General features: G+C 65.0%; 59 protein-coding genes and 1 tRNA gene (1 of these 60 running past the window's edge). 8 read left to right on the forward strand and 52 right to left on the reverse strand.

The genetic code is table 11. The features are described from left to right. Positions 1–196: 196 nt before the first annotated feature. The 7 genes from EJI00_RS19575 to EJI00_RS19605 all read right to left on the reverse strand — a co-directional run bounded on the left by EJI00_RS19575 (position 197) and on the right by EJI00_RS19605 (position 6276). Complete coding sequence (locus EJI00_RS19575) at positions 197–1468, reverse strand: three-Cys-motif partner protein TcmP (RefSeq protein WP_126749155.1); 1272 nt, start codon at positions 1466–1468, stop codon at positions 197–199. A gap of 8 nt (positions 1469–1476) precedes the next feature. Then, positions 1477–2223, reverse strand: a complete 747-nt coding sequence (locus tag EJI00_RS19580; RefSeq protein ID WP_126749156.1) for a DUF5131 family protein — start codon at positions 2221–2223, stop codon at positions 1477–1479. 39 nt (positions 2224–2262) lie between these two features. Next, the gene (locus tag EJI00_RS19585) at positions 2263–2748 is read right to left on the reverse strand and encodes a LexA family protein (RefSeq protein WP_185868170.1); all 486 of its coding nucleotides are present in this window, start codon (positions 2746–2748) and stop codon (positions 2263–2265) included. Between the two features lie 369 nt (positions 2749–3117). Then, positions 3118–4194 carry a macro domain-containing protein gene (locus EJI00_RS19590; protein WP_126749158.1) on the reverse strand — a complete coding sequence of 359 codons (1077 nt, stop codon included), beginning with the start codon at positions 4192–4194 and terminating at the stop codon, positions 3118–3120. A gap of 14 nt (positions 4195–4208) precedes the next feature. Further along, on the reverse strand, positions 4209–4847 hold the full coding sequence (locus EJI00_RS19595; protein ID WP_126749159.1) for a DUF4433 domain-containing protein: 639 nt from the start codon (positions 4845–4847) through the stop codon (positions 4209–4211). 2 nt (positions 4848–4849) lie between these two features. Further along, positions 4850–5125: a hypothetical protein gene (locus EJI00_RS19600; RefSeq protein ID WP_126749160.1), complete on the reverse strand. Its 276-nt coding sequence runs from the start codon at positions 5123–5125 to the stop codon at positions 4850–4852. Then, a complete protein-coding gene (locus EJI00_RS19605) occupies positions 5122–6276 on the reverse strand; it encodes a site-specific integrase (RefSeq protein WP_126749161.1) in 1155 nt (384 codons plus the stop codon). Before EJI00_RS19605 ends, EJI00_RS19600 begins: the two co-directional genes overlap by 4 nt. Before the next feature lie 479 nt (positions 6277–6755). Here EJI00_RS19605 and EJI00_RS19610 point away from each other — a divergent pair, with 479 nt between their 5' ends. Further along, positions 6756–8456: a sensor histidine kinase gene (locus tag EJI00_RS19610; protein ID WP_126749162.1), complete on the forward strand. Its 1701-nt coding sequence runs from the start codon at positions 6756–6758 to the stop codon at positions 8454–8456. 22 nt (positions 8457–8478) lie between these two features. Continuing rightward, the gene (locus tag EJI00_RS19615; RefSeq protein ID WP_126749163.1) at positions 8479–9171 is read left to right on the forward strand and encodes a response regulator; all 693 of its coding nucleotides are present in this window, start codon (positions 8479–8481) and stop codon (positions 9169–9171) included. Positions 9172–9186: 15 nt separating this feature from the next. On the opposite strand, the gene EJI00_RS19620 is transcribed toward EJI00_RS19615, so the two are convergent. From EJI00_RS19620 to EJI00_RS19690, 16 genes are all read right to left on the reverse strand, one after another. Further along, positions 9187–10095 (reverse strand): type II secretion system F family protein, encoded by a 909-nt coding sequence (locus EJI00_RS19620; RefSeq protein WP_126749164.1) that lies wholly within the window; start codon positions 10093–10095, stop codon positions 9187–9189. 12 nt (positions 10096–10107) lie between these two features. Further along, positions 10108–11100, reverse strand: a complete 993-nt coding sequence (locus EJI00_RS19625) for a type II secretion system F family protein (protein WP_126749165.1) — start codon at positions 11098–11100, stop codon at positions 10108–10110. Positions 11101–11110: 10 nt separating this feature from the next. Beyond that, a complete protein-coding gene (locus tag EJI00_RS19630; protein ID WP_126749166.1) occupies positions 11111–12484 on the reverse strand; it encodes a CpaF family protein in 1374 nt (457 codons plus the stop codon). Positions 12485–12537: 53 nt separating this feature from the next. Further along, entirely contained in the window at positions 12538–13689 is a 1152-nt protein-coding gene (locus tag EJI00_RS19635; RefSeq protein WP_126749167.1) for a CpaE family protein, read from the reverse strand. Positions 13690–13708: 19 nt separating this feature from the next. Then, positions 13709–14137 carry a TadE/TadG family type IV pilus assembly protein gene (locus EJI00_RS19640; RefSeq protein WP_126749168.1) on the reverse strand — a complete coding sequence of 143 codons (429 nt, stop codon included), beginning with the start codon at positions 14135–14137 and terminating at the stop codon, positions 13709–13711. Further along, positions 14134–14595: a TadE/TadG family type IV pilus assembly protein gene (locus tag EJI00_RS19645; protein ID WP_126749169.1), complete on the reverse strand. Its 462-nt coding sequence runs from the start codon at positions 14593–14595 to the stop codon at positions 14134–14136. Before EJI00_RS19645 ends, EJI00_RS19640 begins: the two co-directional genes overlap by 4 nt. A gap of 4 nt (positions 14596–14599) precedes the next feature. Further along, positions 14600–15823 (reverse strand): Tad domain-containing protein, encoded by a 1224-nt coding sequence (locus EJI00_RS19650; RefSeq protein ID WP_126749170.1) that lies wholly within the window; start codon positions 15821–15823, stop codon positions 14600–14602. 46 nt (positions 15824–15869) lie between these two features. Further along, positions 15870–16046, reverse strand: a complete 177-nt coding sequence (locus EJI00_RS19655) for a Flp family type IVb pilin (RefSeq protein WP_126749171.1) — start codon at positions 16044–16046, stop codon at positions 15870–15872. A gap of 78 nt (positions 16047–16124) precedes the next feature. Beyond that, positions 16125–16304 carry a Flp family type IVb pilin gene (locus EJI00_RS19660; protein ID WP_126749172.1) on the reverse strand — a complete coding sequence of 60 codons (180 nt, stop codon included), beginning with the start codon at positions 16302–16304 and terminating at the stop codon, positions 16125–16127. An 85-nt stretch (positions 16305–16389) separates the two neighbouring features. Continuing rightward, on the reverse strand, positions 16390–16599 hold the full coding sequence (locus EJI00_RS19665; protein ID WP_126749173.1) for a Flp family type IVb pilin: 210 nt from the start codon (positions 16597–16599) through the stop codon (positions 16390–16392). A 128-nt stretch (positions 16600–16727) separates the two neighbouring features. Further along, entirely contained in the window at positions 16728–17009 is a 282-nt protein-coding gene (locus EJI00_RS19670; protein WP_126749174.1) for a hypothetical protein, read from the reverse strand. A gap of 19 nt (positions 17010–17028) precedes the next feature. After that, complete coding sequence (locus EJI00_RS19675; protein WP_126749175.1) at positions 17029–18531, reverse strand: type II and III secretion system protein family protein; 1503 nt, start codon at positions 18529–18531, stop codon at positions 17029–17031. Between the two features lie 24 nt (positions 18532–18555). Then, positions 18556–19398: a Flp pilus assembly protein CpaB gene (cpaB, locus tag EJI00_RS19680; RefSeq protein WP_126749176.1), complete on the reverse strand. Its 843-nt coding sequence runs from the start codon at positions 19396–19398 to the stop codon at positions 18556–18558. A 41-nt stretch (positions 19399–19439) separates the two neighbouring features. After that, a complete protein-coding gene (locus EJI00_RS19685; protein WP_126749177.1) occupies positions 19440–20024 on the reverse strand; it encodes a prepilin peptidase in 585 nt (194 codons plus the stop codon). Positions 20025–20061: 37 nt separating this feature from the next. Continuing rightward, the gene (locus EJI00_RS25120; RefSeq protein ID WP_185868171.1) at positions 20062–20208 is read right to left on the reverse strand and encodes a hypothetical protein; all 147 of its coding nucleotides are present in this window, start codon (positions 20206–20208) and stop codon (positions 20062–20064) included. Between the two features lie 267 nt (positions 20209–20475). After that, the gene (locus EJI00_RS19690; protein ID WP_126749178.1) at positions 20476–21186 is read right to left on the reverse strand and encodes an SDR family NAD(P)-dependent oxidoreductase; all 711 of its coding nucleotides are present in this window, start codon (positions 21184–21186) and stop codon (positions 20476–20478) included. A 138-nt stretch (positions 21187–21324) separates the two neighbouring features. Here EJI00_RS19690 and EJI00_RS19695 point away from each other — a divergent pair. Both EJI00_RS19695 and EJI00_RS19700 read left to right on the forward strand, forming a co-directional pair. After that, positions 21325–21400 (forward strand) — tRNA-Lys (locus EJI00_RS19695). A gap of 306 nt (positions 21401–21706) precedes the next feature. Beyond that, positions 21707–21988: a hypothetical protein gene (locus EJI00_RS19700; protein ID WP_185868172.1), complete on the forward strand. Its 282-nt coding sequence runs from the start codon at positions 21707–21709 to the stop codon at positions 21986–21988. A gap of 23 nt (positions 21989–22011) precedes the next feature. On the opposite strand, the gene EJI00_RS19705 is transcribed toward EJI00_RS19700, so the two are convergent. Beyond that, positions 22012–23256, reverse strand: coding sequence for a glycerophosphodiester phosphodiesterase (locus EJI00_RS19705; protein ID WP_260590788.1), 1245 nt, complete (start codon positions 23254–23256; stop codon positions 22012–22014). A 187-nt stretch (positions 23257–23443) separates the two neighbouring features. Between EJI00_RS19705 and EJI00_RS19710 the strand changes: the two genes are divergently transcribed. Beyond that, complete coding sequence (locus EJI00_RS19710) at positions 23444–24853, forward strand: GAD-like domain-containing protein (protein ID WP_126749179.1); 1410 nt, start codon at positions 23444–23446, stop codon at positions 24851–24853. Positions 24854–24883: 30 nt separating this feature from the next. Here the strand turns inward: EJI00_RS19710 and EJI00_RS19715 are convergent, their stop codons facing one another. Further along, positions 24884–25324 (reverse strand): hypothetical protein, encoded by a 441-nt coding sequence (locus EJI00_RS19715; RefSeq protein WP_260590789.1) that lies wholly within the window; start codon positions 25322–25324, stop codon positions 24884–24886. On the opposite strand from EJI00_RS19715, the gene EJI00_RS25275 reads away from it, so the two are divergent. Together EJI00_RS25275 and EJI00_RS19725 are read left to right on the forward strand one after the other, a co-directional pair. After that, complete coding sequence (locus EJI00_RS25275) at positions 25309–25686, forward strand: hypothetical protein (protein WP_126749180.1); 378 nt, start codon at positions 25309–25311, stop codon at positions 25684–25686. The genes EJI00_RS19715 and EJI00_RS25275 overlap by 16 nt on opposite strands. A 112-nt stretch (positions 25687–25798) precedes the next feature. Beyond that, positions 25799–26188 carry a hypothetical protein gene (locus tag EJI00_RS19725; protein WP_126749181.1) on the forward strand — a complete coding sequence of 130 codons (390 nt, stop codon included), beginning with the start codon at positions 25799–25801 and terminating at the stop codon, positions 26186–26188. A gap of 8 nt (positions 26189–26196) precedes the next feature. On the opposite strand, the gene EJI00_RS19730 is transcribed toward EJI00_RS19725, so the two are convergent. The 22 genes from EJI00_RS19730 to EJI00_RS19835 are packed head-to-tail and all read right to left on the reverse strand — an operon-like array spanning position 26197 to position 50758. After that, positions 26197–26655 carry an acyl-CoA thioesterase gene (locus EJI00_RS19730; RefSeq protein WP_126749182.1) on the reverse strand — a complete coding sequence of 153 codons (459 nt, stop codon included), beginning with the start codon at positions 26653–26655 and terminating at the stop codon, positions 26197–26199. Continuing rightward, positions 26655–27182 (reverse strand): MarR family winged helix-turn-helix transcriptional regulator, encoded by a 528-nt coding sequence (locus EJI00_RS19735; protein WP_126749183.1) that lies wholly within the window; start codon positions 27180–27182, stop codon positions 26655–26657. The genes EJI00_RS19730 and EJI00_RS19735 overlap by 1 nt, the downstream gene beginning before the upstream one ends. Then, positions 27182–27958, reverse strand: coding sequence for an SDR family NAD(P)-dependent oxidoreductase (locus EJI00_RS19740; protein WP_126749184.1), 777 nt, complete (start codon positions 27956–27958; stop codon positions 27182–27184). Before EJI00_RS19740 ends, EJI00_RS19735 begins: the two co-directional genes overlap by 1 nt. A 41-nt stretch (positions 27959–27999) precedes the next feature. Continuing rightward, positions 28000–29598, reverse strand: coding sequence for an ATP-dependent acyl-CoA ligase (locus EJI00_RS19745; protein WP_126749185.1), 1599 nt, complete (start codon positions 29596–29598; stop codon positions 28000–28002). Next, positions 29588–30319, reverse strand: a complete 732-nt coding sequence (locus EJI00_RS19750; RefSeq protein WP_126749186.1) for an ABC transporter ATP-binding protein — start codon at positions 30317–30319, stop codon at positions 29588–29590. The genes EJI00_RS19745 and EJI00_RS19750 overlap by 11 nt, the downstream gene beginning before the upstream one ends. Beyond that, the gene (locus EJI00_RS19755) at positions 30316–32103 is read right to left on the reverse strand and encodes an ABC transporter permease subunit (RefSeq protein WP_126749256.1); all 1788 of its coding nucleotides are present in this window, start codon (positions 32101–32103) and stop codon (positions 30316–30318) included. The genes EJI00_RS19750 and EJI00_RS19755 overlap by 4 nt, the downstream gene beginning before the upstream one ends. Beyond that, on the reverse strand, positions 32103–33158 hold the full coding sequence (locus EJI00_RS19760; RefSeq protein ID WP_126749187.1) for a branched-chain amino acid ABC transporter permease: 1056 nt from the start codon (positions 33156–33158) through the stop codon (positions 32103–32105). The genes EJI00_RS19755 and EJI00_RS19760 overlap by 1 nt, the downstream gene beginning before the upstream one ends. A 37-nt stretch (positions 33159–33195) precedes the next feature. Further along, positions 33196–34359, reverse strand: a complete 1164-nt coding sequence (locus EJI00_RS19765; protein ID WP_126749188.1) for an ABC transporter substrate-binding protein — start codon at positions 34357–34359, stop codon at positions 33196–33198. Positions 34360–34399: 40 nt separating this feature from the next. Next, positions 34400–34867: an aromatic-ring-hydroxylating dioxygenase subunit beta gene (locus tag EJI00_RS19770; RefSeq protein ID WP_126749189.1), complete on the reverse strand. Its 468-nt coding sequence runs from the start codon at positions 34865–34867 to the stop codon at positions 34400–34402. Continuing rightward, positions 34864–36183 carry an aromatic ring-hydroxylating dioxygenase subunit alpha gene (locus EJI00_RS19775; protein ID WP_126749190.1) on the reverse strand — a complete coding sequence of 440 codons (1320 nt, stop codon included), beginning with the start codon at positions 36181–36183 and terminating at the stop codon, positions 34864–34866. The genes EJI00_RS19770 and EJI00_RS19775 overlap by 4 nt, the downstream gene beginning before the upstream one ends. A 22-nt stretch (positions 36184–36205) precedes the next feature. Next, the gene (locus EJI00_RS19780) at positions 36206–37351 is read right to left on the reverse strand and encodes an ABC transporter substrate-binding protein (protein WP_126749191.1); all 1146 of its coding nucleotides are present in this window, start codon (positions 37349–37351) and stop codon (positions 36206–36208) included. 25 nt (positions 37352–37376) lie between these two features. Continuing rightward, complete coding sequence (locus EJI00_RS19785) at positions 37377–38543, reverse strand: ABC transporter substrate-binding protein (RefSeq protein ID WP_126749192.1); 1167 nt, start codon at positions 38541–38543, stop codon at positions 37377–37379. A 50-nt stretch (positions 38544–38593) separates the two neighbouring features. After that, on the reverse strand, positions 38594–39319 hold the full coding sequence (locus tag EJI00_RS19790) for an SDR family oxidoreductase (RefSeq protein ID WP_126749193.1): 726 nt from the start codon (positions 39317–39319) through the stop codon (positions 38594–38596). Further along, positions 39316–40128, reverse strand: a complete 813-nt coding sequence (locus EJI00_RS19795) for a cyclase family protein (protein ID WP_126749194.1) — start codon at positions 40126–40128, stop codon at positions 39316–39318. Before EJI00_RS19795 ends, EJI00_RS19790 begins: the two co-directional genes overlap by 4 nt. Positions 40129–40142: 14 nt before the next feature. Beyond that, complete coding sequence (locus EJI00_RS19800) at positions 40143–41396, reverse strand: SDR family NAD(P)-dependent oxidoreductase (protein ID WP_126749195.1); 1254 nt, start codon at positions 41394–41396, stop codon at positions 40143–40145. After that, entirely contained in the window at positions 41393–42565 is a 1173-nt protein-coding gene (locus EJI00_RS19805) for a thiolase family protein (RefSeq protein ID WP_126749196.1), read from the reverse strand. Before EJI00_RS19805 ends, EJI00_RS19800 begins: the two co-directional genes overlap by 4 nt. After that, positions 42562–44199: an AMP-binding protein gene (locus EJI00_RS19810; RefSeq protein ID WP_126749197.1), complete on the reverse strand. Its 1638-nt coding sequence runs from the start codon at positions 44197–44199 to the stop codon at positions 42562–42564. Before EJI00_RS19810 ends, EJI00_RS19805 begins: the two co-directional genes overlap by 4 nt. Before the next feature lie 7 nt (positions 44200–44206). Further along, entirely contained in the window at positions 44207–44707 is a 501-nt protein-coding gene (locus tag EJI00_RS19815; RefSeq protein ID WP_126749198.1) for an aromatic-ring-hydroxylating dioxygenase subunit beta, read from the reverse strand. Continuing rightward, a complete protein-coding gene (locus tag EJI00_RS19820; RefSeq protein ID WP_126749199.1) occupies positions 44707–46020 on the reverse strand; it encodes an aromatic ring-hydroxylating dioxygenase subunit alpha in 1314 nt (437 codons plus the stop codon). The genes EJI00_RS19815 and EJI00_RS19820 overlap by 1 nt, the downstream gene beginning before the upstream one ends. Before the next feature lie 16 nt (positions 46021–46036). Beyond that, on the reverse strand, positions 46037–47029 hold the full coding sequence (locus EJI00_RS19825) for a PDR/VanB family oxidoreductase (protein ID WP_126749200.1): 993 nt from the start codon (positions 47027–47029) through the stop codon (positions 46037–46039). A gap of 20 nt (positions 47030–47049) precedes the next feature. Beyond that, entirely contained in the window at positions 47050–48558 is a 1509-nt protein-coding gene (locus EJI00_RS19830; protein WP_126749201.1) for an indolepyruvate oxidoreductase subunit beta family protein, read from the reverse strand. A 7-nt stretch (positions 48559–48565) separates the two neighbouring features. Continuing rightward, complete coding sequence (locus tag EJI00_RS19835) at positions 48566–50758, reverse strand: indolepyruvate ferredoxin oxidoreductase subunit alpha (RefSeq protein WP_126749202.1); 2193 nt, start codon at positions 50756–50758, stop codon at positions 48566–48568. Positions 50759–50917: 159 nt separating this feature from the next. Here EJI00_RS19835 and EJI00_RS19840 point away from each other — a divergent pair, with 159 nt between their 5' ends. Beyond that, on the forward strand, positions 50918–51394 hold the full coding sequence (locus tag EJI00_RS19840; protein WP_126749203.1) for a MarR family winged helix-turn-helix transcriptional regulator: 477 nt from the start codon (positions 50918–50920) through the stop codon (positions 51392–51394). Here the strand turns inward: EJI00_RS19840 and EJI00_RS19845 are convergent. The 5 genes from EJI00_RS19845 to EJI00_RS19865 all read right to left on the reverse strand — a co-directional run. Next, positions 51391–52269 (reverse strand): zinc-binding alcohol dehydrogenase family protein, encoded by an 879-nt coding sequence (locus EJI00_RS19845; protein WP_126749204.1) that lies wholly within the window; start codon positions 52267–52269, stop codon positions 51391–51393. The genes EJI00_RS19840 and EJI00_RS19845 overlap by 4 nt on opposite strands. Beyond that, positions 52266–53066, reverse strand: a complete 801-nt coding sequence (locus EJI00_RS19850) for an alpha/beta fold hydrolase (RefSeq protein ID WP_126749205.1) — start codon at positions 53064–53066, stop codon at positions 52266–52268. Before EJI00_RS19850 ends, EJI00_RS19845 begins: the two co-directional genes overlap by 4 nt. Beyond that, positions 53063–54070, reverse strand: a complete 1008-nt coding sequence (locus tag EJI00_RS19855; protein ID WP_126749206.1) for a 3-hydroxybutyryl-CoA dehydrogenase — start codon at positions 54068–54070, stop codon at positions 53063–53065. The genes EJI00_RS19850 and EJI00_RS19855 overlap by 4 nt, the downstream gene beginning before the upstream one ends. Then, a complete protein-coding gene (locus EJI00_RS19860; RefSeq protein WP_126749207.1) occupies positions 54060–55133 on the reverse strand; it encodes an NAD/NADP octopine/nopaline dehydrogenase family protein in 1074 nt (357 codons plus the stop codon). Before EJI00_RS19860 ends, EJI00_RS19855 begins: the two co-directional genes overlap by 11 nt. A 214-nt stretch (positions 55134–55347) precedes the next feature. Next, positions 55348–55703 carry the end of a DEAD/DEAH box helicase gene (locus EJI00_RS19865; RefSeq protein ID WP_185868173.1) on the reverse strand. It continues 1582 nt past the right edge of the window, so only the last 356 of its 1938 coding nucleotides appear in the window; its start codon lies off the right edge, out of view; its stop codon occupies positions 55348–55350.

Here is a 55703-nt window from a genome sequence, read left to right on the forward strand (position 1 = left end):
TGGAGTCAACAAACTGGCTGCCCGGGGAATTGCAGGCCTCATTGATGAGGCTGGTCAAGGCGGGCAAAGTCCAAAACCAGGATGCGAACGCATCCCGTCGTCGCACGCGGCCCTTGCATTTCGAGAAGGCAGAGCGCATTTGCCTGATCTAGTGATCCAGGCAATTGCGGACGATGTTCTTTCGCTATTGTCGTAGTCAGTTCAAAAGCAGCGGGCGCTGCCGGGGCGGCATGATCTGATCGGTTGCCTTGATCTGTGCGGCCGAACGACGCCTTGAACCATCGGCACTGACAACTTCGATGACTCGCTCATCAAGCAGCTTGCCGATCGACTCTCGATAGATTTGCGCTGAAGCCGGCGAACTGTTGCAGGTGGTCGCGAACAGCTCTCCGAAGCTGATGCCCGTGTCGTCGGAATAGACCCGACGAGGAATGTGTTCGTTGAGCGTAGCGATACTCGCGTGCCGAGCAACATCATCGAACTCAAATCCTAGCGCGGACTGTCCCCGGTGGGCCGCATCATGAACCGGGTCATAGCCGACCATCTGAAACATGTCGAGGCCAGCGCCGCCATAGTGGATGAAGTAGTTGTTATTCGCCCAATGGACTTCGGTCATCACGTCCCGTGCACGGTGGTGTTGCGACAGGTGAATCAACCAGTAATCGCCGTGACCACTGCGGTTGCGGATGAAGAATGGCGTGAAGTGCCGGGCACCACAGTTCTCGACGAGCTTGCGGTACAGAGTGCTCTGGATGAAGAGGCGCCAGTCGCGCTCGGATGACTTGATTTCTTCGATCGATCGGCCACCGAAGATGTCGGGGATGCCGAGCCCATCGAGCAAATCCTTCCCCCGATCGCCGTCGTTTGCGAAGTTGACAAACGAGTCAACACCGAAGGTCAGGATGACTTCAGCGCTTGGCAGCGCGTCGAAAATCTTACGCATGAGATGCGCGGGCACCTCTCTGTAGCCATATTGGTCGAGCGCGAAGATGGAGCGACCGTTCTTCGGGCTCTTCTTCTTGACAAATTCGATGATTGAGTCGGCTTGGTCTTGGAACTTGGCGTGCTGGAGGTAGATGCCATTGCCGATGCGGTCGCCATAGCCCTTCTCGCGCAGGACCTTGTCGAGGTGAAGATGGGCGTGACGGTCTGCCTCAGTGAAAAAGTAGTCGACCTGAAACTGAACCGGCTTGCGCCGGTCCTTGTTGATCAGGTATTCAGCCTCACGCGTCGCGTCCAGGAAGATGAACGGCGAACCTTTGACCAGCTCTCGCGTGTCGTTGTGGACGTACAGGCCACCGCCGGCAAATCCATCCACGAGGGTCAGCTTTAGAACCTCCTGGTTGGGTGAGCTGACCAGTGTTCTGAAGTAAGCGGCAAGGTACGCTTCAAGGATACGGTGCTTTGCGACGCTGTGCTGCTGAATGAGATCGGGGCCATCTTTCCAGTTGTACTGTTTCAGCGTCATGCGTTCCTTCAGATGTGGGCGGATAGTGCCGGCATGTCGTCCCAAGTCCTGCCTGCAAGCAAACGCCCGTTGGCCTTCTTGGACCGACGTTTGCCGTCGGCCCCCCAACCGCCCCATTGCTTGAAGAAGAATTGCACTCCCTGGTCCTCACATTGCTGACGGATATTCTCAACCCATTCCAGCTTCATTGGACGGGCCTTCGGTCCAGACTCACCGCCAACGATCACCCAATGAATGTCCGTCAGATCGAGATCGCCAACATCTTCGAGCAGCGGTTCAACCGATAGAAATCGGATACGAGCATCGACCTTGCGCAGGCCCTCGATGCGAGGGACACCGTACTTTTTGTCTTCGACGGAGACGCCCATCCAAGCGTTGGTCGGAACCTCATGACTTCGAAAGAAAGAAGCCATGCGATCAGCGCGCTTGGTCAGAACCTGGAAGGTGTGCTGCGGGCACTGCCGGATCACGTCGAATACCTGCGCGATGTAACCTTCATCCACCCCTTTGTGGAAAAGGTCCGACATCGAGTTCACAAAGTACACCGTCGGCTTCTTCCGCATAAGCGGCTCCGACAGGCGATCCGGAAGAATCGTCAGCTTGAATCCGTTCTCATAGCCGGGTGTGCCCATTGCCTTAAGGCGCTTGGCCATCGACTCCGCGTAGCAGTTCTTGCAGCCTGGCGAAATTTTCGTGCAACCCACGGTTGGATTCCAAGTTGCCTCGGTCCATTCGATTCGGCTGGATTGGGACATGAGATTCTCCTAACTCTTCAATTATTTGTGCAGGCGTCTCTAGACCGCACGAAGCAAGCGGGTCACGACGCCCCAAATGTGCAGGTCGTTCTTCTCTGCGATCTGCACGTCGGCAAAATCAGGGTTGCTCGCTTGAAGCAGCCAGCCAGTGGTTGTTCGTCTTAAGCGTTTGACAGTGAGCTCGCCATCAATTTCAGCCACAACGATGCGTCCATCCTCCGGGGTCAACCCGCAATCGATGATCAACTCATCGCCATCGGCGATGCCGGCGTCGCGCATGGACCAGCCATCGACCTTCATGACAAAAGTACTGCTGGAATCGCGTACTAGGTGCCGTCCGAGGTCCACGGCCTCTTCTTGATAGTCGTCGCCCGACGTGGGCTTGCCGGCGCGAACGCGGCGTCCGAGCACAGGCACCGCAGTGGGTGATCGGAGTGCGGCAACCGGGCGCATGCGTTCGTCTGCATTCGAGCGTTTCAGTGCGTCTAAGTATTCAGCAACAATAGGAACGTAGCTCTGTGGCACTCGAACCGTCTTGGTCGGTTCCCCATAGGCAGCCTTGCGCCCGGCACCCTGACGTGTCCCGCCATGCCGAGGCTTGGGTGATGAATCTGTTCGCATGATTTCGTGACGAAATCAAGCCTAACACGCATGTCCCCTCAAAGGAAGATGGCCGAATCCTGGTCCACCAACTATTCTGTGTGACAAGCATTCGAGTCACCGCAAATCGTGGAACTGCAGGTCGATGAGGGGCCAAAGCCCCTCATCGCGGTCATCGCCTCCCTCTGAGGCGCCGGGGGGGCATCCTTCAATGCCGAAGCACTTTTACGGCTCGGGTAGATACAGATTCATGGACGGCGCCCCACTTTTGGCGCCACATGCCAGCGACTCGCCTCAATGTAGGGCTTTATGCGGTTCCGAGAACTGTTCGGCGTCGATCCAGCCCTTGTCGCCCAACACCTTCAGCGCAATGCCGATATGCCGAGGCGTGAACTGCTTCTTACGGTTATTCCACGCATGAACTCGCTCCACCACCTCGGTCTCGCTGAGCGATGCCCCACCTTGCCTTGCGACCCAGTGCACTGTCGCCAATAGCTCCAGTCCGAAGGGTGTTTCAAACCCGTCTACCAACGCACCGACTCGATCGAATCGGTCTTTCGTAGGTTGATGGGACGCTAGAAAGTCCGTGGCCTCGCCCGCAATGCCTGGCACCAAACTGAGCGGCTTAGCGGGATCATCGCCACCATCGGCATACCCCGCCACCATGTGACCCTCAATCGCGTTGAGGACATGCCTCAGGTTTTCCGCGTAGGGGCCATACTGCGCCTGAACGTACTTCAGCCGCAGCGGCTCGCCAGCCTCCTGCATAAAGTACATCAGCTTGTGCACTTCAAGCAGCGAGATGGTCGGGTCCAACAGACCACGCACGTACCGATTCATCAGTTCGACCAGCGCGGCGCGGCCGGCGGTCATGTTCGGCACCTCACGCTTGTGATGCATCTTGTCCCCCTGCGGAGCACCCTTCGGCTCAAATATTCGAACACGCACGTCGGGCAAAGCTTGCATAGCTTGCTCAATGCGAGGCAACACGTCAGGCCACTCCAAGCCCCCAAGACCACTCCCTAGAGGAGGGATCGAAACGGAGCGAATATTGCGCCTTTGGATTTCCGAAACCAAGGCCGCCAAACCAGATTCGATGTCCTCCATACGGCTCTTGCCACGCCAGTGCCGTTTGGTGGGGAAATTGATGATGTACCGCGGGAACGTGAGCTGCTCGGTATCGAACACGAACATGCGACCGGGCTGTACTTCGCCACGCTTACATGCAGCTTCGTAGACCTTGAAGTTCTCCGGCCACGCATTCTTAAACTGCAACGCGATGCCGCGTCCCATGATGCCCACACAGTTCACCGTGTTGACAATCGCTTCAGAGTCATCCTTGAGGATGTCGCCGCTAGTCAATTCAATCATGGCGGACTCCTGATTCAGTAATACCATTCCGGCCGAATTTCGACCGGTGGGCGATGCCCTGCTACCGGCAGGGCATGCGCTACTTGTGTAAGTACAGGGTGCGTTAGCACCCCGATTCGCTCGACCAACCCCCAAGGGAACCCCTGCTCCAGCAGGAATTCGGCCTGCTTGCCTTCCTTGCATCCGCTCCAACTGCGGGCCTGCACCGCGTCCCAGTCCACCTTGGTCAGATGCGCCAAATCGGCCCAGTCGTCGAAGTATCGGGAACCGGCGTTGGCATCAGTGAAAGCCCAACGGCGGTTGTTCTGCTGAGCCCACGCCACCGTTGCATGCAGATCGGCTTCAAGGTGAACAATGGGGCCCTGCCCGTCGCGATAGGCCAGTTCTGCATTTTGCCGGTGGATTAGGAACAACATCACCGAACGCGAGCAGAAATAGAACGGCACACACTGCCCAACGAAGAGCCCGGGGTGACTCGCAAGCTGCAACTCCGTAAGCCGCCGCTGCTTGATGTTGCTCATGCCAATCACCGTGCCGGCAAGCGCATGCTGAAGGACGGTAGCGTCCGACAGCAAGCCTCCGCTCGCCACGATGGAAGGCAACCGGTCCACATGGCAGATGTGGTACAGCTTAGGACGGTCTGGGGCTGCCACGGTCACAAACTCCGCACGTTGGCGACGCCGTTCTGTTCTAGGATCGCCACAATGCCGAAGTTGAAAACGTCATCTTTGAAAACGCTGACACGGAAGACCGTCCGCTCATTCACCCGACGTTGATCGGCAACTTCTTTCACGGTCATGACATTTGCAGTTGAAGTGTGCATGGCAACATGCGCCGCATGTAAGTACAACCGAGTGTAAGGCAGTGGAAACGGCACATTCCTGAACACGTTGACTGGCGCATACAGCCTTCCCCCGGCAAGCCCCTTCATGCCAATCGCTTGGCCAAATCCTCGGCACGCGGGTGGTAATACCGCATCAACATGCGCGGATCCTTGTGGCCGGTGATTTTTGTCAGTTCGTGCAACGGGAAAACGGAAGCAAGGCGAGAGGTAGCTTCATGTCGCAAATCATGGAATCGTAGGTCGACAAGGAGCCTTTCGTCCGGACGCTTCCGCGCGTTCTTGCACTCCTTGACGTAGAGCTTTCGTGCGCGAGTTACCGCGCGCACGAAGGCCCTGGTGACAGCATCGCTGCGAATTCCGAACACTTGGGGTGTTCCGACCTCTTCGTCTGCGCCATCAGTGTTCTCGACCAAGTCAATCCCCTCGACGCCGCCATCGCCCTTATTGAGGGCATCACGGGCATCCTTCAATGCCTGAAGCACTTCCACGGCTCGGGTGGATAGAGGCACATCGCGGGCAGTACCGTTCTTCGTCGCCGGCAGATGAGCCACTCGACGTTTCAAGTCCACGTGCTCCCATCGCAGCGCGATGATCTCCCCTCGGCGCATCGCGGTCTCAACAGCCAGCCAGATGATGGACGGCAGCAATGCCGAACCGCTCGCCGATACCAGCCTATCCAGTTCGCCTTCCAGCGCGCCACGCTCCGAGCCCTCGCCATCCTCGGCAGCAACATCGTCAATCACACGCCGAGTGCGCGCGTTGTTGGGCTGCGGCTTGCGCACAAGCTCAACAGGGTTCGAGAGGCTTTCCATGCCCCACTCCTTGCGAGCAATGCTGAACACGTGCGACAAGACTGCCAGCCGCCTTAGCACGGTCGCAGGCTTGCAATCTGCTAGCCATTCGTCGCGAAGCTTCGCCACATCCGCGCTGCGGATCGTGGCCAACGACCGTTTGGCCAGGTCAGTCGCCTTGCAGATCCGAAGCACCGACTCCTCTTGCGCCGCGCCCTTCTTCGCCGGCACGATTTCGATCTCATATCGAGTCAACGCCTCATGAAGCGTCGTGGCCTCCGCTTCGCCACGACTCATCCAGACGCCGCGGGCCATCTCGGACTCGATCATGTTGGCCCAGGCCTCTGCCTCGGCCTTGGTTTCGAATGTCTTGCTCTGCGCCGGGTAGCCGCGGCGTCGAATCTGCGCTTCCCATTGGTAGGGACCGCGCTTGCGGAAGGTTGCCATCGAGCTGCTTTTCTAGCTGAGTGTGGCAGTATTGTGGCAAATATTCGATTTTTCGATTGAATTGCCTATAGATGCTCGCGATATTTTTGCATTCGCAATGCGGAGGTCGTGAGTTCGATCCTCATCCTCTCCACCACCCATACAAAAGGGACTCGGATTTCTTCCGAGTCCCTTTTTTCTTGCCTGGGATGGCGTTGATTCCGGTTTTTCGCTGCTGCCCCATTGCCCGTTTGACGTCGATCGCGGTTACACAAAGGGGGTAAAAAGTTTTCAATTGGTAACAAAATTACCAAGGAAACACCCGAAACAAAGTATTGCATTTGACTACCAAAGTAGTAAGGTGAAATCTTCACATTAAACCTTTGGTACCAAACTTGAACGGAGTGGACCCAGTACTCAATTGTCCGGGACGCCAAGGCTGGCGGCCCTCCGGACACGCCAGCGGAGCATGAGATTGCTCAACGCACTGGAACAACGCCGTGCCAGCCACCTCCTTCGACCCGGACTGCGGGACCGACTTCAACCTTACCGCCGACGCGGTCATGGTTGCAAGGATGCGGCTGGTGTTGTCGATTTCCGCCGTGCTGGCGGTCGCGGTTGACGCAGGCGAGGCACAAAGGCAAATCAGCAGCCCCATGTGGCTGGCATTCGCCAGCTACCTGCTCTACAGCGTCAGCGTCTACATCTGCACATGCACATGCACATGCACAGGCCAGCGCTATTTCCGGGGCAAGTCGATCCACTGGTTCGATGTGCTGTGGTTCACGCTGCTCATCTTCGTAACGGGCGGCCTTCCGAGCCTCTACTTTCTCTTCTACTTCTTCGTCATCCTCACGTCGTCGTTCCGCTGGGGCTATGAAGAAGGCGCCAGGGTGACGATGGCCTCGGTGGCATCGTTCGCTGCCTGCAGCCTGGCCACCGGTACCGACACCTACACGCCGCAGTTGCTCATGCGCACCACGTTCCTGCTGGCGCTTGGGCACATGATCGGCCACTGGGGCGGATCGAAGGTCGAACTGCGGCGGCGCCTCTCGCTGCTGGGCCAGGTGAGCCGGCTGTCGAACCCCCGGTTCGGCGTGAACCGCACGATTGCCAGCACCATGGAAAGAACGCTCGACTTCTTCAAGGCGAGCCACTGCATCCTGCTGATGCGGGATTCGGAAAGCGGCACCTGGGTCATGCGCGCGCTCAAGGAAGGCGATGCGGCAGACGCCGTCAGCGTCGAGACGATCAACCGCATTGCAGACTCGCCGCTCATGGCGTTGTCGGGCGAACGCATCGTGCTGAACAACCGCCGGCCCTGGCCGCTGAACTGGCTGTGGGCCGAGGGCCATGCCTGCGAGCCGCGCAACCACCGCTGGTTTGCGCTGGACGAACACGGAGCACGCCGCAGCTCAGCCGTTGCCGCAATGCTGGAGGCCCGCTCCTTCATGAGCGCGCCGCTGCCGATGCGGCTGGGCGAAGGCCGGGTCTTCGTGTCGTCGCGCGACGGGCAATTCCGCAAGTCCGATGCGCTGTTCCTGGCGCACATCATGGGACACGTCTTCCCGGTCATCGAGACCATCGAGGTGCTGGACAGGATGGCTTCGGAGGCGGCTTCCAAGGAGCGGCTGAAGCTCTCGCTGGACCTGCACGACACGGCGATCCAGCCCTACATCGGCCTCAAGCTGGGGCTGAGCGCCCTGCGCAAGAAGGCGTCCGCCGACAACCCGCTGATTGACGACCTGGAAAAGCTGGCCAGCATGGCCGAGAGCGTGGTGACCGACCTGCGGCGCTATGCCGGCGCCGTCAAGCACGGCGGCGACGCGCGCTGCGAGTTCATTCTTCCGCACCTGCACCGGCAGGCAGCGCGCATCAAGACGCTCTATGGGATCGACATTGCCATCCTGCTCGAAAGCGACGTGCACCTGGACGACCGGATGACGGCCGAGGTGCTTCAGCTGGTGCGCGAAGGGCTGAACAACATCTGCAAGCACACGCACGCACATCGCGGCTGCATCCGCATCGGCTGCACGAACGGCAAGCTGCACATCCGGATCGAAAACGAGAGCTGCGGCACGGAGTTCGCGAACTTCCGCCCCCGCTCCATCAGCGAACGCGCGGCGGCCCTGGGCGGCCGCGCGCAAGTCACCCAGGGCGCAGGCGGCGCCACGGCCGTTCTGGTCGAAATACCCATCTGATGAAGAAGGAAGAGGTGCAACCATGCAACCCACCACCACCCAGCCCATCGGCGTCATGCTGGTGGACGACCACCAGACCATGCTGTGGGGCCTGTCCAGGCTGATCGACGGCGAGCAGCCGCGCATGAAGGTGGTTGCCACGGCCAACTGCTGCGAAGACGCACTGGAGCAAACCGGTCAACTCACGCCCGACGTGATCGTGCTCGACCTGGACCTGGGTGGCCGGTCTGCGCTGGACATTCTTCCGATGCTGCTGTTGAACGAGGTGTCGCGTGCGCTCATCCTCACCGGCGAGCGCAGCCAGCAGACGCTGGACCTCGCCGTGCTGCGCGGCGCAAGGGGCGTGCTGCACAAGGACGCTTGCGCGGAGCAGGTGCTCGACGCGATCGAGCGCGTGCACAAGGGCGAGCTGTGCGTCGACCCGCAGGCCATGAGCCGTGTTTTCTCGGAACTGACCGCGCCCAAGAAGCCCGCGAAGGTCAACCCGGAAGCTGCCAAGCTGGCCAGCCTCACGCAGAAGGAGCGGCAGGTCATCCAGGCGGTCGTCCAGGGCAGCGGCGCCCCGAACAAGACGCTGGCTTCGCGGCTCTTCGTGACCGAGCACACGTTCCGCAATCACCTCACGTCGATCTACCAGAAGCTCGGCGTGGCGAACCGGCTCGAGCTGTACATCTACGCCATCAAGCACCAGCTCGACGCCGCCGCGCCCCACTGAGCGGGGCGCTGGGGCTCAGTTTCCGCCACCGAGCATCGGCCCGATGATGCGGACCATGCGGATGACCGCCGGCGTGAGGATGACCGCCGAGATGCACGGAAAGATGCACAGCACCAGCGGCAGCAGCATCTTGGTCGGAACCTTGGCCGCAAGCTCTTCCGCGCGAACCTGGCGCTTGTGGCGCAGGTCGTCCGAGAACACGCGCAGCGACTCGCCGATGCTGGTGCCGAAGCGGTCGGCCTGGGTCAGCATGGTCGCGAAGGTTCCGATTTCTTCCACGCCGGTGCGAAGCGCCAGGTTGTGCAGCGACTTCTCGCGCGTGCCGCCGGCGCGCATCTCGAGATTGGTCCAGTGCAGCTCCTGCGCCAAGGCCTCGCTCTTGACGCGGATTTCCTCGGTGACCTTGACCAGCGCGGCGTCGAGCCCCAGGCCCGCTTCGACGCACACCAGCATCAGGTCGGCGGCATCGGGAAAGTTTTCGAAGATCTCGCGCTGGCGCCCCTTGATCATCATGCGCAGCACGATGTTGGGCAGGTAGCCGCCGAGCAATGCCACGACCGCCAGCCACAGCAGGGTCGTGATTCCGTCGTCAGCGCCTGCCGCGCGCACTGCCACGAAGGCCAGGCCTGCAAAGCCCAGCGGCAGCAGCGTCTTCAGCCCGAAGTAGAAGAGGCTCGCGTCCGGGTGGCGAATGCCCGCGTTCAGGAACTTCAGCCGCAGCGGCGACGTCTCGCCGTCACCCGTGGGCGAAGACAGCTGGGCGAAGGGGCCGACGATCTTGACGGCGGTTTCGGTCCAGGCCGACTTGCCCGAAGAAGGCGCCACCGCCCTCAGGCGCTGCTCGGTGCGCGTGGGCAGCATCCAGACCGCGAATCCGCCGATGGCAAGAGACACGGTCACGAAAACGAGGATGGGAAGCAGCATGGCATTTCTCCTTCAGACACGAATCTTCACGATCTTGCGCAGGATCAGCACACCGACCACCATCAGAACCAGCATGTACTTGACGACCGTGATGCCGATCGGATCGGTCCACAGCGGCGACATGAACTCCGGATTGAAGGCGTTCAGGAGCGCCACCAGCGCAAGAGGCATGAGACCGAGGATCCAGGCCGAGAGGCGCCCTTCCGCCGACAGCACCCGCACCCGCGCCAGCAGCTTGAGGCGGTCGCGGATGAGCTTGCTCAGGTTGCCGAGCACCTCGGTCAGGTTGCCGCCGGAGTCGCGCTGGATCAGCACCGACACGACGAAGTAGCGCAGGTCGGTGAGCGGCACGCGCTCGCTCATGTTGGTAAGCGCCTGCTGCAGCGAAACGCCGAAGCCGACCTCGTCGGCCACCATGCGGAATTCGCCCGCAATGGGCTCGGACATTTCCTCGCCGATCATCTGTACGCTGCTCGCGAACGAATGGCCCGCGCGCAGTGCGCGCGTCACCAGGTCCAGCGCGTCCGGCAATTGCCGCTCGAGCTGGGCGAGGCGGCGACTGCGCCGGTGATTCAGGTAGAGCATCGGCATTGCCGCTCCAGCGACGGCCACCAGCATGTCAATCCACGCGGGCTGGTTTGCGAGCGACACCATCGCCGCGAAAACCACCATGCCGGATAGCGCACAGGCCAGCAGCACGTGGGACACCGTCCACTCCAGCCCGGCCTGGAGAATGAAGCGGTCCAGACGATGGGCCCGCGGAAGCTTCAGCAGAACGCGCTGCATCCACGGCGCATCGCTGAGCACGCGGTCCTTCACGAGCCGGGTTTGCGCAACGCGGTCGCTGGCGGCCGACAGCGCCTGCAGCCGCTTGCGGATCTTCTGCGCATCGGGGCCGCGGTATGCGCGCCAGAGCATGTAGAGGCCCTCGATCACCAGCAGCACCGTCACGAAGACCAGCACCGACAGCGTAATGAGCGTGTCGCCAACCAGGTTCTGGAACATGGGGGCCTCCTTATTCGTAATGCTTGTCGGGATCGAACATGGTGTCGGGCAGCGCCACGCCGAAGGAGTGCAGGCGCTCGACGAACTTCGGCCGCACGCCGGTGGCATGGAAGTAGCCGCGCACGCGGCCGTCGGGACCCATGCCGGTCTGGCGGAACGCGAAGATCTCCTGCATGGTGACCACCCCGCCCTCCATGCCGGTGATCTCCTGGATGCTGGTGACCTTGCGCCGGCCGTCGACCATGCGCAGCACCTGGATCACGACGGTGATCGCCGAGGCGATCTGCTGGCGCACGGAATGATGCGGAAGGTTCAGGTTGGCCATGCTGATCATGTTCTCCAGCCGCGCCAGCGCATCGCGCGGGCTGTTGGCATGGATGGTGGTCAGCGAGCCTTCGTGGCCGGTGTTCATGGCCTGCAGCATGTCGACCGCCTCTGCGCCGCGCACTTCGCCGATGACGATGCGGTCGGGCCGCATGCGCAGCGCGTTGCGCACCAGCGCACGCTGGGTAATCTCGCCCTTGCCTTCGATGTTCATGGGCCGGGTTTCCATGCGGGCGACGTGCGGCTGCTGCAACTGGAGCTCGGCCGCGTCCTCGATGGTGATGATGCGTTCGGTGGCGGGAATGAAGCCCGACAGAATGTTCAGCAGCGTCGTCTTGCCTGCGCCGGTGCCGCCGGAGATCAGCATGTTGATCTTCGAGCTGGCCAGCCCCTCGAGCATCAGCGCCATTTGCGGCGTGAGCGTCTTGAGCTCGTCCACCAGGTTTTCCATCTTCAGCGGGATCTTCGCGAAGCGGCGAATCGACATCATCGGACCATCCAGCGCCACCGGTGCCACCACCGCGTTGACGCGCGATCCGTCCGGCAGCCGGGCGTCGACCATGGGGCTGGATTCGTCGATGCGCCGCCCCACCAGCGAGACGATCTTGTCGATGATGCGCAGCAGGTGCTTCTCGTCGGTGAAGCTCACGTCCGTCAGCTCCAGCCGGCCCTTGCGCTCGACATAGATCCGGTCGTGCGAGTTGACCAGGATGTCCGATACCGTGGGGTCTGCCATCAACAGCTCGATGGGTCCGAAGCCGAGCATCTCGTGCTGGATGTCGCGTATCAGCGTGCGCCGCTCGATGTCGTTCAGCGCCTCGGGTTCTTCCTGCAGCAGCCGCGTGACCATCGTGGAGATCTCGTGGCGCAGCACCTCGGGCTTGAGGGTTTCAAGCACCGCCAGGTCGAAGCGGTCCAGCAGCTTCAGGTGCATTCGCTCCTTCAGGAGCTTGTAGGAATCCGAGGCGAAGGACGAAAGCGCTGCATCGGCCACGGGCAAAACCGTGGGGCGCGCGACCGGCTCGGCTTCGATCGCATTGAGCTGTTCTCTGAATGACATGTGGACCTGCCTTGCTGTTGGAGGAAGAAGATTCGTCGGATGCAATGCGGGCATCAGGCCCGGCGGAAGAGCCGTCCGATGAAGCCCGGCGCTTCCTTCTGGCGCGGACTGAGCGTGTGGGCGATTTCGACCAGCCGCTTGCAGAGCGCGCTGCCGCGCGACATCTCGGCCAGCGGTACGCCGCGGTTGATCGAGGCGTCCACGTCCTTGCCGCCGTCGGGCACGCTGACCAGCGTGGCCCCACCGAGCGAGCGGCGCATGTCCGACAGGCCGATCTCCGTGCCGCCGGCGCTGCGGTTGACCAGCAGCTCGACCTTGCCGGCCGGGTAGCCGAGCGACTTGAACATCTGCATGAGGCGCGTCACGTTGCGGATGTGCGGCAGGCTGGGCTGGAGCACCGGAAAGATGCGGTCCGCGCGGTCCATCACGCGAATGGCGAGCGGATCGATGCGCAAGCCAAGGTCGAACAGCACGAAGTCGTAGTGCGCCACGGCCACCTGCAGGATCGCATCGACATGCTCGGCCTTGACTTCCAGCGCGCGGGAAAGGTCGTCAGGAGCGGCAAGAATGCTGAAACCCGGCGCCACCTTCACCGCGCTCGCCGCAAGCAAGGAGGCATCGAGCCGGCCGATGTCGCGCGCCACGTCGGCCACCGTGGAGGTTGGCCGCAGGTCGCACACGTAGGAAAGTGCATCGCCGAACTGCAGGTTCAGGTCGATCAGCAGCACCGAGCGGCGCATGGAGAGCTGATGCCCGATGTTGGTGGCAAGAAAGGTGGCGCCGCTGCCGCCCTTGCACGGCATGAATGCCACCACCAGGCCCGGCTCGCGCGCCTGCGTGCCGGCCATCTTGAGCGCGATGCGCTCCACGGCCGCCTCCAGCGCCGCGGGCTCGGGCGGCGAAGGCAGCACTTCGCGCACGCCAGAACGCATGGCAAGAATCAGGAACTCCGGCGTCTGCATGGCGCACAGCAGCACCACCGCAATCGCGGGATGGCGCATGGTGAGCTGCTCCACCATCGCCAGCTCATGAGGGTCGCAGCACATGCCGTCCACCAGCAGGAGCTCGAGTGCCGATTGCTCGACCACCCATTGCATGCGGCTCTTGCCGCCTTCGAACGGCGAGACCACGTGCGAGCGGGCCTCGAGCACCTTGCGCATGTCCTGCAGATGGCCGGCATTGGGGGAGATGATGGAGATCTTCATGGCGGGTTCCGTTTCGTCTCTACGAGCAGATGGTCGGGCTGTGGGGGTCCTTGCGCATCACTTCGCGCGGCAGGAAGGTGGAAAAGCTCGGCATGGGAATCAGCGGCGCGGCCGCGCCGACGATGGGCGAGATCCATTGGTAGTTGAGCCCGGTGATGCCCACCGTGACGCCCTGGCAGGTGGCGGCCGTGCAGCTGGCCGGCGTCCAGGCCACGCTCACGGCGGTGATCTGCGGCAGCAAGGCCTGCATGCGGGCCAGCACCAGCGCCTGCTGGGCGGTGTCGTCGCACACCACCGCGTAGCGCGCGCCCGCACGCGTGGCCTCGCTGGCCATGCTCCATGTGAACAGCATGCGCGAAAAGTCCACGATGCCCAGCAGCAGCATGAGGAAGATGAGCAGGCCCAGTGCAAACTCCACGGTGGTCGCCCCGGATGTGCGGTGTCTCATGACGGCGCCCTCATGGTGGCGGTGATGTCGCTGAAGACGATGTTGCCGTTCGCGCCGGCCAACACCACGCCCATCACCGACGGAAAGAGCGAATGGAAGGTGTAGCTGCTGATGCGCACCGTCACCGTGGTGATGAGCGGGTTGGCTCCCGCCGACTGCCAGGTGCAGCAGCTGTCCGCGGGCACATTCGAAAGGCTCAGGCCGCGCGCGAGCGGCGTGCCGGTGCCGGCGGTGTTGCCGAACACCATCAGGTTGCGCGCCTCCGTGATGTGCGTACCGGGCGTCTGGACAGACAGGTAGCGAACCGCGTCGCGCGTCGACTTGACGACCAGGTTGTATTCGTACATCGCCCGGCCGAATTCCGTCGTGATGAAGGTGAGCAGCAGCAGGAGCGGCGTGATGAGCGCCAGCTCGACCAGCGCGGCGCCACGCTGCCTGTGGTTCGAGGTTCTTTTCATCGCTTCACCTCACCAGGACGGGTACCAGCGGCCCTGCCGTGCCACCGGCGAGTCCGCTCGTTGTGCACGGGCTGCCGGCCGCACCTGCGTTGCCGCGGAACTCCAGCCATGTGTCGCTCATCGGAATGGTCAGCGGCTGCAGCATCAGCATGCAGGCGTAGTCGATCACGCGCCCGCCGCCGTCGATCACCGGCACCGTGACGACGCGCCGGTCCAACCCATATTGCTTGTGCCCTCCAGTGGCGTTGCCGGACGCGGCCAGCTTCTGGAAGCTGTTGAGCGAAAGCCCCGTGAGGTCTTCGCAGTCCTTCACCTTGCCGGTGCCGACGCAAGACGCGAAAGCCGCGCGCTTGGCCAGGAAGTCGCCAAAGGCATTGGACTGCGCGGGCCAGGTGGCAGCGGTGTAGGCGTAGCCCGTGTAGTCGGGCCGCTGCACGCTCGGATTGCCGCTGTTCTTGTAGATGCCGAAGCGCTGGTTCCAGACATCGACGACCGAGGTCTGCACACCAGGCGTGCCGAGCGTGTCGCCCACCTCCGTGCCACAGTAATTGTTCAGTTCGGATTCGGTTTCAGAGGCGCTGTTGCTGCCGTCGAGGTTGGCCCAGCCGATCTCTCCGCCGGCCGATGCGTTCTGCGCCTGGATCAGCTTCACCCAGTCGCCCACGCTGAGCCCGTAGTTCGGCGCAACGCCTCCGGCTTTCGGCTTGAGTGCGACGGGGATCGGGCAGGTGGTCTGCGCACTGGCCCGTGTGGCCACCGCGCTGGCGAAGACGCTGCCCGTCGCGGGATAGGCCGCGGCATTGCCGGAGAAGGCCCCCATGGACTTCATGAGCCAGATGACGATATTGGGCTGGGTGTGTACGCACTGCGCATAGGTGGCCACCGCGGGATCGACCGTGGGTGCATAGGAGGCGTCGCGAAATGTGATATCGGCGAGGACGAGCTGCCCCTGCCCGCTCCAGGTGGCCGACTGCATGTTGACCCGGTTCGCGTTGCCGGCGGTCTGGCCCGCGCTCTGGGCCCGCGTGATCGCGGTGCCCTGCTTGTCGAGCTCGCGCGCGGCGGCCAGTGCGCAACTGTCGACGGCGGTCTGCAGCTCTGTCCGCACGACGAACAGGTGGCCGAAGTCGAGTGCAATGCCCATGAATCCGAGGAGAAACAGCAGGACCAGTGCAGTGGTGATGATCATCGCGCCGCGCTGGCGGCGGCCGGAAGTGTGGACTTGCATGATCGGCTTCCTGTGCAGTGGTAGCGGTTCGATAAAACTCTGCGCTTCAGTCGCACTCCACGCCGCCGAGGCAGGTGAAGACGCGATCGGCGAGATCGCTGAGGCTGGTGCCCGTTGCCAGTGGCTGCAGCGCGACGATCAGCAGGATCGAGATCACGGCAATGAGCAGTGCGTACTCCACCACCTGGGCACCGCTTTCATCCCAGAGGAATGACTTGAACATGATGAGTACCTCTTTTTTTTGCTGGCGATCGGACAGGGGGGTGGGAATGGACAAGCCACCCACTCCCCTTTCGGCTGCTTATGGGCAGGCCCCACCCGTAAGGCACCGGCCCACCGAAGCGATGAAGCTCGAAAAGCTTCCGCCGTCTGTGGTGAGCCCCTTCAGCGCAACGACCAAGGCAATCGAGACGACAGCGATGATCAGTGCGTACTCGATGACTTGAGCGCCGCTCTCGTCCTGCAGGAATGACTTGAACATGATGACTACCTCATTTCTGTGTTGAAAAAGCAGTGGGAGCAGCAAAAAAACGGACAACCCCTGCCCGCCTCCGCTCTCGAGCTGCTTACGGGCAGGCCCCACCCGTGAGGCACCGGCCCACGGTGGCGATGAAGGTCGAGAAACTGCCGTTGTTGGCAGTGAGCCCCTTCAGTGCAACAACCAGCGCGATCGAGACGACAGCGATGATCAGCGCGTACTCGATGACTTGGGCGCCATCGTCCTCACGCAGAAAACCGCGGGTGAATTGGCCAATGGCCTGGAAATAATTGCTCATGGATCTTTCCTTTCAGGGTTCAAATAAACGAATGGATTTCGTTAGTTCGTTAATCAGGTTGGGAAATTGAGTTGTTGCAGTTCGTGGCGCGCTCCTTTCAGAACGAGGTTGGTAAATGCAAGCCGCGGTCACTTGGTTCCGCCACCAATGGCGCCGCCGATGTTGATGACGTTCACCGCAGGCGGCGGCACCTTGTAGGACTCGTGGTACTGCTTCATCGACTCGCTCGCTGAGCGGCCGTCCATGCCGGCAATCGGATTCCCGTCCTTGCCCGCATCGGGATTGAGGGTCATCTTTTTCCTGGCGTCGCGCACCGCATCGCCAAAGCGCGCGTCGTAGTTGGGCGTGACGTGGGAGCATCCGGTGCCCAGCAGCAGCGTCAGCGCGAGAGTGGTCGACTTGATGAACATGGTGGTGCTCCTGGCTGTGTCATTGGGTATTGCCGGCCGGTGCAACCGGTGCCGGCGTGGCGCTTTCGAGACTGCCGTTCAGGTAGACCTCGGCGCGGCTCGGAACAACGTGGTTGTCGGTCGGAACGCGGGGCACCTCTGCCAGCGGCCGGACCAGGCGCGGCGTGATCACGAACATCAGCTCGGTCTGGTCGTTCTGGAACTCGGTGCTGCGGAACAGCGCGCCCATCACCGGCACTTCACCCAAGCCTGGGTAGCGCTTGATGGACTCGGTGACGTTGCTCTTGATGAGCCCCGCAATGACGAAGCTCTGTCCGTCGTTGAGCTGCACGGTGGTGTCGGCGCGGCGCACCGTCAGCGAAGGCAGCACGGCAGTCACCCCTGTCACGGTGGTAAAGGGCGAGCCAGTCTGCGAAAGGTCCGACACTTCCGAGACCATCTTGAGGTTGACGCGGCCGCCATTGAGCACCGTTGGGGTGAACTTGACCCCGATGCCGAACTCCTTTTCTTCCAGCGTGATGTTCGTTCCCCCGCCGCCGGCGGCGCTCTGCGCAACCGGAATGAAGATCTTTCCGCCCGAGAGGAAGCTCGCCTGCTGGCCGCTGATGGCCATGATGTTGGGCTCCGCCAGGATGCGCACCAGGCCGTCGTCCTTCTGGCCGTCGATGCCGATGGACGTGCGGCCGATCCTCAGCGCCTCGATCAGGCCCCCGCCCCCGCTCAGGAAGCTGGAGATCAGCGAATAGCTGTCGCGGCCGCCGCTGCCCGAGCGGCTCAGGCCGACGCGCGCGCCCAGCCGGTCCAGCAGGGTCTTGCTGATCTCCGCAATCTTGACTTCGAGCATGACCTGCTGCGGCGCCGTGACCCGCAGCAGGTTCACGACCTTCTTGCCGTCGGCGCCGTAGGCCATGGCCAGACTCATCACGTCGTCGAGCTTGAGCGCGTCGCTGATCTCGCCGGTGAGCACGATCGATTTTTCCGCACTCCGCACGCGGATGCGGTTCTCTTCGGGCATCAGCTCGGCCAGCTTCGACTGCAGTGCGCCCGGATCGATGGTGACGACGACGTCCTTGATGTAGCAGGTGCCGTCGGTGCTTTGCAGCACGACGTTCATCGAGCCGGCCTGGCGCCCGCGGAAGAAAAGATCGTTCGGGCTCAGCAGCATCACGTCGACATCGGCCACGCCGTCGCCTGCGTTCGCGGCCGTGGGTGCTGCCGCTGCGGGCTGCCCTGCCGGCGCAGCGGCGGGCGCGCGATTCGGCGGCTGGCCGCTGATCACGATGCGCGCCACGCGTGCCTTGAGCGGAATGACCACCGACTTGCCGAGCACCGCGTAGGTGGGCTGGTCGTCCGGAATGACGGCCGTGCAGCGGCGCATGGCGGGCGCGGCGGCCGGCGCGGGCGCCGAGGGTGCCGCAACAGGCGCAGGAGCCGGGGCTGCGAGCTCCGCCGCAAACCCGGGCGCCGCCAGGGTCGTGAGCGCCGCCAGCAGCCAGGCGGGGGAAGAAGAGAGATATTGCACTTGTGGTTCCTCCGGGCGGTGTGGTCAGAAGCAGGTGAGCGAACGGGCTGCGTGCTGGATCACTTCCACGCACTCGGATTGCCGCAACGCCACGGGCGCCGTACGCGGCACTCGCGCAGGGGCCGGCCGGGCTGCCACGGTGGTGGCGATCGGCAGGATTTCCTTCTCGCCGAACAACTGGCCCTTGGTGATGCCCGATGTGGCCACCGTGGTCTTGTCCATCTGGTTGCGCAGCACCAGCGAGAGGGTTCCCACGCTGCGCGCCAGGTCGAGCTTTTCGGAGTCTTCGAGAGAGAGCTCCAGCGTCACGGCGCTGACCACCTTCGGCTTGGTGTCGTCGCGGTTGGCCTCTTGCGCCACGGCCAGCACCAGCACTTTTTCAAGCACGGTCTTGCTGATCTGGCGGCCCTCTTCGCCGCGGTTCTTGTCTTGCTGCGCGTTGACCATCACGTCGACGTAGTTGCCCGGCAGCGCAAAGCCCGCCACACCGACCACGTCGTTGACCCGCACGGTCATGGCGCGCTTGCCGCTGGCAATGACCGCGGAGAGCCCGCCCTGGGTGCCGACCGGCGCGAGCTTGCCTTCGAGAATGGCCTCGCCGCGCAGCACGCCGACCTTGACCACGCGGTCCTCGAGCGACTTGGCATCCGTGAACGAACCGGGCGGCAGCGAGCCGCTCGGCCAGTCGACCAGCGACAGCATCTGGGGGTTGACCCGGCTGCCGAGTTCGATGTCGACGGCGGCCACCACCACCTTGTTGGATGCGATACCGCCCTGCCGGGAGACCCAGCCCGCTGCGTAGACCGCGGCCGCCAGGCCGGTCAGGAGGGCCAGCAGAAGCAGCCCGAGCGCCTTGATGTTTTTCATGCGAATCTCCGCCTGGATGGATGAATGAAGGAGAGGACGGGCTAGACGAAGCCCAGCTGATGCGCCAGGACCTGTGCAATCGTCCCCACGCAAATGCAGATGCCGTAGGGCAGCTTTCCGATCGATTGCCGTGCGTCGATCGCGCCGCTCGGCCGGACGCCCGCAATGCCGGAGACGACGATGCCCTGCGCCGCTCCCTTGACGTTGGCCAGCATGTGGCCCAGGCGGCGCCGGTGAATGGCCACCGCCACGGCCGCGAAGCCGCCGGCAATGCAGGTGAACAGGATGGCCTGCAGCGTTTGCTGGGGACCAAGAAAGGCGCCGACCATCGCCATCAGCTTGACGTCGCCCGCGCCCATGATCCGCAGCACATAGAACGGCAGCATGATCGCGAAGCCGGTGCCCAGCCCGCCCAGGGCGTTCATCGCGCCTGCCGTCGGCGTACGCGCCGCGAAGGTGCCGTAGATGATTGCGAACACCGCGCCGCCGAAGGTGAGCCAATTGGGAACGCGGTAGAAGCGAACGTCGCTCACCGCGGCCATCACCAGCAGAACGAAGAGCCCGCCCATGCGGAAGTCCGATGCCAGCAGCATCAACAGATCGAGGAAAGCGTCGAGTTCCGTCATGGCGTCTGTGCTCCGTATGCGCAGGGTCCGCGGCACTTCAGGCGCTGCGCCGTATCGCCAGCAGCAGGAGCAGGCACACAACCAGCACCAGCGCACCGATGAGCGCAAACTCCATGAACGACATGCCGGCGTCTTCGCGCAGCAGGTTCGTGAAGGTTCTTGGCAGCAGTTCGATCGGTTCCATGCGTGTTCTCCAGTGAGGTAGCCAACCGGCGCCGCCTTTCATCCGAACCGGGTCGAAGCGTTTTGCCGTGGAGTCACTGTAGAAATTGCGCGCTCTGCGCACATGAGCGATGCGCCCCTTCCGGAGGGAGACAATCGCCCCGCCCGCGCCCCCCGCACCCATGACAAAGCGCCTGCCTCGCTCGGCGGCTGTCTTGCGGCGGCGCAAAGCAAAACGCCCTGGCGTTGCGCCAGGGCGTTTGTTCATTTGTGGATCAGGTGCCGTGCGTCAGGTGTCGAGCGTCAGGTGCTGTCCATGCAGCGCCGCGGCGGCGGGCGATGCGAGGAAAGCGATGGTCTGCGCGGCGACCGAAGTCGACACCCATTCCGCGGGATTCGCGTCAGGCATGGCCTGGCGGTTGGCCGGCGTGTCGAGCACGCTGGGCGCAACGCTGTTGACAGCCACGCCATGCGGTGCGGCTTCGGCCGCCATGGCTTCCACCAGGCGCTGCAGCGCGCTCTTCGATGCGATGTAGGCCGCCATGGCAGGCAGGCCGCGCGCCGCCACCTTGGCGGTGACGGCAACGATGCGCCCGGCACCGCGCTCGATCATCGAAGGCAGCACCGCCTGCGTGACTGCAACGAAAGACCAGGCGTTGAGATTCATCATCCGGTCCCAGCTTGCGCGCGAAAGTGCGTGAGTCGACTCGCCCATCTCGAATCCGCCGGCAATGTGGACCAGCGCGTCGATGCGGCCGAAAGCCTTGAGTGCCTGGCCGGACAGGTCCGCCATTTCGGACGGCGACGTCACGTTTCCCGCGAGCAGCAGGTGCTGCGAATTGTCCAGGCCCGGAAACACCTCGGTCAGGCGGTCGGCGTGGTGATCGATCAACGCAAGGCGGGCGCCCTGCGCAAGAAAGTGCTGGGCCACCGCGCGGCCCAGCGCACCCGCGGCCCCGGTGATCACGACATGCGGCAGCTCGGTGATTGGATCGGTCATGGAAAATCTCCTTGGTTGAGGGCCAGGCCCGTCGATGATGGCGAATCCTACCGCCGCCCCGCACAAAATCGTTGAGGCCCGGAATTTTTACGCTATACTTGCGGTCTTGCCTAAAAACGCACAACGTTTTGAGCGCAAGGGCTCTTAGCTCAGTTGGTAGAGCAGCGGACTCTTAATCCGTAGGTCGAGTGTTCGAGTCACTCAGGGCCCACCACCAACACCAGAAGTAGCGCGGTTCCCGCGCTATTTTTTTGCCGGGACTGTTCCGCAATCGCCGACGGTCTTTCGCAAAAAAGAAAAACCTCCCGCTTCACTGCAGGGAGGTTTTTTCTTTTTGGCCTGCGTACTTGCGGCTCTGTGGAGCGGGAGTGCCAACCACCTCTCCAGTCCGCCCCCTCCGGCGCTCGCCCCTTCGCAATGGGAATGTCGGCTGCGAAAAAGTCACATTTTTTACCACCCACCCGTACACGGATGAGCCCCGCAAGGCGGATGCTGCGGACTTTTACCGGAGGCCGATGCAATGCTCAATCAAGTCATCCACAACGCGACCATCACATTGCAATTGCCGCTCGACATGAGCGCCAGTGCAGAGATCGCGGCGCTTAGATCGGCGGGAATTCCGGTGGACGAGCTGGGCAATGCGACGTCCGGCTACCTGTTCGTGCGAACCACGGGCCGCGGAGACCACCAGACCAACACCTTTCGATGGTTTGCCACCACCATCGGCCCAGCACCCGCAGTTTCGGTTTCTAGTCAGCCGATGCCGGTGGCTTCTACAGCCGCCGGCGCACCGGCTTGGTGACTGGGTGGAGACGGCGCTAGCGGTCAATCGTTGTTGCGCTCGCACTTGCGTGAGTTGACCAGGCAGCCCGCATAGTCAGGGTCGTGCTTGAGCAGGAACATCGCGCGCGCAGCCACTGCCGTGTCCGCAAAGTCGCTGAACACGCCGTCGACGCCGGCCTCGTAGAACGCGAGGTACTCGTTGACGGGGTTGCCGCCGAAGCTGCCGGTCAGCCGCTTCTGCTCGCTGCGGAAGGTGTACGGATGCACCAGCAGCCCCAACCGATGCGCATTGGCGATCACATCGGTGGGCGGCAGCAGCACGCGGTCCCGATCATCGACCACGCCGTCGCCCGTCACGTCGGCGCACGCGCCGTTCTGCACCGACTTGCAGGCGCTTGAAATCAGATACGGCTTCCAAGGGCCGATGCCGTCCGCATAGCCCCTGACCTCTTGCAGGCCGCGCGGCGTCACCAAGTCCTTGAACTGGCCGTCGCGGTTGGACACGACCCAGTCGTAAGGCTTGTCGTAAGGCTTGCTGAAGTCCAGCGAGCCGTCGGGCTTGACGTCATTCGCGTCCACCAGCTGTATCAGGCGCACGCTCGTCTTGCTGCGCAGATAGCGAAGATTGGCGGTTTCGAACGACTGGATAAAGACCGGCGCGTTGCGCTGGTTCCAGCCCGCGGCACTCAGCACGGCCAGCAGGCGGTCTTCCAACGGCAGGCCGATGGCCTGGTGGTAAGTCGGATGCTTGGTCTCCGGATAGATGCCGATGCGCCTGCCCTCTTCGCGCGACTTGCGCTTGGCCAGGTCGATCACCTCCGCCAGCGTCGGAATCTGGAACCTGCCGTTGAAGGATTGGTCGCGCTCGGGAAAAGACTGCACCGCGCGCAATTGCTTGATCTCGGCCAAGGTGAAATCGCTGGCAAAGAAGCCCTCTGTCGGAACGCCATCGAGGACGACCGTGCGCCGGCGGTTGGCGAACTGCGGCAGGTCCTTCACGTTGGTGGTGTCGATGAGGTTGGGCTCGTGACGCGCGATCAGGTGGCCGTCCTTCGTGGCGACAAGGTCGGGTTCGATGTAGTCGGCGCCCAGAGAGATGCCCAGCGCGTAGGCCTCGAGCGTGTGCTCGGGCAGGTAGCCGTTGGCGCCGCCCCGGTGCCCGATGACCAGCGGCGCGTTGTCCGCGCGCCGGCGCGCGCGTTCTTCGTGCGCGGTGGCCGGAGTGGCGGCCACAAACAACATGCCAAGGCCAAGCATGGCTGTGCAGATCTTCTTCAGGTGGTTCAAGGCAAGTCTCCTGGTTGGTGTGCGAGCGGAACTTAGGCGCCCTGCGTGACAGGCCGGTGAATCGGCCTTGGGGGCCGCGCGGTCATCGGGTGCGGATCATGACGCGCCGGTTTTGCGTGCGCAATCCCCAGGGGAGCCGGCTCACGCAGAATCCGGGCTCATCGCATTCTTGAAAAAGCGCAAGTCCATGTTCGGTCGAATCAAGCTCCATCCATTCATCAAGGCGAACCCGCCGCATGCCGGCTGTGTGCCCGCCACGCAGGAGCTGCTGCAAAGGTACGAAGGCCGGCTGCCCGCGGCATTGCTCGAGCTCTGGCGCAAGCACGGCCTGGGGCTGTACGGACACCGGCAGATCTGCCTGATCGATCCGGATGCATGGCAAGCCACGCTCGACCGGTGGATCGTTGCCTCGCCGCAAGATACCGTTGTGCGAGTGCCGTTTGCGATCACGCCCTTCGGTACCCTGCTCTTCTACCGGAAGCTCACCGCCACGGACGAAGACGTGGCAACGCTGAACCCCGTCACGCGCAGCACCAGCATCCTCAGTTGGGACGCGGTGGATTTCTTCAACAGCGTGCTGAGCGATGCGGACTCGGTCGATGAATTCATCCATCCGGACATGCTCGAAACAGCGCAGCGCGAAGCCGGCCCGCTCGCGGCCGGCGAGGTGTACTACGTCGATCCGATGCTGCTGTCCATGCAGATGCTGAAGATCGTCAAGACGGATGCGCTGGCGCTCCACCAGAAGCTTCGCGCGGAGGTCGATCGCGAAAGCGCCCCGCCTGCATCGCCGCCCAACAGCGTTTCCGCGGCCATGCCCGCGGAATACCGCGAGACCTTCGGGAACACGGAAAGAGACAGCGACAGCCCAAGCGGCTTGTTCCTGTCGACCTACATCGACTGGCGCCGGCTGCTCGCGCTCGACGGCAATGGCGGCTACCAGCTGCTGTTCTGGGAGAACGACGAAAAGACGGGCGAGGCAGCGGGCGTGCGGCACTACAGCGGGCCGTACCAGGTGATGGAAACAGAGGGCGGCGACCGCCTGGTGCAGCTCGACGTGGAGCTGAACGAAGATTCGCTCGGCAGCGATGCCAACGACGAGCGCTTGTACGTCATGCGAAGCGGCGGCGAATCGTGGCTGCTGCAGGAGGGCTCCATCGAAGACATCGCAACGTCCATCGGCGCCGATGGAACGATGGGCCGGTCTGAACACTACTTTCGGCCCGTGCGGTTGAGCGGCCCCTTTCCTGCCGACGAGCCCGACGGAACTACCGCCCCGCCCTTCGAAGACCTGCCAGCCGCGCTGCAAGCCCTCGTTCACCGCGAACCGCTGCGGGCCACGATCATCGAGGTCAGTGCAGAAAGCGATCCCGAAGAATCGACCGTGATGGTCAGGGTGAACCTGGGAAGCAACCATGGCCTGCGGATGAACATGCCGCTCATGTCGCCCAAGGGCAGCCCGCGCGAGCTTTACGGCTGGGTGTGGGAGATGGACGCCGAGCGCTGCGGGGTCGGCATCGAAGTGGCGTGCGACTCGGCGGGTGCGATCGTCGATGGGCCGCAGATAGGGGACGTGCTTGTTACCCGGGCGGATTGAACGGCGCCCGCCGCTTACCGTGGCGGTCCTTCAACCCGCCATCCAACCTTCGACAAAGCGCGACAACAGCTCGCGCTTTTCGCCCACTTCCGCTATCAGGTATTGCCGGGCATGCTGCTGGGCCAGTTCGCTCGCCAGGAACCATTGCTCGCGCGTTTCGCCGCCCTGCGGCGGCGGCTTGCCCCAGATGGCGCTTTCGCCGAGAAAAGCCTCCGTGACCGGCAGGCGCCCGTCGGTTCGGCCCAGTTCCGACAGGGGGTTGGTTGAGCCGCCGAGGGTCACGCGGACGTGAACGGCATCGCCTTCCACGTGGATGGATGCACCCAGCCCGCCCGCCTGGAGCACACTCCACAGTTGTTCGGCGGAAGCGTGGCGAACCCAGCTTTCCAACGCCCGCCTCAGGCTTTCAGTGATGATTTCTTTGTCCATACGGCAATATTTCACACTTTTCCAAAGTGATTTCACCAGCATCGGCCCTGTCCCGCGCCGAAAAGGTGATTGGCATGGCATCTTGCGGGTTGCTGTCATGCATCGCAAGAAGAACAAGAACTCCGACGACAGGGGCGCATAAGGTTTCGAAGCTCAAGCTCGTTGCACCCGCCTCGGCGGGTATTTTTTTGTTCCGCCGCGCGGGCTACGCTATATTTCCTGTCATGGAAAAGGCGTCAGACTTAGGCAAACCCACTGTTCCCATCGACCTGATCGGTCCGGAACACTGGGCCCGTTCAAGCCGCCGCAGCGGCCGCACCACCAAGGTGATCTGCCTGATCGTCGGCGGCCTTGCAACCGCCGGGATCATCGCCTATGGCGTCTTCGGGGGCTTCAGCCGCTGAGCCTCCACCCGGGGTACCGCGGTTCGCTGCGCTTTCGTGCCGTAAACAGTGTTTACGGCACCATCGACAACCGGGACAATCGTTCTCGTCCCCCTGTTGTCGTTTTCAAACAGTGCCCAATCTCACCGTCGCGCGTCGCCGCAATGCTCTTGCGCTGCACCGCCGCTTTCTTGAAGGGGCCATTGCAGCCGGCCTGCCCGCCAAGGGACTGGACCAGGCCTTTGCCAGGAAGATCGAGATCTCCCCCAGCATGTGGAGCCAGATCAAGAGCTCGCGGCCCATCGGCGACAAGCTCGCGCGGCAGATCGAGCGGCACTGCGAAGTGGAAGCTGGCTGGCTCGACAAGGAAGACCGCGCCTCCGAAGCGCCCGACGCGGCCGAAGAGCGCTTCATTGCGGCCGCGCGCGAGGCCTGGCGCCAGGCCAACGCAAAGGGAAAAAAAGAGCTCAGCGGCTGGCTCAAGCAGCGCGCACGCGGGCCGAGCGAAGAGCCGCAGGCCTGAGTTTTTCTTCAGGCGGCAGCAGAAGACGGCGATGCGCGCAGGATGGCCGTGCGCAAGTCTTGCGGAATTTCCACCGCACGATGGCTCTCGAGCGAAGTCGTCACCAGCACCTGCTTCACCTGCATGCGCAGTTCGCCGCTGGCCGGCTCGAAACAACGCAGGACGAGCGACATCGAGCGTGAGCCCAGTCGTTCGACAGAAAGGCCGAGCGCGACCTGGTCGCCCATGCGGCTCACGGCGCGAAAGTCGGCTTCGAGCCGAACCGTGGGCAAGCCGATGCGCCGCTCCGAGATGAGCGCGTGGTAGTCGATGCCGAGCCCTTCGCCCACCCAGTCTTCCACCAGCCCGTTGAGCATGACGAAGTACTGCGGGTAGAACACGATGCCCGCGGGGTCGCAGTCGGAAAAGCGGACCATCCGCGTGCGGCGGAATTCGGCCCGGGGCGCTTGCGTCTGGCTTGCGGTCATCAGCCCTCCTCGCCCGAGGGCTCGCTGCGCATCACGTGCACACGCAGTTGGCCGAGCTGTGCATGCATCTGCTTCACGGTCTTCATGTCGAGGCCCGAGAACATTTCGAGAATCCATTGCTCGTGCTCCTTGGCCATGGCCTCGAAGCTGGCGCGGCCCTTGGGTGTGAGGCTCACGATCCACGAGCGTCGGTCGTCGGGGCTGTGTGCGCGCGCCACCACACCGTCGCGCTCGAGTTCGTCCGTCAGGCCGGTCACGTTGCCGCCCGTCACCATCAGATAGCGCGACAGCACGCGCATCTTCAGGCCCTCTTCGTAGCGATACAGCTGCGCCATGTAGTCGAAGCGCGCCAGCGAAATGCCGAAGCGTTCGCGCAGCCGGCGCCGAATTTCGGCCTCGATCTGCGTGGTACTTGCGAGCATGCGCAGCCACAGCTTGAGCATGGCGTGGTCTTCGCGGCCCGCGCGCGCCTCGTGGCCGAGTTCTTCGGCGTCGCTGAGCGCGGCGTGCGAGGCATCGTTGCGCATTACATGACCTCCCCGCCGGAAACCGATACCGACTGCCCGGTGACGGAGGCCGCGCCCTCGCCGCACAGCCAGCGCACTGCATCGGCCACCTCGGCGGGCTGCACGATGCGCCGCTGCGGATTGACGTTGGAAAACTCGGCCAGCGCATCGGCTTCGCTGCGGCCAGTCTTGCCGACCACGTTGGCGACGCTCGCGCGCAGGATATCGGTGTCGGTGTAGCCGGGGCATACCGCGTTCACCGTCACGCCCTTGCGGGCCACTTCGAGCGCAAGCGAGCGCGTAAGGCCGATCACGCCGTGCTTGGCCGCCGTGTAGGCGGCTACATAGGCGTAGCCCTTCTGGCCGGCGGTACTCGCAATGTTGACGATGCGGCCCCAGCCCGCCTCGAGCATGTCGGGCAGTGCCGCCTGCGCGCACAAGAAGCAGCCCGTCAGGTTGACCGACAGCATGCGCTGCCAAAGCTCGACCGAGGTCTTGAGAAAAGGAGCGCTTTCCGCGGCGCCGGCGTTGTTCACCAGGATTGCGATGGGCCCTCGCCCGGCGCGTGCCTGCGCGAAGGCCGCCTGCACCGCTCGCGCATCGGCCACGTCGGCGGCGACGACGCCGTGGCCCTGGCCCGGTAGCGAAGCGGCCACGCGCTGGAGCGAATCGATGTCGCGCCCGAGCAAGGTCAGCGTGGCGCCTTCGGCGGCGAGGGTGCGGGCGATTTCGGCTCCGATGCCGCGCGCGGCGCCAGTCACCAGGGCGTGGCGGCCGCTCAATGGATTTGCATGCATACCTGAAATGTTTAGTTCTGAACGATTCTAGCGAATGTGGCTTATCGCCTGTTCAGCGCACGGTCCCAGGTCTGCGCGCCGACCCCGCGGTCGCGCAGCTTGAACTTCTGCACCTTGCCGTTCTCGGTGCGCGGCAGGTCGGGCAGCACATCGACGTAGCGAGGCACCGCAAAGTACGGCAGGCGGCTTTCGCAGAAGCTCATCAGTTCCAGCGGATCGATGCGCTCGCCCTCGCGCGGCACCAGCGCGGCCATGACCTCGTCTTCAGCCAGTTCGGAACGCACCGGGTATACCGCGCAGGACGCAACACTGCGATGGCTCAGCAGCACCTGCTCGACTTCGAACGAAGAAATGTTTTCGCCGCGCCTGCGGATCGCATCCTTGATGCGGTCGACAAACCTGAAGGCTCCGTCGGCGTCGCGCACCACGCGGTCGCCGGTGTGAAACCAGAGATTGCGCCAGGCCTCCACCGTCTTCTCGGGCATGTTGAAGTAGCCGCTTGCGAAGGCATGGGGCTCGTCCGCGCGCAGCAGCAGCTCGCCGGCTTCTCCGGCGGGCAGCTCCGCATCGCCTTCATCGGCAACACGCGCCTGGAAGCCGGGCCGCAGCCACCCCATGACGCCGCCGCGCGGCGAATCGGGCGCGGTGGCAATGGCAAAGTTGGTCTCGGTGGAACCATAGCCCTCAAGCAGGCGCACGCCGGTGCGTTCGAAAAACGCCTTGCCGGCGGCATCGGGCACACCGGGCCCGAGGCCGATCCGCACGCGATGGTTGCGCTCGCCCTCGCCCGCGGGTTGCGCAAGCAGAATCGGCACCATGGCACCCAGCAGGTAGACCACGGTGGCGCCATTCGCATGCATCGCAGGCCAGAAGCCCGAGGCCGAGAAGCGCGTTTCAAAGACAACCTCTGAGCCCGTCAGCGCGGCTTGCGCAAAGGTGTTGAGCGCATTGATGTGAAAGAGCGGCAGCGTGGTGCACAGCACGTCGTCCGCCGCCACGCCGAGCACCTCGGCGCTGTTCACGCCCCACCAGAAATACTGCGCATGCGGGCAGACCACGCCCTTGGCCGGGCCCGTGGTGCCCGAGGTATACAGAATGGCGAGCGGGTCGCCGGGCTGCACGTCGGCCGGCGCAGCGGGCGGGCTGCCGGAGGGATACGCCAGCACGCGCACGCTGGCCGGTGCGAGCCACGCGGCGGGTTCGCCGCCGGCCGCCTCGCCGACGATCCAGATTTCCTTGAGCTTCGTTCGCCCGAGGTCCGCGGCCTGCAGGCGGCTCAGAAAACCGGCTTCGATGACCAGCAGCTTCGCTTCGCTGTGTGAAAGGAAGTACTCGATCTGCGGCCCCATGGAGGCGGTGTTGATCGGCACCGTCGAAGCGCCGATCCAACCGGCACCTAGAAAGTTTTCCAGAAACTCGATGCGGTTGCCGCACATCACGGCCACGCGGTCTCCGCGCTCGATGCCCGCTTGCGCGAGTGCCCCCGCGCGAGCGCCTGCTGCTTCTGCCGCATCGGCGTGCGACCAGCGAGAGCCCGCGATGCGCAGCAACGGGCGCGTGCCGAACATTGCCGCCTGCCGCTGCAGCATGGCCGGCAGCGTTCGCTGTGCCGGGGGCACTGCGCGCGGTTCACTCGTCATCGTGCGTGCCTCCGCCAAGATAGGTGGCCTGCACACGCGGGTCGCTCGCCAGCTCGGCCGAAGCGCCCGACAGTGCGATCTCGCCGGTTTCCAGCACGTAGCCCTGGTCCGAGGTTTCAAGCGCCGCGCGCGCGTTCTGCTCCACCAGCAGGATCGACACGCCGTCTTCGCGCAGCTTGCGCACGATGGTCAGAATGTCCCGCACGATGAGTGGCGCAAGGCCGAGGCTAGGCTCGTCGAGCATCAACAGGCGCGGCGCCGACATGAGTGCCCGCCCCACCGCCAGCATCTGCCGCTCGCCGCCCGAGAGCGTGTCGGCGCGCTGCGCGCGGCGCTCCGCGAGCCGCGGAAAGCGGTCGTACACCGATTGCAGCCGCTTCTTCATCGCATCGCCTCGCAGCCGCTTGGCATAGGCGCCGAGCTGCAGGTTGTCGAGCACGGTGAGCTCGCCGAACAATTCGCGCTTCTCGGGCACGAGGCACAGGCCGCGCTCCACGCGCGCCTCCACATCGAGCCCTTGCAGGTCTTCGCCTTCGAAGCGCAGCGTGCCCTTGCAAGGCAGCAGGCCCATGGCCGCGGCCAGCAGCGTGGTCTTGCCCGCACCGTTCGGGCCGATCACCGAGATGATCTGCCCGGGCTGCAGGTCGAGCGAAACGCCGCGCACCGCCTCCACCTGCCCGTAAGACACATGCAGATCGCCAATCTCCAGCATCGCGGTCATACCACGCTCCCCAGGTAAGCCGCCTGCACACGCTCGTCGGCGCGCACCGCGGATGGCACGCCCTCCACGAGCTTGGAGCCGAAGTTCATCACCACCAGCCGGTCCACCAGTTTCATCACGAAGTCCATGTCGTGTTCGACGATCAGGATGGTCACGCCCTCCTCGCGCAGCTTGCGCAGCAGGTCGCCAAGCGCCATCTTTTCCTTGCGGCGCAGGCCCGCCGCGGGCTCGTCGAGCACCAGCAGCACCGGGTCTGCAGCCAGGGCGCGCGCAATTTCGAGAATGCGCTGCGTGCCCAGCGGCAGGCTGCCCGCGAGCTCGTGCGCGCGGTCACCCAGGCCGATGCGGTCGAGCTGGCGCTGCGCCTCCTGCAGGATCTGTTTTTCCTCGGTGCGGTCCAGCCGCAGGCCGGCCTTCAAGACGCCCGATCGCGTGCGCGAATGCGCGCCCAGCGCCACGTTGTCGAGCAGGCTCATGTGCGGCCGCAGCTTCACGTGCTGGAAGGTGCGCGCCAACCCGAGCCGAGCCACCTGGCGCTGCGGCATGCCGGCGATGTCGTGCTCCAGAAAGCGCACCTGGCCCGCGCTCATCGGCAGCGTGCAGGTCAGCAGGTTGAACATCGTCGACTTGCCCGCGCCGTTGGGGCCGATCAGGCCGACGATCTCGCCCGCATTCACCTCGAAGCTCACATCGTTCACCGCCACCAGCCCGCCGAAGCGCTTGACCGCGCCCTTCACCGACAGCACCTGCGTGCCACGCGCGGGCAGTTGCCGATGCGACAGCGGTTCAACCGCGGGTGCTTCATAGCGCGATGAATCCTGCGTGACGGCCCGGCGACGCGTCCAGCGGCGCAGCAGGCCCATGAGACCGCCTCGCGCAAAGTGCAGCAACAGAATGAACAGCGTCGCGAACGCCACCGCCTCCAGCTGCCCGGCACGCTGCGTGAGCATGGGCAGCACGTCTTGCAGGCCGTTCTTGAGCACCAGCACCAGGGCCGCGCCCACCAGCGCACCCGCCAGTTGCCCGAGCCCGCCGGCCACTGCCATCAGCAGGTACTCGATGCTGGCCCGCACGTCGAACGGCGATGGGCTCACGAAGCGGTTCATGTGCGCGTAGAGCCAACCCGCCAGGCCCGCAAAGAGCGCGGCCGTGACGAAGAGCGTGAGCCGCACACGGTAAGCATCCGCACCCACACTGGCCAGCAGCGTGGCACCGCCGCGCAGCCCGCGAATCGCGCGGCCTGGGCGCGACTGCAGCAGGTTGTGGCTGAACAGGCAGGCCAGCCCGACCACCACCCAGATCAGGTAGTACATCGACCGCGGATCGGCCAGCGACCAGCCCGCAAACTGCAGCGCTGGAATGTTCGACAGCCCCGTGTGGCGCCCCAGCGCATCGACGTTGCCGAAGAGCATCGCGATCGACAGGCCCCACGCAATGGTGCTCAGCGGCAGGAAGTGCCCGCCCAGCCGCAGCGTGAGCATGCCGATGGCGAGCGCCGACAAACCGGTCAGCAGCAGCGCGAACAGAAGGCCGACCCATGGCGACATGCCCTGCGTGGTCGTGAGCCACGCCGTCGCATAGGCCGCAATGCCCACGAAGGCCGCCTGGCCGAAAGAGGTTGCGCCACCCACGCCGGTGAGCAGCACCAGCCCGAGCGCCACCAGCGCGCCGATGCCGATGTCGTTGAGCAGCGAAACCGTGAAGCTGCCCGCCACCGCCGGCACCAGCGCCAGCACGACGACCACCAGGGCGATCCAGCCCATGCGTTTGCGGTTGCCGTTCATCATTGGTCCACCTCGTCTTCTTCCTCTTCGGAATGCGCCGCCATGAAGGACCGCAGCATGAGCACCGGTATGAGCAGGCTGAACACGATCACGTCCTTTAATGCCCCGCTCCAGAACGAGGCGAAGCTTTCCACCACGCCGACCGCGAGCGCACCCACGGCCGTCATCGGGTAGCTCACGAGCCCGCCGATGATCGCGGCCACGAATGCTTTCAGGCCGATGATGAAACCCGAGTCGTAGTACATGGTCGTTACCGGTGCGATCAGCACACCGATGAGACCGGCAAGCAGCGAGGCACAGCCGTAGGCCAGCAGCGCGGTGCGTACCGGCCGGATGCCGACCAGCCGCGCGCCCACCCGATTCACCGCCGTGGCGCGCAGCGCCTTGCCGGCCACCGTGCGCTCGAACACCAGGAAGAACAGCCCGCTCAGCACAATGGCCGCGCCCACCATCAGCACCACCTGGCCGCTGACGGTGAACCCGTCGCCCAGCGTGAACACCGCGCTTGTGAGCGGCGTGGTGCGCGAGCCTTCAGGGCCGAAGAACAACAGGCCCAGGCCCGAGAGCAGGAAGTGCAGCGCCAGCGAAACGATCAGCAGCACCAGCACCGAAGCGTCGGCAATCGGCTGGAACACCACCCGTGCGAGCAGCGGCGCGATGGGCACCACCAGCAACACTGCCACCGCGATATGCACCGCCACCGGCACGCCCGGCCGCGCCGCGAGCCATGCAAGAACGCAGGGAATCGCGGGCAACACGCCCCACGTCAGCACCGCCTTGGGAATGCGGGCGGCTTCACCGCGCCGCAGCAGGCTGCCGACTTCGGTTACCAACGCCAGCGCCGTGAGCACGGCAACCATGCCGATGGTCGGCGGCACGCGGCCGGTTTCGAAGGCCGCGAGCGACAGTGCGGCAAAGGCCGCGATGTCGCCGAACGGCACGAAGACCACCCGCGTGACCGAAAAGATCAACACCAGCCCGAGCCCGGCCAGCAGATAGACGGCACCGTTGGCCAAGCCGTCGGTGACAAGGATCAGCGCCACGTCCCATGTCATAGAAAGCCCCCGGGCAAAGTCTTCGTCGTCAAGTGGTTCAAGGTGCGAGCTTCCATTGGCCGTTGTCGAGCTTGACAATCACGCGGGCGCGTTCGTCCACGCCGTAGAGGCTGCCGGGCTTGAAGCTGTACACGCCGTGCGTGCCCACCACTTCCTTGGTGCTGAAGATGGCATCGCGCAGCGCCACGCGAAACTCCGCCGTGCCCGGCTCGGCCTTCTTCATGGCGCGCGAGGCGGCGTCTGCAAACACCAGCCAGCCGTCGAAGGAATAGGCCGAGAAGGCATCGCTGGTCGGCGCGTTGTTGACCTTCTGGAACACCGCGCGGAAATCGGTGGCGATCTTCTTGGTCGGATAGTTGTCGGGCAACTGCTCGGCGACGATCACCGGGCCGGTGGGCATCAGTGCGTTCTGGCCGGCGGCACCGACCACGCGCACGAAGTCGGGGTTGATGAGGCCGTGCTGCCCGTACACGCCGCCCTTGTAGCCGCGCTCCTGCAGCGCAAGGAACGGCAACGCGCCCGGCGTGCCGGCGCCGCCTGTCATCACTGCATCGGGCCGCAGCGCGACGATCTTCAGCACCTGCCCGGTCACGGAGGCATCGGCGCGCGCGTAGCGCTCGTTGCTCACCACCTTGATGCCGGCTTCGGGCGCGGCCTTCATGAGCGCGTTGTAGACCAGGTCGCCCCAGGCGTCGGTAAAACCGATGTAGCCCACGGTCTTGACGTTGTTGCGTTTCATGCGCTCGACCACCGCATCGATCATCAGCTGCGTGGGCTGCGCAACCGTCATGACCCATGCGTTCTCGTTCGGATCGAGCAGGATCGGCGTGAGGCCGATCATCGGCGTCTTCGCGTCGCGGCCGACCTGCGCCATCGCGATGGCGGCCGGCACACCCGATGTGCCCATGAGCACATCGACCTTCTCCTCTTCGACGAGCTTGCGCGCATTGCGCCCGGCGGTCGTCGGGTCGGAGCCATCGTCCAGCACGATGAGCTGCACCTTGCGGCCATTGATCTCGGGCTTGTAGGCCAGCGCGGCCTGCATGCCCTTGGCATACGGCACGCCCAGCGAGGAGTTGGGGCCCGAGAGCGACACGCTCAGGCCGACCTTGAGGTCGGCCGCAAGCGCGCCCGCAATGCCGCAGGCGGTCAGCGCCGCGGCGATGGCACCGCGCGTCAAGATCAGCATCAGGCTCTTCATGTCGTAGCTCCAGTGAGAAAGAATGGAAGGAACGGAAAACTCAGATGAACAACTGGATGGCCGGCAATGCACGCGCGGCGTTGAGCAGGTCGATGCGCTTCTCGCGGATGCGCCAGCCCGAGGGCGTCTGCGCCAGGTGGTGGCGGGCCGTGCCGCTCAGCAATATCTGGGATTCGCCGCGCGCCTCGACGTAGAGGAACGGCGTGCGAAGGCGCACCTCGTCGTCCGTCTCGCTCTCGATGCGCGAAGGCTGGAGCACATGCTGGCTGTGGCTTGCGGGATGCTGCGAATGGGCGCGCGGGTTCTTCAGCCTGTCCACACGCAGCTGCAAAAGCAGCCGGTCTTCGTAGGCCAGCGAGTTGTGCGAGAACGGATCGGCCTGCGCGGCGCCGAGCAATGGAACCCAGTAATGGCCGTCGTCGGCAAAGAGCGCCAGCCAGTCGTCGAAGCGCCGTTCGTCGAGCAATGCGGCCTCATGAGCGACAAAATCGCGCGGGTCGCCGGTCATGCTGCCACCGCCGACGCCATCGCCTTCGCCCAGGCGCGGAACTGGTTGCGCATGAGCAGTTCGTTGGTGCCGTTGGTGGTGATGGTGGTTTGCGCGAGCTCGGCCGCGTCGAAGTTACGGTGCAGGCTCACCCACTCGTTGCCGCCGGCGCGCAGGCCCTGCTGGATGCTTTCGAACAGGTGCACGTCGTCGTGCGCCACCACCGACATCGGCGAGAAAACGAGCCGGTTGTAGCTCATCGCACGCTCGAAGAGCAGCGCCGGCGCGCCCGCTGCGCGGAAGCTCCAGGCCTCGATCAGCGTGCGGTCGACGGCCAGCGGACGGATCACCCGGATGGCCTGTGGAGAGCCCTTTACCGAAAGGCTCGGATACAACACCGAGTTCTGCGGCGAGCGCTGCAGGATGTCGGCCGCGCGCTCGGCGCCGTGCGCGGCCTGCATCGCGGCCTCGTACTCGGGCAGTTGCGCATAGTTGGAGTGAATGCTGAAGTTGACCCCCAGCACGCTGTGGCCATTGGCGAACACCCGCCCGCCCATCTTGTCGAAGAACTCGTAGCCAGAGCCGAAGGGAAGGATCTGCTCCATCGCCATCGGCTTGGGGTCGGTGGGCGCATGGCCCTCCCACAGCGCCTCGGCCGCCTTGGTGGCCGACTCGTGCGTGGACATCGGATGCACCGTGTCGTTGACGTTCTCGAGGTACATCTTCCAGTTGCAGTGGACGATGTTGCGCAGCACGCCGCCGCCTACCGTGAGATTGCCCTCGGGCGAACGGTCGACCATGTTGTCGATGGCGCCGAGCACCTCGCCGAAATAGTCTTCGAACGACGGACCAGCATCGCAGAGGCGCACGAAGACGAAGTCGCGGTACACCTTCACGTGCTTCACCACCGACAGCCCCTGGCCCGATTCGCAAGCCTTGAGCTGGGTGCCCTCGTAGCCGTTCTTCAGCGGCAGGCCGAGCGGCGCGCCATCGAGCTTGTAGGTCCACGCGTGATACGGGCAGCGAAAGAAGCGGCCGGTGTTGCCGCTCTCGTCCGTGACCAGCTGCGTACCCTTGTGGGCGCAGCGGTTGTACATGACATGCACCGCGCCATCAGGCTGCCGCACCATGAGAAGCGGCCGGCCCGCGACTTCCTGCGTCACGAAATCGCCCGCCTCCGGCACCTGACTCGCATGGCCGAGAAAGACCCAGGTGTTCGCGAACAGGCGCTCCTGCTCCAATGCGAAGATCTCTTCGCTCAGGTACAGATCGCGATGCACGCGGTCGTCCTGCACCAAGGCGGCGATGCGGTCGGGATGATGGCGGTAGCTGGTCATCGGCGGGCGCTCGGTTTTTCTGTCAGGGAACCAGCTTCCACTGGCCCTTGTTCATCTGCACGATCACCACGCCGCGCTGGTCGGAGCCATAGCGGTCGTCGGGCTTGAAGGTGTAGATGCCATGCGTGCCCACCAGCTCCTTCGTACTCACGATCGCGTCGCGCAGCGCCGCGCGGTACTGCGGCGTGCCCGGCTCGCCCTTCGTGCGCGAGGCGGCATCGGCCAGCAGCAGGTAGGCGTCGTAGGTGTAGGAGGAGAAGGCATCGGTCGGCACCGCACCGTTCACCTTCTGGTAGGCGTTGCGAAAGCCCATCGACACCTTCTTGATGGGGTTGCTGTCAGGCAGCTGATCGGCCACGAGCACCGGGCCGCTCGGCACCTGCAGGCCTTCGATGGAGGCGCCGCCCACGCGCACGAAGTCGGCGTTGATGAGCCCGTGCGTACCGTAGATCTTTCCCTTGTAGCCCCGATCGGCGAGCGCGATGTAGGGCAACGCCCCGGGCGTGCCGGAGTTGCCCGCAAACACGGCATCGGGCCGGGCCGCGACGATCTTCAGCACCTGCCCCGCCACCGATGAATCGCTGCGCGCATAGCGCTCGTTCGCAACCACCTTGATACCGGCCTTGTCGGCGCTTTTCGCCAGCGAGTCATAGGCCAGGTCGCCGAGCGCATCGGAAAAGCCGATGAAGGCCACCGTTTTCACGCCAGACTTCTGCATGCGCTCCACCACACCCGCGACCATGAGCGGGAACGGCTGTGACACGGTCACGGTCCACGCGCCCTCGGGGCCGGCAATGGTCACGGGCGTGGGCGAGATGAGCGGCGTGTTGAGTTCGCGCGCTACGGAGGCTATGGCCATGGCGCCCGGTACGCCGGAAGTGCCGATGAGCACGTCGACCTTGTCTTCGGTGACGAGCTTGCGTGCGTTGCGCCCGGCGGTGGTGGGGTCGGAGGCATCGTCGAGCACGATGAGCTGGACCTTGCGGCCGCCGATTTCCGGATGCTCGGCAATGGCCGCGCGTATGCCCTTTTCGTAAGGCACGCCAAGTGCGGCGACGGGGCCTGAAAGCGAGCTGATGAAGCCGATCTTCAGGTCGGCTGCCATGGCTTGCGCGGCGGCCATTGCAACGGCTGCGAGGCCGAGGATGCGGACCGTGTTCTTTTTCATTGAGCTTGCTCCAGCAGGTGATGTTTCAGGGGACCAGCTTCCACTGGCCCTTCTCGAGCTTCACGACAACACGTGAACGCTCATCGGAGCCATAGCGGTCGTTCGGCTTGAAGTTGTAGACCGAGTGCGTGCCCACCAACTCCTTGGTGCTCACGATGGCGTCGCGCAGCGCTTCGCGGAACTGCGGCGTGCCCGGCTCCGCCTTGGTGGCAAGTGCACGTTGGGCGGCGTCGAGGTACAGCAGCCACGCATCGAAGGTGTAGGCCGAGAAGGCGTCGGTCGGCGGTGCGCCGTTGGCCTTCTGGTAGGCCGCGCGGAAGTCCATCGACACCTTGCGGATCGGGTTCTCGCTGGGCAACTGCTCGGCAACGATCACCGGCCCGGTGGGGGCCAGCAAGCCCTCGACCGACGCACCGCCAACGCGCACGAAGTCGGGGTTGATCAGGGCATGCATGCCGTAGATCTGGCCCTTGTAGCCGCGCTCCGCGAGCGCCAGGTAGGGCAGCGCGCCGGGCGTGCCCGAGGTGCCTGTGATCACCGCATCGGGCCGCAGCGCGACGATCTTCAGCACCTGGCCGGTCACCGACGAATCGCCGCGCGCATACCGCTCGTTCGACACGATCTTGATGCCGGCCGGCTCCGCGCTCTTCTGCAGCGCGCCGTAGACCAGGTCACCCCACGCGTCCGAAAAGCCGATGTAGCCCACCGTCTTCACGCCCGACTTCTTCATGCGCTCGACCACCGCGCTCACCATCAACGGCGCGGGCTGCGGCAGCGTGACCATCCATGCGCCCTCTTCGCCTGGCAGGTTGGCGTTGGCGATGGAGATCAGCGGCGTTTTCGTTTCGCGCGCCACGCCGGCAATGGCCAATGCGCCGGGAGAACCCGCGGTGCCGATGATGACGTCGACCTTGTCCTCGTCGATCATCTTGCGGGCGTTGCGCGCGGCCGTCGTCGGATCGGAGGCATCGTCGAGCTGCACCAGCTGGATCTTGCGGCCGCCGAGGTCGGCCTTGTAGGCGATGGCGGCCTTCATCCCTTTTTCATAGGGAATGCCGAGCGAAGACACCGGCCCCGAGAGCGACGTGATGAAGCCGACCTTGAGATCTGCGGCCCACGCGCTGGCGGCGCTGAGTGCGCCGAGGCCCGCGGCAATGGCCGCGAGGGTGCGAATTCGGTTCAGGACTTTCATGGCGGTGCTCCAGGGTGTTGTGGGTGGTGAACGAAACGAACGCTGAAAAACTAGAGGGCGAGACTGCCGACGCTGGTTCCGCCGCAGACGTACAAGACCTGTCCGGTGACAAAGCTGTTCTCGGGCGCGGCAAAGAAACGCACGGCGCGTGCCACGTCGGCCGATTCGCCAAGGCGCTTGACGGGCACTGAGGCCGCGAGCGCGCGTTCCTTCTCGCTGCCGGCTTCGACCACGTCGTAGAACATGTCGGTGCGGATAGGACCTGGTGCGACCACGTTCACCGTGATGCCGTCGGCCGCGAGTTCGAGAGCCCAGGTGCGCGCCATGCCCAGCATGCCGGCCTTGGTGGCGGAATAGCTGGTGCGGGTGGCCAGGCCCAATGCCGCGCGAGACGACAACAGCACCACGCGGCCGAAGCGCTGCGCACGCATCACGGGCAATGCACCTTGCACGAGCTGGATCGCACAGCCCAGGTGCAGGTCGACGAGGGCGTCGAGATCGTCCAGCTTCACATCGGACAGGAGCGCAGGGCGGATCACGCCGGCGTTGTGCACGATGGTGGTCGGCGCAAAGCGCTCGACCAGCTCGCGCACCGCCTCGCCCGTTGCCGCCCGGTCGCTCAGGTCGACCTCGATGCTGTGAAGCTTCGCATGGCCGATGTCGGCCTTGCGGCGCGCGAGCGACACTACCTCGTAGCCTTGCGCAAGCAGGTCTTCGCAGATCGCCTTGCCGATGCCCGCGCTGCCGCCGGTAACCGCTGCGACCTTCGGCGTCATGCCTGTACTCCTACCAGCGCGAGCACACGCAGCGGGCTGCCGCTGCCCTTCTCGATCTTCAGCGGCGGGCAGATCAGCACCGCACCCGATGGCGGCAGCAGGTCGAGATTGCTCAGGCACTGCAGGCCATAGCGCCCCGCGCCGTGCATGTAGTAGTGACACGGATAAGGCGGCCGCAGGTGATAGCCCTGGCCCGCATCGGTGCCGATAGCCTCGGAGCCGAAGCCCAGCACGTCGCGCTGCTCCACCAGGAAGCGCACGGCCTCGGTGCTCGGGCCGGGCGTGTGCTGGCCGGTTTCGTCGAAGTTCTGGTACGCCTCGGGGTCGCTGCGCTTGGACCAGTCGGTGCGCATCAGCACCCATGCCCCCTTGGGGATGCGGCCATGCGCGGCCTCGTAGGCCTCGATGTCTTCCAGCGTCAGCAGGTAATCAGGATCATCCTTCACCTGCGGCGAGCAATCGATCACGCAGGCCGGCGCCACGAAGTGCTGCACGGGAATGGTGTCGACCGAGTTGTTGGGCAGGTCGCGGCCCGAGATCCAATGGATCGGCGCATCGAAGTGCGTGCCGGTGTGCTCGCCGCATGAAAAGTTGTTCCAGTACCAGGCCGGGCCGCGCTCGTCGTACTTCGAGACTTCCTCGATGCGGAAGGGCCAGCATTGGCCCATTTCGGGCGGCAGCGCGATCTGCGGGAACTCGGGTGTGAGCGTCTGCGTGAGGTCGATCACGCGGATGCGGCCGCTGGCCATGGCAGTCACGAGGCCGCCGAGGATTTCGGCGGCGGACATCAGTTCGGTGGTCGTCGTCATCGTGGGTTCCTTCTTCAGCCGCCTGCAGCCAGTTCGCGTTCGAGCACCTTGGGGTTGTCGCGCCAGCGCTCCAGCCACTCCTGTGCCACATCGCCGGGGTACACGTCTTCGACGCCATCGCGCAGCGCCTTCACGATGGCGTTGGCCAGCGCGGTGGGTGCCAGCTTGGGCGGCGGCGTGTGCTGGTTCCATTCGTCGTCGATGGGGCCGGGAAACACGTTGATCACGCGGATGCCGGCGGGGCGCATCTCGGCGCGCAGGCACTGCGCGAGCGAATGCGCCGCAGCCTTCGAGGCGCTGAAGGTGCCGTGCGGCGGAAAGTTGCTGAGCGCGTAGATCGACAGCAGGTTGACCCACGCCGTCGCACCCGTTGCACCATCGGCCGAGCGGCCCTTGAGCGCAGGGCCGAACTCCTGCGCGAGGCGCAGCAGGCCGAAGTAGTTGATGTCCATCTCCGCCTTGGCCACGTCGGTGCCGCGGCGCGAGCCGATGCCGAAGGTACGATGCACCTCGGCGTTGTTGATCACGATGTCGACCTTGCCACCGATGGAGCCTGCAAGCTCGGTCACCTGGCGGCCGTTGGTCAGGTCGAGCGGCACGAGCGTCACCTGCGGCAGTACCGAGATGTCGTCCAGTCCATCGCCCATCTTCTTCCAGGGTTCGGCATGGCCGACCCAGACGATGTCGGCGCCGGCCTTCACCAGCGCACGCACGATGGCCTGGCCGGTTTCGGTCTTGCCGTCGGTCACCAGCACCTTGCGGAACTTGGGGTCGCTGGTCATCTCGCGCAGCATCTTGTCGTCGGCCATGTGGGGACTCCCTTCATTCGGAAAGCCAATGAGAACGGCCTGGCCTGCACGGTCGAGCCGGGCGCCCACGCGCACACGTTGTGGCGCATCGCCGACCTCGCCATGCAGGTGAACCATGAGCGTCGGGCCGGCATCCAGGTGCACCAGGCCCAGCCGCCAAGGCAGCCGCTCGCGGAAAAACAGGTCGTTGCTGTGATGCAGCGTGGTGCTGCCGAGCAGTTCGCCCTCGCCGCTTTGCTCGCGCCAACGCAGAGAAGCAGACAGGCACTTGTGGCAAACCTCGCGCGGCGGGTACTGCACGGTGCCGCAGTCTTCGCAGGTCTGAAGCTCGAAGCGGCCTTCGGCGGCGGCTGCGGTGAGGCCGAGCGCCACGCGGCCGCGCGCGCCGGGCGGCAGGTTCATCTGCCGGGTGCGCAGCACCGGGTTCTTGCGCGGGGGGCGCATCAAAGGCATCGTCATGCCGGTCTCCCGAGGATGACGGCGCCTGTGCACAGGCAGCGGTCGTAGGTCACCATGCCGAAGCCGGCGACGAGGCCCAGCTGCGCGTTGGGTACCGCGCGCTTGCCGGCTTGATCGGTGAGCTGTCGGATCGCCTCGACCATGCCGAGGAAACCACCTGCCGCGCCGGCCTGCCCCGCCGAGAGCTGCCCGCCGCTCGTGTTGTTCGGAAAGCTGCCGTCGAAAGTCATCGTGTGGGCCTGCACGAAGGCCGGGCCTTCGCCCTTGTCGCAGAAGCCCAGGTCCTCGAACTGCATCATCACGATGACGGGGTAGTCGTCGTAGGTCTGCACGAAGTCCAGTTGGGCTGGCTGCACGCCGGCCTGCGCATAGAGGTCGTCGCGGTCCATGCGCCAGCCGCCCTGCACCATCACCGGGTCTTCGGCATAGGCGTTGTGCCGCTCGATGGCGCCGCGGATGACGGCGTGCGGCAGGCCCAGGTCGCGCGCGCGCTCCTCGCTCATTACCAGGAAGGCATCGGCGCCGGCGCAGGGCATCACGCAGTCGAAGAGATGGATGGGGTCGGAGATCGGCCGCGCGGCCATGTACTCATCGAGCGTCAATGCCTTCTTGAACATTGCATTCGGATTGCCGAGCGCGTTGGTGCGCTGGTCCACGCAGATGCGGCCGAAGTCTTCGCGCTTGGCGCCGTAGGTGCGCATGTAGTTGGCGGTGATGAAGGCGAAGATCGAGTTCGGTCCGCCCGAGCCGTAGGGGTAGCTCGCGTCCCGCGCAAAGTTGCTGAAGCTGCCGAGCGTCTGGCGGAAGGAGTCGACATGGTTGGTGTCGGCGCCCACGCAGGCGACGATATCGGCATCGCCCGCCTGCACGGCGCGCGCGGCGCGGCGCAGGCACATCACGCCCGAGGCGCCGCCGGTGGGCACGTGGTCGAGCCAGCGCGGCGAAAGCCCCAAGTGCTGAGTGACGCCCACGGCCGTGTCGGGCGCGAGCGAAAAGCTGCTGAGGCACAGGCCGTCGATCTGTTCCTTGGCAACGCCGCTGGACTCGACCAGCGCCTCGATGGCCTGGCCGATGAACCAGTGCGCGGTGCGGGTGGAGTAGCGCACGTAGGGCACGGTGATGGGCACGGCGGCCGCAACGCCTTCGTAGGAGAGCCGTTGCCTGGTCATGCCTGCCCCACTTGTCTTTTCTTCATCGAGCGCGTGTCGATGCAATGGCCCTGCCCCGGTAGTGACTGCGCCATCTCGCGCAGCTGGCCACGCTGGATCTTCTGCGACGGCGTAAGCGGCAGCGCATCGACGAACGCGACGTAACCCGGCGCCTTGTAATAGGCGAGCTGCGCAAGCGCGTGCTGCACGATGCTTGCTGCAACTTGTTCGCGCTGCGACGCATCGGCGACGTCTTCGCGCATCACGATGCAGGCCAGCACCTCGTCGCCGCGCACCGCATCGGGCGTCGCAGCCACGGCCGAGGTCTTCACCGCCGGATGCTGATTCAGCACGCTCTCGACCTCGACGGCCGAGATGTTCTCGCCGCTGCGGCGGATCACATTCTTCTTGCGGTCGACGAAGAAGAAGTTGCCTTCGGCGTCGCGGCGCACCAGGTCGCCGGTGTGGAACCAGCCGTCGGCCCAGGCTTCGCGCGTGGCCTCTTCGTCCTTCAGGTAGCCGGAGAAGAAGTAGCGCTTCGGGTCGTTGCCGGCCGAACGCACGAGCAGTTCACCCGGAGCGTCGGTGCCGACATCGCCGCCGTCGTCGCCCACAAGGCGAATCTCGACGAAGTCTTCCTGCCGACCGAAGCAGCTTGTACCCACGAGGCGCGGCTCGCGGTTGGCCATGATGCAGGCGGCCGCGCCGGTCTCGGTCATGGCCCAGGCCTCGACCAGTGAAAAGCCGAAGCGCTCCTCGAAGGGTGCGTGGTTCTTGCGGTCCACGCCGGCGCCGAAGCCCCAGCGGATTGCGTGGTCGCGGTCCGCGGCAGACGGCGGGGCCGACAGCAGCATCGCGGGCATCACGCCAAGGTAGTGCACGATGGTTGCGCCGCTCTCGCGAGCACTGGCCAGCCAGGTCTTCGGATGAAACCGGTCAAGCTGCACCAGGCAACCGCCCGCCACCAGCACCACCATGGTGGAGAACGCCATCGCATTCATGTGATTGAGCGGCAGCGGCGTGATGACGCGCTCGGCGTCGGGGCGGATGCTGCACACACCGTCGAGGGCGGCGTACCACTCGCCCGCACGCAGGAAGTAGGCGTTGCTCAGGATGCAACCTTTGGGGCGCCCGGTGGTGCCTGACGTGTAGAGCAGGCCGCATTCGGTGTCGGCGCCGATGGGATCGCCGGACCGAGGTGCTGCGGCCTTGGCGCGGGGCACCGCGTCGTCGGGTCCCATGGTCTCGAAGGGCACACCGGCTTGTGCCGCGGCTGCGCGCAGGTCGTTCGCGCGTTCAGGCAGCGTCACGGCCAGGCCGATCTCGCTGTGGCCGATCAGGTAGACCAGTTCGGCCGAACGCATCTCGGCATTGATCGGCACCACGCTCACGCCCAGCGCGTTGAGCGCGAACCAGTGGAAAAGGAACGCGGGCCGGTTCTCCAGCAGCAGCCCCACCCGATGGCCGTGGCCGTAGCCGGCTTTCGCGTAGGCACTGCGAAGCCGCTCGACCTCGGCGGCTGCCTCGCCCCAGCGGATGGCGCCGGCCGGAATGCCGTAGGCGGCGGCGGTGACCGACTCGGTAAACAGGAATTCGGCTCGCGGCGTGCGTGCCGCAGTGGCCGCGAAGACTTGATGGACGGTGGCGTGTTGCATCGCGTCCCTAGATGAAAAGCTGCACGGCAGGCAGCGCCGCGTCGCAGTTGAGCAGGTTCACGCGCTTGAGCGTCATGCGCAGCGTGCCATCTTGCACCGCGAGGTAGTGGAAGAAGGTGCCGACGTAGAACTGCAGCTCATCGCCCTGCGATTCGGTGTAGTGGAACTCGGTGCGCACCACGAAGCGGTTGCCTTCGGCGTCGAAGGTCTCGACCACCGGCACCTGCAGCAGGTGGTGGCAGCGGCTCGGCGGTTGCTGTGAAAAGGCACGCGGGCTCTTGAGGCGCTCAATGCGCAGTTCGCGCAGCAGCTTGTCTTCGTAGAGGTGCGAGGTATGGTTGAGCCCGTCTTCCTGGTCGGGCACCAGCGGCACCCAGTAGAACGCGTCGTCTGTGAAGAGCGCGTTCCACTCCTGGTAGCGACGGGTGTCGAGCAGGCGCGCTTCGTTCACGACGAAGTCGATCAGGTCCTGGCGGGTGATCTGGGTTGAGATGTCGGCGCCGGCCATCACATCGTCTCCGTCATACGCTGCACCCAGCTGCGGTACTGGTTGCGCATCGGCAGCTCGTTGGTTCCGCCCGTGGTGATTTCGCCGCCCTTCAGCTCCGACGGGTCGTAGTCGCGGTGCAGGCTGACCCACTCGTTGCCGCTCGCGTGAAGCCCGGCCTGCATGCCGCGATAGGCCTGCAGGTCGTCGTGGCCCACCACCGAGAACGGCGAGTTGATGAGCCGGTTGTACATGGTGGTGCGCTGCAGCAGCTCGGGCGGCGCGCCCTTCAGGCGGAAGGTCCAGCTCTCGATCAGCGTCTTGTCGGCAGAGATCGGCTTGACCACGCGGATTGCCTGGATCGCGCCCTTGATCGTGAGGTTCGGGTAGTACACGGTGTTGTGCCGAGCCATGCCGAGGATCTGCGCGGTCTTTTCCTCGCCGTAGCGCGCCTTCATGGCGTCGTCGTACTCGGGAATTGCCTTGTACTTGCTGTGGATGCTGAAGTGCACGCCCGTGAAGCTGTGGCCGTGGTCGTAGGTGCGAATGCCCATGTCCTCGAAGAACTTGTAGTCGGACATGAAAGGCACGAACTGCTCCACGGCCATGGGCTTGGGCTCGTCGGCAGGCTTGTCGGCCCACATGCGCTTGGCGGTGCCAGCCGAGGACTCGTGCGCCACCATGGGGTGCATCGTGTCGTTGAGGTTCTCTACGAACATCTTCCAGTTGCACTGGTGCATGAAGCGCAGGCAACCGCCGGCAATCTCGAGCTCGCCTTCCGGCGAGCGGTCGGCCATGTTGTCGATGGAGCTCAGCGAGTCGCCGAAGTACTCGTCGAAGTCGGGTCCCGCATCATTGATCTTCACGAAGATGAAGCCGCGGTAGCTGCGCACATGCTTCAGCGTGGTCAGGCCCTTGGCCGACTCGCACTCGTGCAGCGCCGTGTTCTCGTAACCGGTCTTCAGCGGAATGGCCAGCAGCGAGCCGTCGGTCTTGAAGGTCCACGCGTGGTACGGGCAGCGAAAGAACTTGCCGGTGTTGCCGCACGGTGCGCTCACCAGGCGCGAACCCTTGTGGGCGCAGCGGTTCATCATCGCGCGCACGCTGCCGTCGGTGTGGCGCACGACGATCAGCGGGCGGCCGGCGATCTCGTTGTTGATCCAGTCGCCCGGCTTCGGCAACTGGCTCTCATGGCCCACGTAGTTCCAGGTGTTGGCGAAGAAGTGCTCCTGCTCCAGCTCGAAGATTTCCTGGCTGGTGTACAGGTCGCGGTGCACGCGGTCGTTCTGCACCAGCGCGCGCACGGCTTCAGGGTTGTCTCGGTACGAAGGCATGGTTCTCGTGGCTCCTTCACATGTCGAGCACCAGGCGCGCACCCTTGGCGCGCGAGATGCAGATCTGCATGACGTTGCCCTCCGCCTTCTCGCGGGCCGTGAGCACGTAGTCGCGGTGGTCGATCTCCCCTTCGAGCACGGGCACCGCGCACACGCCGCATTCGCCGCGCTTGCAGTCGAACATCGGGTCGCAGCCGTTGTCGATGAGGCAATCGAGAATGCTCTGGTCGGCCGCGACGGTGAAGCGCTGGCCCGACTGGGCAAGCTCCACCTCGAAGGGCTGGTCGCCTTCCTCGGCGACCGGCTCGGTGAACAGCTCGAAGTGCACGCGGTCGTGCTCCCAGCCGCGCGCCTGGGTGCGGGCCAGCACGACGTCCAGCATGACCTTGGGGCCGCAGACGTAGAGGCGGTCGCCGGCGGGCACATCGTCGAGCAGCGTATCGATGTCGAGCGGTGCGCCGGCTTCGGCATCGGCATGCAAGCGCAGGTCGTCACCGAGCAGCGCCTGCAGCTCGGGCAGGAAGGCCATCAGCTCGCGGCTGCGGCCGGCGTAGTGCATGCGCACCGGCGCCTCTTCGGCGCGGCGGCGCGCGGCCATGGTGGCCAGCGGCGTCACGCCGATGCCGCCCGCCACCAGCACCGAGCCGCCGGGACCGGTGTGCAACGGAAAGTCGTTCTTCGGCGCCTCGATGGCGAGGGTATCGCCCTCTTTCAGCTGCTCGTGCATGAAGCGCGAACCACCGCGGCCTTCGGCTTCCTTGCGCACGGCAATCACGTATTCGGTCGGCGCGTTGGTGGCATTGCGCGTCGTCGCAAAGTTGATCAGCGAGTAGTGGCGCCAGTCGGTCCTGCCATCGGGCAGTTTCACTTGCACGCGGATGTGCGCACCGGCGGCAAAGCCGGGCAGCGCACGGCCGTCTGCCGCGCGCAGGCGCAGCATGCGGATGAGCGGATTGAGTGCGCGTGCCTCGGCAACGCGAAGCTGGAGCGTGGCGGTGGGTGCGGTCATCGTGCGTCCGTTGTCTCTCTTCAGGCCAGTGCGTGCTGCGCCAGCGCGGCTTGCAGCTTGTGGCCGTGTTCGTCGGCGAGCGCGGCATCGCGCAGTTCGCGCAGGGTGGCGGGCGCGAGCCGGGGGCCGGCGCGTTCCACCGCGCGCATCACGGTGTCGTAGTTGCGAATGCCGCGCTCATGCGTGTCGCTGTAGCCCTTGACGAGGCGCTGGCACTGCGCGAGTTCCACCGCCAGCTCCGGGTTGTGCCCCGCGGCGGCGGCGATGCGTTGCAGCCATTCCTCGATGCGGCGGTTTTCCTCGGCATAGCGCATCGTCGAAAGGCGCCAGCGCTTGCATGCCGCAACCATGCGCAGCATCACGTAGCCGTGCAGCGAGCTGGTCTGAATCACCCGGCCGTGCTGCGTGAATCGCTCGACCAGCTTCTTCGGCCATGTGGAGTTCATGAGCCAGCGGCCGATGCCGCCCGGCAGCGTCTCGCAGATTTCCTGCAGGCGCGGATGCATGTATTCGTTGATGGCAAGCACCTGGCCGGGCTGCACGCGGGCCTCGTCGCGCACGCGCTCGAAGCGGGTGGCGCGGGTCTTGAGTGCGGCAACGCGGGCGGTGTCTTCGTAGGACATCCAGAGCGCGAGGTGGCGCGCGGTTTCGCGCAGCAGCCGGTGTGCGCTGTCGCCGGGCAGCGCCGCAATGGCTGCCATGCGATCGAGGTAGAGGCCGGCATAGGCCGGGTCCTGGTAGTCGATGAGGCGGCGCACGCCTTCGAGCAGGAAGTCTTGCGTGGCGAGCGGAAAGTCGCGCTGCACGCGCTCGACCAGCGCACGCACGGCCGGGTGGCGTGGTTGCGGCGTCGGCACAGCCGCGGCGGCTTCCGGCGGTGTCTCACCATCGTCGCCGGCCTGCGCGCGAGCGAATGCGCCTCCAAAGGCATTGAGGCTGGGCTTGACGCCCACGCCGCCGCGCTCGATGGTCGCTTCGAACTGCGCGCGGCTGAATGGCAACACGCCCGAGCCCGCCAGCGCGCCGAAAAGCACCGCGCTGATCACGCTGCCGGATGCCTCGGCGGCCTGCGCCATGTCGAAACGGATGAAGCGCTTGGCCGCGCGGGCCGTGTGTGCGAGCAACTGCGTGCTGTCGACGCGGCCGTCGCCCAGCGCGCTTTTCTCGGCAATGGAGAACACGCGGTGCGTGGATGCGATGAGGGTGGTGCGGTCGCTGGTGACCAGCCCGCGCTGCACCGCGCGGCCCGCTTCCATGAGTTCCGATGCGAGCACCACGTCCACATCGCCAGGCAGCGGCATCAGCGCCAGCACGGGGCGGCCGCCATCCGCTTCGGCCTGCGCCGCTGGATAGAGCTCGACGTAGTAGATGGTGGCCCCCGTGCGCTGCGCCACGCCCGGCACCGAGGTGGTCTGGGCGACGTAGCCGTTGGCTTCGCCCATGTCGACGATCCAGTCGGCGAGCACCCCGCCGCCCTCCCCGCCCATGGCGAGGATCGCGATCTTGATAGGTTGGGCCTTGGTCGTCATCGTCGCTTCAGAAGGCATAGGCTTCGCGGCGGCGCGCCTCGCCGCGCTGCAGCCATCCGATGACGGCGCCGCGCACACGCTCGCGCAGCTTGTCCCAGCCTGTCGGGTTGCTCACGATCTGCGCCTTGTAGAACGAGGGGCACAGCACGGCGGCATGCGAAACGTCGCCGCAGTTGCCGCAGCCCACGCAACTGTCGAGCACGGTGGCAACGGGGTCGATGCGCAGCGGATCGGGGTTGGGCTTGATGGAGAGCGACGGGCAGCCCGACAGGCGAATGCACGAGTGGTCGCCGGTGCAGGCATCCGAATCGACGCCGAACTTTTCGCGCACCATGCGCTTGCCGTCGGCGATGGCCTTGCGCACGAGCGGCTTCTCGCGGCGCTGCTTGTTGAGCATGCACTCCGATTGGGCGATGAGGACCTTCGGCCCTTTCTTGGTGGTGGTGAGCGCTTCTTTCAGCGCATCGCGCATGCCCGCGACGTCGTAGGTTCGGCGCATTGTTTTTACCCACTCCACGCCCACGCCGCGCACTGCACGCTCGATCTCGTGGCCGGTGCTGCGCGTCTTGTTGACGGCGTTCGACGAGAGGATGTCCTGCCCGCCGGTGGCCGAGGTGTAGTTGTTGTCGACAATGATGGTGAGGTTGTCGCTCTTGTTGAACACCGCGTTGGCGACGCCGCTCGTGAGGCCGTTGTGCCAGAAGCCGCCGTCGCCCATTATCGAGATGGCGCGCTTGCCGGCCGGCGCATTCAGCGCCGCCGCACCGGCACCGCCCAGGCCGTAGCCCATGGTGGTGTTGCCGATGTTGAAGGGCGGCAAGATGGAGAACAGGTGGCAGCCGATGTCGGCACTCACATGATGCGCACCGAGTTCGCGCTCGACCAGCTTCATCGCGCTGAAGATCGGGCGCTCGGGGCAGCCGGTGCAAAAGCCCGGCGGGCGCGCATGCACGACGTCGCCGAGCGCCGTCGACGGCATGGCCGGCTCGGGTGCCGCATCGACGCCGATGGCGGCGACTTCCTTCAGCGGGATCACCTTTCGCACCGGTGCGGGAACGGGCAGCGGTGCAAGCCGCTCGTAGCGCTCGCAGAAGGTGCGTGCGCCCTTCAGCAGTTCGGACGCCGTGTATTCGCCGGCCACGGGCAACATGTCCTTGCCGTGCAGCACGGTCGTGGAGCCCGCTTGCCGCAGGATGGTCGCGAGGTTCTGTTCGACGAAGTTGGGCTGCCCCTCTTCGACGATCAGCACCGCACGCTTGCCTTCGCAGAAGCGGATCACTTCGCTCTCGATAACCGGGTAGGCCACGTTCATCACGTAGAGCGGCACCTGGGTGTTGCCGTACACGTCGGCCAGGCCCAGGCGCTCCAGCGCGCGCAGCAGCGTGTTGTAGCTGCCGCCCTGCACGATGATGCCGATGTCGTCGGCGTCTTCGGAGAAAAACTCGTTGAGCTTGCGCTCCTCGATGAAGCGCACGGCGGCGGGCCAGCGGTCCTTCACCTTTTCTTGTTCGTGCACAAAGCTCGCGGGCGGCAGCACGATGCGGCTGACGTCGCGCTGCGGGTTCTCCAGCGCCTCTTGCAGCGTGAACTTGGCGCGCTTGTTGTCGCCTGCAACGAAGTGCCCGTGCACATGGCAGGCGCGGATGCGCAGCTGCAGCATCACGGGCGTGTTGCTGGCCTCCGAAAGATCGAAGCCCGTTTTCACCGCATCGACGATGCTCGGCAGGTTGGGCCGCGGATCGAGCAGCCAGATCTGCGACTTCATTGCAAACGCATGGCTGCGCTCCTGCATGATGGAAGAGCCTTCGCCGTAGTCTTCGCCCACGATGATGAGCGCGCCGCCGATCACACCGCCCGAGGCCAGGTTGGCCAGCGCGTCCGACGCAACGTTGGTGCCCACGGTGGCCTTGAAGGTGACGGCGCCGCGCAGCGGATAGTTGACCGAGGCGGCCAGCGTGGCTGCGGCGGTGGCTTCGCTTGCGCTGTTCTCGAAGCGGATGCCCTGCTCGGCAAGGATGTCCTGCGCATCGGCCAGCACGTCCATCAGGTGCGAGATGGGTGCGCCCTGGTAGCCGGCCACATAGGAAACCCCCGATTCGAGCAAGGCCTTGGTGACGGCCAGAATGCCTTCACCGCGGAACACCTCGCCCCCGGAAAGTCGCAGCTTCTTGACTTCTTCGACGAATGAACGCTCAGCCATGTGGGTCCTTCTTCTTTCTCGTGGGAGGATGCGCTTCAGGTGCCACATCACGCTTTCTATAATGTTGACAAATGAATGTATCCACAATCATGAATTACCCTAGACATGCAAGCAGCGTGCCTGCGGCCGGTATGCGGCGCGTGGCCATGAGGTGCGTTCATGGCTGAGCAACCTCCTGAAACACATCGCTTCGTCGATGACTACCTGCCCGCGCTGCTGGCGCAGGCCAGCCAGCTGATCTCCTCGGAGTTCCACGAGGTGGCGCGCCAGCAAGGCTTCTCCGTTTCCGAGTGGCGCGTGATGGCATCGCTTGCCGGCAGCGAGCCCATCAGCATCGGCCAGCTTGCGCAAGTGACGGTGACCAAGCAGCCCACTGTCACGCGCCTGCTGGACCGCATGGAAGCACGCGGACAGGTCGAGCGGCTGCCCCATGAGAGTGATCGCCGCATCACGCTGGTGCGCATCACGCGCAAGGGGCTGAAGGCGGTGGAGCATCTGATGGAGCTCGCGCGCGACCACGAGCGGCGCGTGCTCGAACCCTTCGGCCTGCGGCGCGCCGAAGAACTCAAGCAGACCCTGCGGCAGATGATCGACCTGCACGTGCATGTGCCGGTCGAGGAGCCGGAGGAAGACTAGGGCACGAGCACCGCGCGGCCCCGGTGGCCGCGCTGCGCGATCCATTCGAGTGCTGCTGCGGCATCGGTCAGCGCGAAGCTGCGCACGTCGAGGTGCAAACGGCCATCGGCCAGGCGCGCGAGCAATCCGGGCGCGGCCGCACGGCCAGCGGCCTCTCGCCTGAACATGTTGAGCGGCAGCAGCGCCACGTCGCGCTGCAGAAAGTGCGCGATGTCCAGCTGCAGCGTGGGGCCCGCGGTGTAGCCGATGAGCACGGCGCGGCCACCGGGCCGCACGGCGGGCAGCACTGCCGAAAGGACGCTTCCCCCGACCGTGTCGATCAACAGGTCTGTACTCGCTGCAGGTGGAGGCTCGGCATCCGGATCGACCGCCGCCACGGTGCAGCCGGCTTCGATGGCCAGCTGCACGACCAGCGAGCCCACGGCACCGCTCGCGCCTGTCACCAACACCTGTTCGCCGGCCTGCAGCCTGGCGACTTCATGCAGCGCCACCCATGCCGATGTGGTGGGCGAAAAGAACGCAGCGCCCAGGGGCATGGGCAATGCATCGGGCAGCACGCCGAGTGCTTCGTCGGGCGCATCGATCAGCTCGCACCAGGTGCCGTCGAACAACGTCCCCAGGCCGCTGCCGCGCAGCCAGACGCGTTGGCCTTCGGCGTAGCGTTCGCTTGCGACGACGATGCCGGCGGCTTCCACGCCCGGCGTATACGGCAGCGGTGGATGCCGCAGGAAACTGCCGCGCCACACGGTGCGGTCGATGTGGCCGACCGTGGCGGCCTGCATGCGCACGATGGCGCGGCCAGGCCTGTGCACCGGGTCGGGCACCTCTTCCAGCGCGGGCACCGCATCGAAACCGTGGATGCGAACGGCCTTCATGGCAGCGTGGAGAGAAAGTCGAGCACCGTGCGTGCGAAGGCCTCCGGCATCTGGTCGGGCAAGGGAACCATGCCGCCTTCGATGTCGACAATGCGCGCCTGCGGCAGATGATGTTGCAGCTCTGCCGCATGCGGCGCAGCGAACGGGTCGTGGGTCGCGCGAATGATGAGCGCGGGTTGCGTCACGCGGCCGATGCGATCTTCCATGCCATACGACGCGACGGCGCGATGGCCCTCTTCAACTCGATGGCCGACTTTCAACGCATCGAGCACGAAGGCCTCGAGCAGATCGGGCCGCTCGGGCGGATAGAAGCCCTGCCGCTTTTGCCACAGTGCCGCGAGATGGCTGCCGTCCTGGCTCGGCGCCACCTCGTCGATGGGTGGCCGCTCTGCCCTTGCGCGGCGAAAGGCTTCGTCGGTGAATGGCGTGGACGACAGCACCAGGCCGCGCACGCGGTCAGGAAAGGCGGCCGCCAGTTCGATGGCGACGACGCCGCCGGTGTGATGCCCGACGACATCGGCATGCGCAATGCCCAGCGCATCGAGCAGCTCACACGCCACGCGCGCCCATTGCTCGATACTCGCCGGCACGCCACCGTCCGCGGAATCGCCGAAGCCCGCAGTGTCCATTGCGATGGACCGAAAGCGCGCACCGATCAGGGGAAGCACTGCGCGGTATTCGGCCCAGCTGCGGGGCGACTGGTGCAGCAGCAGCACGGCTGGCGCATCTGCATCGCCGCACGCCGCGTAATGCACCTGCCCCACCGACAGGTCGGCAAAGGCGCGGTGGATGGTCATGACAGCGTCTCGTCGGCCGGTGCGCGCCACAGGCCCGCATGCTTCAGCTCGCCGAGCGTGCGCGAGAGCACGTCGCGGCGGTAGGCGGCGATGTCGCGGCCCGCATAGCTGTAGAAGCCGCTGCCGGTCTTGAGGCCGAGCTGCCCTTCTTCCACCATCCGATCGACGATGGCGGGCGCGGTGTAGCGCCCCTTGTCGATCGAGGCCGACATTTCGCGGCTGGCATGGTGCAGGATGTCGCAGCCGCCGAAGTCGATGAACTCGACCACGCCAAGTGCGGCGAAGCGCAGGCCCAGGCCGTAGCGCGTGGCCTTGTCGATCTCCTCGGCGGTGGCGGCGCCCTCCTCGATCATGCGGGCGGCCTCGTTCATCACCAATGCCTGCAGGCGCGGCACGATGTAGCCGGGCGACGCGCCGCAGACCACGGGCAGCTTGCCGATTTCTTCCATCAACGACTTGGTGCGTGCGAGCACGGCCGCATCGGTGCCCGGGTGGCAGCTGAGTTCGACCACCGGAATCACATACGCCGGGTTGAGCCAGTGCATGTTGAGGAAGCGCTTGGGCAGCCGCACGAGTGCCGCGAGCTGCGTCACGAGGATGCTGCTGGTGGTCGAGGTAAGGATCGCGTCGTCGCGGCAATGCCGGTTGATCTGCTCGAACGCCGCGCGCTTGGCCTCCATGGTTTCGGGCACGCCTTCAAACACCAGCTCTGCTGCGGCCAAAACCTGCGGTGCTTCGGCGGCGCTCACCAGGCTCACCCGTTCGGCGATGGCCTGTATCTGCTTTGCATCGATCACGCCGAGCTGCGCCAGGCCCGCAAGGCTTGCTTCAATCTCTGCCCTGGCCTCGCCCTGCAGGCGTTGCCAGGCTTCGTCGCTGCGCTGGCGAAGATCGATCAACGAGATGCGGTGACCGGCATAGGCGAACGCAATCGCGATGCCGCGCCCCATGCGGCCGGCGCCCACGGCCGCGAAGCGTGGCAGCGACGCGCGTTCATTCGCCATCGTGCAGCCTTTGCTTGAGCTGTGCCGCGCTCAGGCTGGCAAGGCCCAGGCTTTCGAAGGTGCGCGGGCCTTGGCGCAGGTCGCGGCCGAGAAAACCGCCCACGATGGCAAGCAGCCCGTGTGCGATGGGTGCGTCCACGCCCGCATGGCACGCGGCAGAGGCCAGGAAGGCAAGCCCGAGTTCGGTGTCTTCGGTGATGTAGCGGTGCGTATGCAGATCGATGTTCTCGCGCCAGTCGCCGGACTTGACGAGCTGCTTGTGCGCATCGCCGTACATCCACTGGTCGTTGTTGTAGTGGTCGGCCAGCGGATAGTGCGGCGCACCGTGCCCGAAGGCCTCGCGCACGGCCATGCGCTCGCGGTCGAGCCGGTCGGTCACGTCGCGCACCGCACGCTGGGTGCCTTCGTTGTGGATGTCCCAGCGCTCGAAGTGCTGCAGCGGCGCGGCGTTCATCACCATGAGTGGCGGATGGATGACCGGGCCGGCATTCATGAGCGCGCCCGACAGCGCATCGCCGCAGCCGTGCACGGCGGGATAGGCCCTGCGGATCACTTCGATTGCCTCGGCCTCCTTGCGGGCCGGATAGACGCCGGTCGGCAGGCGGATGGCGCGGATGGTGACGTTCACTTCGCGCTCGCCGTGCTTGCGCGCGAGGTACGGCAGCGTGCCGGTCTCGGCCCAGGCCACGTCGGCACGGCTGCCCGCCTCTTTCACCGTTCGCGCCATCACATAGCTGCCGAAGGTGCCAGGCGGCAGGAAGACGACCTGACCGTCGACCAGGTGCGGCGCCATGGCCAGTGCGATGTCGTGCTGTGCAATGGCCGGCGTGGGAAGAACGATCAGCTCGGCGCCCTTCAGCGCCGCGGCGATGTCGGCGGTGGCGAGCGCAAGCGGCACCTCGCGCGTGCCGTCGGCATCCTTCAGCGTGATGGCGCCGGCTTGCACCACCGCCTCGAGCGCCGCGGCATCGCGGCGCCACAGGCGCACCTCATGGCCGGCTTCGGACAGGTCCGCGGCGGCGGCGTAAGCACCGTGGCCACCGCCAAGAATCGCAATTTTCATGTTCGAACTTTGAAAAAACAGATTCGATGAACCGGCAACCGCGGCGCGGACCGGAGAAGCAATGCGCCATTACATTACTTTTCATGAATTCATATGTCAATCAAATTTCGCTGTAAAGAGCTTCTCGGAAACCCGCAACGAAAAAGCCCGCGCTTCTTGCGAAGCGCGGGCTTTCTTTTGGGACGAGACGGCCGGTCGGCCGCTCCGGAATGGATCAGCGCGTAGGCTTGAACGCACGCTTTTGTGCGTCGCGGGGCACGAACACCTTGCCCGGACCTCCGTGGCCTGCGCCATTGCCGCGCGGTGCGAAGCCTTCGCGGGGTGCAAAGCCTTCACGAGGAGCAAAACCTTCACGGGGCGCGAAACCGCCGCCTTCGCCGCGACCACCACCGTGGTGGCCATGGCCGCCGCGCGGAGCGCTGTTGTCGCCCCAGCCCGGCTTGCGACCGTAACCGCCGCCGCCTTCGTCACGGCCACCGCCGAAACCGGCGTTGTTGCCGCCCTGGAAGCCGCGCGGACCTTGGCCCTGGGCCGGACCGCGCGAGTTGCGGTCGTTGAAACCGCTGGCGC

Origin of the sequence: Variovorax sp. DXTD-1, assembly GCF_003984625.1 — a bacterium.
Taxonomy (GTDB): Bacteria; Pseudomonadota; Gammaproteobacteria; order Burkholderiales; family Burkholderiaceae_C; genus Variovorax.

Coding starts and splice junctions, on each gene's coding strand:
- EJI00_RS19690 (WP_126749178.1), bottom strand. CDS start 21,186: ATGACCGATCCAATCACCGAGCTGCCGCATGTCGTGATCACCGGGGCC.
- EJI00_RS19600 (WP_126749160.1), bottom strand. CDS start 5,125: ATGAAGGGGCTTGCCGGGGGAAGGCTGTATGCGCCAGTCAACGTGTTC.
- EJI00_RS19800 (WP_126749195.1), bottom strand. CDS start 41,396: ATGACGATGCCTTTGATGCGCCCCCCGCGCAAGAACCCGGTGCTGCGC.
- EJI00_RS19840 (WP_126749203.1), top strand. CDS start 50,918: ATGGCTGAGCAACCTCCTGAAACACATCGCTTCGTCGATGACTACCTG.
- EJI00_RS19655 (WP_126749171.1), bottom strand. CDS start 16,046: ATGTTCAAGTCATTCCTCTGGGATGAAAGCGGTGCCCAGGTGGTGGAG.
- EJI00_RS19715 (WP_260590789.1), bottom strand. CDS start 25,324: ATGCTGGTGAAATCACTTTGGAAAAGTGTGAAATATTGCCGTATGGAC.
- EJI00_RS19630 (WP_126749166.1), bottom strand. CDS start 12,484: ATGTCATTCAGAGAACAGCTCAATGCGATCGAAGCCGAGCCGGTCGCG.
- EJI00_RS19660 (WP_126749172.1), bottom strand. CDS start 16,304: ATGTTCAAGTCATTCCTGCAGGACGAGAGCGGCGCTCAAGTCATCGAG.
- EJI00_RS19845 (WP_126749204.1), bottom strand. CDS start 52,269: ATGAAGGCCGTTCGCATCCACGGTTTCGATGCGGTGCCCGCGCTGGAA.
- EJI00_RS19820 (WP_126749199.1), bottom strand. CDS start 46,020: ATGCCTTCGTACCGAGACAACCCTGAAGCCGTGCGCGCGCTGGTGCAG.
- EJI00_RS19650 (WP_126749170.1), bottom strand. CDS start 15,823: ATGCAAGTCCACACTTCCGGCCGCCGCCAGCGCGGCGCGATGATCATC.
- EJI00_RS19750 (WP_126749186.1), bottom strand. CDS start 30,319: ATGACCGCGATGCTGGAGATTGGCGATCTGCATGTGTCTTACGGGCAG.
- EJI00_RS19795 (WP_126749194.1), bottom strand. CDS start 40,128: ATGACGACGACCACCGAACTGATGTCCGCCGCCGAAATCCTCGGCGGC.
- EJI00_RS19855 (WP_126749206.1), bottom strand. CDS start 54,070: ATGGCGAATGAACGCGCGTCGCTGCCACGCTTCGCGGCCGTGGGCGCC.
- EJI00_RS19775 (WP_126749190.1), bottom strand. CDS start 36,183: ATGACCAGCTACCGCCATCATCCCGACCGCATCGCCGCCTTGGTGCAG.
- EJI00_RS19815 (WP_126749198.1), bottom strand. CDS start 44,707: ATGGCCGGCGCCGACATCTCAACCCAGATCACCCGCCAGGACCTGATC.
- EJI00_RS19860 (WP_126749207.1), bottom strand. CDS start 55,133: ATGAAAATTGCGATTCTTGGCGGTGGCCACGGTGCTTACGCCGCCGCC.
- EJI00_RS19575 (WP_126749155.1), bottom strand. CDS start 1,468: ATGACGCTGAAACAGTACAACTGGAAAGATGGCCCCGATCTCATTCAG.
- EJI00_RS19640 (WP_126749168.1), bottom strand. CDS start 14,137: ATGAGACACCGCACATCCGGGGCGACCACCGTGGAGTTTGCACTGGGC.
- EJI00_RS19730 (WP_126749182.1), bottom strand. CDS start 26,655: ATGACCGCAAGCCAGACGCAAGCGCCCCGGGCCGAATTCCGCCGCACG.
- EJI00_RS19765 (WP_126749188.1), bottom strand. CDS start 34,359: ATGAAGAGCCTGATGCTGATCTTGACGCGCGGTGCCATCGCCGCGGCG.
- EJI00_RS19755 (WP_126749256.1), bottom strand. CDS start 32,103: ATGAACGGCAACCGCAAACGCATGGGCTGGATCGCCCTGGTGGTCGTC.
- EJI00_RS19635 (WP_126749167.1), bottom strand. CDS start 13,689: ATGAAGATCTCCATCATCTCCCCCAATGCCGGCCATCTGCAGGACATG.
- EJI00_RS19605 (WP_126749161.1), bottom strand. CDS start 6,276: ATGGCAACCTTCCGCAAGCGCGGTCCCTACCAATGGGAAGCGCAGATT.
- EJI00_RS19830 (WP_126749201.1), bottom strand. CDS start 48,558: ATGACGACCAAGGCCCAACCTATCAAGATCGCGATCCTCGCCATGGGC.
- EJI00_RS19835 (WP_126749202.1), bottom strand. CDS start 50,758: ATGGCTGAGCGTTCATTCGTCGAAGAAGTCAAGAAGCTGCGACTTTCC.
- EJI00_RS19745 (WP_126749185.1), bottom strand. CDS start 29,598: ATGACGAGTGAACCGCGCGCAGTGCCCCCGGCACAGCGAACGCTGCCG.
- EJI00_RS19760 (WP_126749187.1), bottom strand. CDS start 33,158: ATGACATGGGACGTGGCGCTGATCCTTGTCACCGACGGCTTGGCCAAC.
- EJI00_RS19785 (WP_126749192.1), bottom strand. CDS start 38,543: ATGAAAGTCCTGAACCGAATTCGCACCCTCGCGGCCATTGCCGCGGGC.
- EJI00_RS19625 (WP_126749165.1), bottom strand. CDS start 11,100: ATGTTCCAGAACCTGGTTGGCGACACGCTCATTACGCTGTCGGTGCTG.
- EJI00_RS19825 (WP_126749200.1), bottom strand. CDS start 47,029: ATGACCGCACCCACCGCCACGCTCCAGCTTCGCGTTGCCGAGGCACGC.
- EJI00_RS19805 (WP_126749196.1), bottom strand. CDS start 42,565: ATGACCAGGCAACGGCTCTCCTACGAAGGCGTTGCGGCCGCCGTGCCC.
- EJI00_RS19620 (WP_126749164.1), bottom strand. CDS start 10,095: ATGCTGCTTCCCATCCTCGTTTTCGTGACCGTGTCTCTTGCCATCGGC.
- EJI00_RS19740 (WP_126749184.1), bottom strand. CDS start 27,958: ATGCATGCAAATCCATTGAGCGGCCGCCACGCCCTGGTGACTGGCGCC.
- cpaB (WP_126749176.1), bottom strand. CDS start 19,398: ATGAAAAACATCAAGGCGCTCGGGCTGCTTCTGCTGGCCCTCCTGACC.
- EJI00_RS19810 (WP_126749197.1), bottom strand. CDS start 44,199: ATGCAACACGCCACCGTCCATCAAGTCTTCGCGGCCACTGCGGCACGC.
- EJI00_RS19665 (WP_126749173.1), bottom strand. CDS start 16,599: ATGAGCAATTATTTCCAGGCCATTGGCCAATTCACCCGCGGTTTTCTG.
- EJI00_RS19735 (WP_126749183.1), bottom strand. CDS start 27,182: ATGCGCAACGATGCCTCGCACGCCGCGCTCAGCGACGCCGAAGAACTC.
- EJI00_RS19850 (WP_126749205.1), bottom strand. CDS start 53,066: ATGACCATCCACCGCGCCTTTGCCGACCTGTCGGTGGGGCAGGTGCAT.
- EJI00_RS19710 (WP_126749179.1), top strand. CDS start 23,444: ATGTTCGGTCGAATCAAGCTCCATCCATTCATCAAGGCGAACCCGCCG.
- EJI00_RS19780 (WP_126749191.1), bottom strand. CDS start 37,351: ATGAAAAAGAACACGGTCCGCATCCTCGGCCTCGCAGCCGTTGCAATG.
- EJI00_RS19685 (WP_126749177.1), bottom strand. CDS start 20,024: ATGACGGAACTCGACGCTTTCCTCGATCTGTTGATGCTGCTGGCATCG.
- EJI00_RS19590 (WP_126749158.1), bottom strand. CDS start 4,194: ATGATTGAATTGACTAGCGGCGACATCCTCAAGGATGACTCTGAAGCG.
- EJI00_RS19700 (WP_185868172.1), top strand. CDS start 21,707: ATGCTCAATCAAGTCATCCACAACGCGACCATCACATTGCAATTGCCG.
- EJI00_RS19580 (WP_126749156.1), bottom strand. CDS start 2,223: ATGTCCCAATCCAGCCGAATCGAATGGACCGAGGCAACTTGGAATCCA.
- EJI00_RS25120 (WP_185868171.1), bottom strand. CDS start 20,208: ATGGAACCGATCGAACTGCTGCCAAGAACCTTCACGAACCTGCTGCGC.
- EJI00_RS19645 (WP_126749169.1), bottom strand. CDS start 14,595: ATGAAAAGAACCTCGAACCACAGGCAGCGTGGCGCCGCGCTGGTCGAG.
- EJI00_RS19670 (WP_126749174.1), bottom strand. CDS start 17,009: ATGTTCATCAAGTCGACCACTCTCGCGCTGACGCTGCTGCTGGGCACC.
- EJI00_RS19770 (WP_126749189.1), bottom strand. CDS start 34,867: ATGACCGGCGACCCGCGCGATTTTGTCGCTCATGAGGCCGCATTGCTC.
- EJI00_RS19790 (WP_126749193.1), bottom strand. CDS start 39,319: ATGACGCCGAAGGTCGCAGCGGTTACCGGCGGCAGCGCGGGCATCGGC.
- EJI00_RS19615 (WP_126749163.1), top strand. CDS start 8,479: ATGCAACCCACCACCACCCAGCCCATCGGCGTCATGCTGGTGGACGAC.